Below are 55602 nucleotides of genomic sequence, written 5' to 3' on the forward strand. Positions count from 1 at the left end.
GTGTTTTTGACCTTTCGCACCATCAATTGCGCTTGAAACAGCTCCAAGGCATGCTCTGCGGCGCCCAAAGCGGTGGACGGTGCCACCAGGTTCAGCAGCGTTGCCATGGGGATGTGAAGTGTGGGGTCAGGGTGGACCAGGCTGCCGGGGTTGTCCGAAGCGCTCAGGTGACCCCATTCCATGACCCGGTAGTCCGGGACAAACAGGTGATCTGCCCGCAGGTCATTGCTGCCCGTCCCCCGCAACCCTGCGGTATGCCAGGCGTCCATCAATTCGAGCGCCGCGACAGGGACCAACGCCTGGAGACGGACACCGTCGCAGTCAACAGCCAGGAGCGCCCACTCCGAATGCATGACTCCTGAAGCAAAACTCCAGTGGCCGGAGATGCTGTAGCCACCGGTAACCTTCGTGGCGGCACCAACGGGCGCACCCGTCGCTGCGGCCAGTGGAACCGTGCCCAAGGCAAAGACTTCGTCCTGGACTTGCTTCGGCCAGCGGGCCAACATCCACACATGTTCCATCAGGTGCCCGGCGGTCCATGCAGTCGATGCGCAACCGCGGGCAAGTTGCCTGACCACCTCAGCGTAGGTCTCCACGCCCATCCCGTAACCACCAACGCCCTTGGGTGCGAGGAGGCGAAAGACGCCCGCCTGGCGGAGGTCGGTCATGGTGGATTCGGGCAAATGGCGCAGTTCCTCGGTTTCGGATGCGCGTTCCCGGAGGCGCGGCAGCAGGGCCCCCACCAGGGAGATCAACGTTTCCGGGCTTGGCGCTTCCGTGTGGAATCCCGGTCTCCGGACCTCCGGGACAGGCTCAGGCAATTCCAGCACATGTCCTGTCCGGTCGCGCTTGGCTGCCAGGTAGGCCAGGTTGGCTTCGGACACATGGACGCCGGTGGGCACTCGTTCGCTGATGTCGATTCCCAGTGCGGAGAGCTGCGCTGCCTTGTCAGGATTGTTGCTGAGAAGCCGGATTCGACTGGCACCAATGGCCTGGAGCATCTGGACTCCGGCAGAGTAGTCACGTTCGTCTTCGTCATGGCCAAGAGCCAGATTGGCTTCGTAGGTATCCAGGCCGTTGTCCTGGAGCGTGTAAGCATCCAGTTTGGAATAAAGGCCAATGCCCCGGCCCTCCTGTCGAAGGTACAGCAGGAAACCTCCGACGGCGGCAATCTCCTCCACCGCTTCACGCAGCTGTGGACCACAGTCGCAGCGCTCGCTGCCGAAGACGTCACCTGTCATGCATTCGCTGTGAAGGCGCACCAGAGGAGCAACACCTGTTTCGCTATCCTGGGCCAGCAGGGATTGCTCCCATGAGCCGAGGGCAAGAAGCAAATGCTCCTTGCCGTCAGCCAGGCCGTGGAACGTGAAGACTTCCGCCGTCGTCCGGAATCCGTCAGGAAACTGAAGCGGCACGGTGACGTTGCTGCGAACGGTCGCCCTGGGCAGCGATGCAGCGGGTGGTGCGGTGTCCAGGCAGGCGGTCATGTGGGGTCCTTCAGGGTTTGACAGGAAGGCAAAGCTTGAACCTTCAAGTTAACCGTACAACCCAATGGTTGAACCTGCAACTAAAATGACGAGCGTAGAGTCCCATGCGGGAAGATAGGGGAAACCTCTTCAGAAAGCGTGGCCGCATTGATTTCCCTACAGCAGGATCCCCAAGGTTTCATCCGCATGAAGCGCCACTTCCCAAACGGCATCCACGTACAGATCACCTTCACCGATGGCACGCAGGAGATCCTCAGTGGCCGGCAACTCAACGAGGCCTACGACCAAGCCCTGGCGGACTACCGGGCGGGTAATCACCTCGACGCCAAGGGCTTCTCCCGTGGACCGCAAAAGAAGGTTCACCTAGGCATCGAGTACGTTCCGGTCAAGCCGGGGATGGGGGCCTAGCGGACGCGGAGCCTGAACCCTGAACAGCCAAGGAAGCGAAACGGTCACTCTCCGAAAGAGCTACGCCCTGCCGGAGGCATGCTCAACGCAGACCGGCGTCCATGGCCGGGCCTCCAGCCGGCCCTCTGGTATTACCGCACCACACACGGCGCACAATCCATAGCTCCCTGCGGCAATGCGCTCAAGAGCGGCGTCAATCTGGGCCAGCCCACGCTTGCTCTGCTCCAGTAGCGCAGAGGCCTGGGAAAGTTCAAAAGCGATGGTGCTGCCCTCGGGGTCATGCTCGTCATCAACATTCGAGTCCTGCCGTGCGCGGTTCACCGATGTGATGTCACTGCTCAGCGCCGCGAGAAGTTCGAGCTTCTGCTGCTTCTCGTCCTCCAGGAGGCGCCGAAACCGCCCCGAATCAACCACGTCGGTTCACAGGTCCACCGTGCCGCTTTCGCCGACACTCATCCGCGAGTGGGTGACCTTGGACTTCACCCACTGCAGCACAGTCGCAGCCGTGCCTCCAGGGCTGGTCCAGTACTCGGCAGACTCAGAGTCGACACGCAACAGGCAGACCTCCGGGGTCTCAGGGCCATCCGGGAACCACGCTTCCACTGTCTGGTTCCACATGTCGCGGATTATCTGCCGATCAGTGACCACCTCGGCGTTCCCCGCAACAGATACCCACTCCGTGTTCTTTCCAAAGGACACGTTGACCCGTGGATCATTTCGGACGTGCGCTACCTGTGAGGTGCCCAGTCCCGTGAAGAACCACATGTCGCCGTCGTCCTTGACATCCTGGACCGCCAGCGGACGGCTAACCAAAGCACCTTGTTCATTGACTGTGGTCACCATGCCAATCCTGGCACCGTTGATGATGTCCGTGACTTTGCTGATGTCGCGCTCTTCTGCCATGTTCGCCTCAACTCTCTTCGTTCGGGGACGCCCCCATGCCCAGCCTATTAGTAAGTTTGCTTATTGACTACCGGCTGGCCCACGGCTGCTGGACAGGGAATCAAGAAGGGCTCCTGTCCGTTCCCATTTCATGAAGGAGTATTGTGGCCGCGGCCACATGCGCCTCGGGTTGAATGACGACAGGAAGTGTGGGGACTGGCCATGACGTTGAAAGAAACCATCGCCCATGTGGAGGCAGCGCACCGCATGGTCCGCGAAGACAAAGAGTGGGACGGGCTGTCCATGGATTTGTGGGAGGCGTACAACCTCCAGGACGAGGACCTTATTGAGCAGTTGCGGCCGCCGTTCCTGCAATCGTGGCGGACCGTCACCACCTACGTCCTGCGCGATACCTTCGATGCGGCCGGGATCACGGTGGCGGATCCGAGCCACCCGTGGGGCATTGCAACGCTCACAGCAAATGGCGCCAGCAGCGAGCCCCTCTTATGGCGTGAGGCCGGTGACGGAAACCGCAGCATCGAAGGCCCCGCAGGCTTCGAACTTCTGACGTTCTCCGAAACCATGACCCACTACGCCGACTGCTTGAAGAGTTTGCTCCCCGAACAGCCCTAGTCCCGGCTGTCCACCAGGGCCCTGCGCATCCTGTTCCTGTGCGGTGCCTCACCCTCGGCCGGCCGGTGGGCCGTCGATAAGGGTGGGAATGTACTCGAGCATCTGCAGCCCGCCCCCAAACGTCCTGCTCCCTACCATTTCAAGGGAAACGTCCGGATAGCCATCGTAAATTCGCTCCCGTCCGGTTCGACCGGTGATAACGGGGAAAACGACCAGTCGGTACCTGTCAACCAAACCTGCGACGAGCAAGGATCGACAAAGACTGAGGCTGCCGAGGGTCATCAACCTTCCCGTTCCAGCTTCCTTCATCCTTCGCACTGCCTCCACCGCATCACCGCGCACGAGCTCCGAATTGGGCCAGGCCAAAGGTTCTTGCAGGCTGGAGGAGAAAATCACCTTGCCCATGGCAGCCAACCCGGTCAGGGCGGCGCCCTCCTCCTCGGAAAACCCTGAATCTGCCCCGGTGGCCTGCTCGGACATGCCCGACATGACCCTGTAGGTGTTCGCCCCCATCAGGGTAGTGAATTCCTTTTTACCCTCTTCCTCGAGCCAGGCCAGGTACTCCGGACTTTCCAAACCCCACCACCCCGGCCATCCTTCGGCTGAGGCATAACCGTCCAGTGAAATGATCAGATCCACTGTCAACGTTGCGGGCGTGTCGCTCATCTGGGTCTCCTGCTTTTGGCCGCGCGGGTCTACCGTGCGCAAATGCTAGCCCCGGATCGATCAGGCGTTCAAGGGGTCGCAGTTAGAGGATCACCAGGAGCAGTCCGCCGACGGTACTGAGGAGCCCGATGCCCGTGAGGATCCAGCCAAGAATCAGCACGGTGTTGTCGTACCGGGGTGGTTGAAGGGAACACCTGGAGGGGTGGCAGAGATCGTAATGGACCACTACAGACCGCGACGTGAGGCTTCCATCCTTGGCAGCGACATCCAGGAGGACTTTCCGTTCCTCATTGCTTTGGTCCACCCATTGGACTCCCAGGAATCCCCCGGCCGTGAACTGTTCTCCGTCGGCCGTGGCCCAAGGGCAGCGCCGCCTGGCGATGGCCCAGGCTATGACCAGTAAAGGCACGCCCGGGACGAACCCCACCCAGGTCATCATCTCGAGAATGGGGCCGAGGAAATCCATGGAGCCGGCCATGACATGATCCTAGCGTGGGGCGTGTAACGCTTGGTCCATGGACCTGCGCATCCCGCCCTCGCTGACGATCCCGGCCGCTGAACTCAGCTGGCGGTTCTCGCGATCCTCGGGACCGGGAGGGCAGCACGTCAACACCACCGACACCCGCGCCGAACTAATGTGGAACGTCGCGGATTCTGCTGCCATCACCGATGAACAACGGGAGATCCTGCTCCAGCGTCTTGGCCGCAGGCTCGTCTCAGGCGTCATTACTGTGACGGCGTCCGAAGAGCGGTCCCAGCTTCGCAACAGGGAGCTTGCCCTTACCAAGCTGGCCGACCTCATCGCGGCGGGCCTCGCTCCGGAGTCTATCCGCCGCCCGTCCAAACCCACCCGCGGTTCCGCACGACGCCACCGGGCTGCGAAGGAACAGCGGTCCGCAACCAAGCAACAACGACGCCGGCCTGCCGCCGATTAGCCGCGGCCCCTTTTGGCCGGCGACGCCGGATGGCACCATACCTTCATGTCACCTATTCAACGCCTCCGCCCAGCCGGACTGGTCAACAGCCCTGCCTTCAGCCATGTCGCCGTCGTTCCTCCCGGCGCCACCACCATTTACGTCGGCGGCCAGAACGCCGTGGACCAGAGCGGAAAACTGGTCGGGGAAGGCGATGCAGCCATCCAGTCCGCACGCGCACTGCAAAATGCCCAAACCGCGCTTGAAGCCGCGGGTGCCGGCCTCGGCGACGTGATCCATTGGACTGTGCTCTTCGTCGAAGGCGCCGACCTCGCGGCAGGCTATGGAGCGATTGCTGCGCAGCTCGCTTCAGAGGAGCCACCCCTGGTGACGGCAGCTTTCGTGGCGGGCCTGGGCGTACCCGGTGCGCTGGTGGAGATCAGTGCGGTAGCCGCCGTCGTCAGCGCTGAGGAAAACGGTGCGGGAGCCAGACGCCGATAGAGTCGTGTCAATGGACAGCAAACTGATGACGACCCAACGGCCCGGACCCGACCCTGCTGCACCGCAGTCCCCCGCCGAGGACGGCTTCGTGAGGGTCCACGGGGCCCGCGAGAACAACCTCCGCAATATCGACGTGGACGTCCCGCGCGATTCCATCGTGGCCTTCACCGGAGTCTCCGGTTCCGGGAAATCCTCCCTGGCCTTCGGAACCATCTTCGCCGAAGCCCAACGCCGCTACTTCGAGTCCGTCGCGCCCTACGCCCGTCGGCTTATCCAACAAGGCCACAATCCCAAGGTCGAGTCCATCACCGGGCTGCCACCCGCCGTCGCGCTCCAACAACGCCGTGGTACCGCCAGTACCCGCTCAAGCGTGGGAACAGTGACCACCTTGTCGAACTCGCTGCGGATGCTCTTTTCACGTTCCGGGACCTACCCCGATGGCGTCGGGCAGCTCGACTCCGATGCCTTCTCCCCCAACACCGCAGCAGGCGCCTGTCCCGAGTGCCACGGGCTCGGGACCGCGCACACAGTCACCGAAGCCTCCTTGGTCCCCGATCCGACCCTCAGCATCCGGGACGGCGCCATCGCGGCCTGGCCCGGCGCCTGGCAAGGTAAGAACCTCCGCGACATCCTGAGCCACCTGGGCTACGACGTGGACACCCCGTGGCGGAAGCTCCCAAAGAAGGACCGCGACTGGATCCTGTTCACCGAAGAGCAACCGGTGGTGGAAGTGACGCCGCAGCGCGATCGGGTAGCCAAACCCTACAAAGGCAGGTTCTGGAGCGCCCGGAGCTACGTGATGCACACCCTGGCCGATTCCAAGAGCACCACCATGCGCGACCGGGTGCTGCGCTTCATGGTCAGCGGCCCATGCCCACGCTGCGACGGCAGCGGGCTCCGGCCGGAGGCGCTGGCTGTGACCTTCGCCGGGAAGAACATCGCCGAACTCAACGCACTGCCCATGACCGAACTGGCCGACGTTATCCGGCCAACCACGGAGCTCGCTTCTGCAGGGACGGCTTCCCGAAAACAGTCCTCAGGCGAAGCCACGGAAGTAGCCGTTGCGATCACCCGCGACCTGCTCAAGCGGCTCACGGTACTGACCGACCTTGGCCTCGGATACCTGGCATTGGGCCGCCAAACGCCTACGCTTTCCCCGGGCGAAATGCAGCGGCTGAGGATTGCCACGCAGCTGCGTTCGGGGCTGTTTGGGGTGGTCTATGTGCTCGATGAACCATCGGCGGGGTTGCACCCCGCAGATGCCGAATCCTTGCTCGATGTCCTGGACCAGCTCAAGGCCTCCGGCAACTCGGTGTTTGTGGTCGAACACAACATGGAATTCGTGCGGGCTGCCGACTGGCTGGTTGATGTTGGTCCGCGCGCGGGTGAAGGTGGCGGAGAAATTCTTTACAGCGGCCCCGTCGCCGGCCTTGCCGACGTGAAGGAGTCAGTGACGCGGCCGTTCCTCTTCCCTGCTACCAGCAGTGCGGGGAATCAAAAGAACGACGACGGTCCAGCCGCCGCCGGGAGTCGACGGAGCACCAGCCAACCCCGGGAAGCGAAGGAATGGGTGACGCTTCACAACGTCAACCGGCACAATCTGCGCGACCTCGAGGCCGGATTCCCACTGGGCGTCCTGACCGCCGTGACCGGCGTGTCAGGCTCTGGAAAGTCCACCCTGGTCAGTCAGGTCCTGGCAGAGGTAGTGGACGCAGAGCTTCATCCGGGGACCATCGAAACAGCTGACCGGGACGTACCCAACAGTGCGGGGTCAGTCTCCGGGCTCCATGGACTGGACCGCCTCGTCAAGGTCGACCAGAAGCCCATCGGCCGTACACCGCGTTCCAACCTTGCAACGTACACCGGCTTGTTTGATGGGGTGCGGAAGGAGTTCGCTGCCACCGAAGATGCCCGTGCCCGCGGCTTCGGCCCTGGCCGCTTCTCCTTCAACGTCGCTGGTGGGCGCTGCGAAACCTGCCAGGGCGAGGGATTCGTTGCCGTGGAGCTTTTGTTCCTGCCCGGCAGCTACGGGCCTTGCCCGGAATGCCAAGGATCCCGGTTCAACCCCGAAACCCTTGAAGTGAAGTACCGCGGCAAAAGCATCGCCGATGTCCTGGGCATGACAGTGGAGGCAGCGTCCGACTTCCTGTCCGACCTCCCGGGTGTCGCCCGCAGCCTGCAAACACTGCTGGAGGTGGGACTGGGCTACCTTCGCTTGGGCCAGCCAGCCACGGAACTGTCCGGTGGTGAAGCCCAGCGCATCAAGCTCGCCACTGAACTGCAGCGCATCCAGCGAGGGCACACCCTGTACATCCTTGACGAACCCACCACCGGACTTCACCCCGCTGACGTACAGCTCCTGATGGCGCAACTTCACCGGCTCGTGGACGCCGGAAACACCGTCATCGTGGTCGAACACGAGATGGATGTCGTAGCCGGGGCCGACTGGGTGATCGACCTGGGACCGGGCGGCGGCGACGCCGGCGGCACAATCATCGCCGCTGGGCCGCCGGCCGCCGTCGCGCGTTCCACCACCAGCCGGACGGCACCCTACCTGGCAGCCGCTTACGGGCGCTGAGTCAGCGTCGCGGGATGTTCCGCAGGTTGCTGCGGGCCATGCTGACAGCCTCACCGGCACCGCGGTTCAGCACCACCTTGGACATCGCAGTGGCGAAGCCGATGACCTGCGAACCCGAAATCTTCGGCGGGATGGACAGTGCGTTCGGGTCCGTGATGAGTTCCACCAAGGAAGGGCCGGAATGCGCGAACGCCTCCCGGTAGGCGGCCTCAATGTCAGCAGGGTCGGTGACGCGCACGGCATGGAAGCCCAGGGCCTTGGCCACGGCCGCATAGTTGGCGTCGGGGACGTCCACGCCGAAATCGGGCAGTCCATCCACCAGCATTTCGAGCTTGACCATCCCCAGGGTGGAGTTGTTGAACACCACGACATTAACTGGCAACTGGTGCGCTGCCACGGTGACGAGCTCGCCCAGCAGCATGGACAAACCGCCATCGCCCGACACGGAAACCACCTGCCGCCCCGGATAAGCCAGCTGCGCACCGATGGCATGTGGAAGCGCGTTCGCCATGGACCCGTGCAGGAAGGACCCAATCAACCGACGGGTACCCAACGGGTTGATGTAGCGGGCAGTCCAGACATTGCACATTCCAGTGTCGGCGGTGAAGACGGCGTCTTCGGCAGCTACCTGGTCGAGCAGGGACGCTGCGTATTCGGGGTGGATGGGCTGTTTCTTCTCGACCTTGCGCGTGTAGGCACCCACCGCCTTATTCATGAGCCGATCGTGCTTCTTGAGCATCTGGTCCAGGAAGCGCCGGTTCTTCTTTGGCTGTACCAACGGCAGGAGGGCTCTCAGGGTGGGGAGCACGTCGCCATGGACTGCGATGTCGACGTCGGTCCGACGCCCCAGCCGCTGCGCGGCGCGATCCACCTGCGCGGTCCGGGTGTCCGGGAGGAACTGGTCATAGGGAAAGTCGGTACCCAGCAGGATGAGCAGGTCGGCGTCTTCGATACCCTCGGCGGCGGCACCATAACCGAGCAATCCGGTCATGCCGATGTCGAACGGGTTGTCGTACTGGACGAAGTCTTTGCCCCGCAAGGAATGGCCAATCGGGGCGTTGATCAGTTCAGCCAAGGAGATCAGCTCACTGTGCGCGCCTTCGACGCCCGCGCCGGCGAAAATGGCGACCTTTCCGGCGTCGTTGATGGCTCCAGCCAGTTCCTGGACGCTGGTTGGATCAGGGACCAGACTGGCGGGCCGGAAGGTCGCCGGCAGGGGCGTAGGCGCGACGGCCTCGAGTCCCGCGATATCCCCCGGCAGGGTAACCACGGCGACACCGCCCAGGCCCAGTGCGTTCTGGATGGCGCTGTGCATGACCCGCGGCGCCTGTTCGGCGGTGCTGATCATTTCGGAGTACACGGAGCATTCGTTGAAGAGCCGGTCCGGGTGGGTCTCCTGGAAGAAGCCACTGCCGATCTGCTTGCTGGGGATGTGGGAAGCAATAGCCACAACCGGGGCCCCGGTCCGATTGGCGTCGTAAAGGCCGTTGATCAAATGCAGGTTTCCGGGCCCGCAGGAGCCGGCGCAGACGGCCAGTTTGCCGGTCAGCTGTGCCTCTGCTGCCGCAGCGAAGGCGGCAGCTTCCTCGTGGCGAACATGGATCCAGTCAATACCGCCCTTACTTGAGCCGCCCGTCTGGCGGACCGCATCCACCACCGGGTTGAGGCTGTCCCCGACTATCCCGTAGATCCGCTGCACCCCGGCAGCCTGGAGTTGTTCAATGAGTTGGGTGGCAAGTTCCTTCGCCATGATGTGCAGGCTCCCTCAGTTGTGGCGGTGGGCTGACATGGCCCAATATAGTCGGCTTGCCTCCGAGCATCCCGTGCATCCCCGGGCAAGGCCCGGGTCAGGGCATGTCCACGCAGCCGTCAGGGCATGTCCACGCTCTTGCTCGGCCTTCTTCAGGCCGCCAATCGGGTGGCGAACAGGCGTTCTGCCAGCGACAGCAACTGCGCTGGGACGTCCGTTTCATCGCCGTCGCTCCCGTGGCCGAGGAAGACGGCGTTGCCGCCCACCGGATCTTCGATGGGGGTGCCGGCTTCGCGGATCAGGACTTCGGCCCGGGGGTTAAGTGGCAGGGGAATGGACTTGGCCTGGTCATTCAGGAATGCGTGCCAACCTCGTCCTGATATGGCTTCCACATTCCCTTCCACTAATGACTGCCGACTGGCAAGGCACAATCCGATTTCCTTAATCCTGACGGGCTCGTGGAGCCGGGCAGGAACAATAAGTGCAACCAGGAACTTCCGCATGACAATTTGTATACTTTCTGACTGGCAGCAGCTGAGCAATTCCGCCGTAAACATAGCGCGCGGCTACGGCAAGCCCCGCGAAAACTGCGATCTAACCTGCTTCCGCACGGTCACGAGGACCCTACCGTTGGCTTTTCCTGGGCTTGGTGAAGCGGTTTTCGCTGCTCTCGGCCTTGGCCCGCTTTTCCGACCTCTTTTCGAAAATGGATTTCCCCGGCTTTTTTGTCCTTGCATTTGTTGGTGATTTGCCGGACAAGCCAATCATTCCTTTCCAGTCGCTTTACCAACACCATACCTGCTTATATTTTTTAAGCCAGCCAGGAAGTCCCGGCTATCGCAGTTACTGCTGCATAGCCACTTTCCTTCCTCGCAACTCTGGTTGGGACGGCCGTTGCTTGCTAGCGTGGCCGCATGAGCCCCTCCAAGACACCCGCGGAGATCCTGGACGTTGATGGTGCCGAAGTCCGCATCTCCAATCCGAATAAGGTGGTCTTCCCCGAGCCCGGGCTGACCAAGCTGGATCTGGTCCACTACTACCTGGCGGTCGCTGATGGTGCCTTGCGGGGAGCCGGCGGCCGCCCAATGGTCCTCAAACGCTTCCCGAAGGGCATCAACGCGGAGCCGTTCTTTCAAAAACGCGTGCCCGAGAACCATCCGGCGTTCATCGACACTGCAACCCTGCATTACTCATCCGGAACTTCCGCGGAAGAAACGGTCATCAGAGATGCCGCGGGCCTGGCCTGGGTGGTCAACCTGGGATGCCTGGACCTGAATCCGCATCCGGTACGCGCCGAGGACCTCGACCATCCGGATGAACTCCGGGTGGATCTCGACCCGATGCCCGGGGTGGACTGGTCGAAGATCGTGGACACCGCCTATGTCGCGCGGGAGGTACTGGCCGACGTCGGGCTGGTGGGCTGGCCAAAGACCAGCGGCTCGCGCGGGCTCCATATCCTGGCCCGCATTGCACCCCAGTGGTCCTTCCGCGATGTTCGGCTCGCCGCTGAAACGTTGGCGCGTGAAGTGGAGAACCGCGCCCCGGGCCTGGCCACGGCACGGTGGTGGAAGGAAGAGCGTGGCGAAAGCGTCTTCGTCGACTTCAACCAAAATGCGAAGGACCGCACTGTCGCATCGGCCTATTCGATCCGTTCCCTTCCGGATGCCAGGGTCTCGACCCCACTGAGCTGGGAGGAAGTCCGGACCGCCCGGCCAGAGCAATTCACCGTGCTCACAGTCCCCGCCCGCTTCGCCGAATCCGGCGACCCACACGCGGGCATTGATGACGCCGCGGGCTCGCTGGATGGCCTGCTCGCCCTGGCTGCGGAACTCGGCCCGGCAGAGAAGGCGCCGCGGGCAGGCGACGGATCGGGTCGGAGGATGTCCACGATGCCGCTGATCGAGGTGGCCAGGACCAAAACGAAACCGGAAGCCCTCGCAGCACTCGAGCAATGGAAGTCAGGCCATTCGGACCTCACTTCCGCACTCCACCCCGCAGATGTGCTCATTGACGGGATGCGTGGTTCAAGCTCCCTTTGGTATCGGGTGCGCATCAACCTCCAACACATCCCTGAAGCGCAACGGCCTGCGCAGGAAACGTTGATTGCCGACTACGATCCCTGGGCTGGCAAGGATTGGCCGGGCCGGCCGTGACTTCGGCGCCGCCCATGCAGGATCTGTCCGTGTCCCTGGTCCTGATAGCCATGCTCGGTGTTGCGGCGCCGCTTGCAGCCCGATTGCTGGACCGCGTGGTCAAGATTCCGATCGTGGTTTTCGAGATTGGTTTGGGAATTTTGTTGGGCCCAAGCCTGCTGGGGTGGATCGAGTCGACCCGCTTCACCGACACCTTGGCCGACTTCGGCGTCGCCATGCTGTTCTTCGTTGCCGGCAATGAGATCGACTTTTCGACCATCAGGGGAAAGCCCGCAAACCGGGCAGCAGCGGGTTGGATCATCTCGCTCGCAGCAGGTATCGGCGCTGGCTTCCTGCTGGTTCCGGGCCCGGAAGCGGCCGTGATCATTGGCATCGCCTTGTCTTCCACGGCACTGGGTGCCATTCTGCCAATCCTTCGTGATGCCGGGACCTCGACGTCGCCTCTTGGAATCGCTGTGACAGCCCTCGGGGCAGCCGGCGAGTTTGGGCCCCTGATCGCCATTTCGCTGTTCTTCAGCGGGCGCCAGGTGGGCATCGCGTCGGTGGTGCTGGTGGGCTTCGTTGTCCTCACGGGTGTGGCTGTCTTCTTCGCTTCCAGGGCTCGGCACACCTTGTTCCACGCCCAAGTGACCCGCACGCTGCACACGAGCAGCCAGTTCGCGGTCCGGTCCATCATGCTGATCCTGAGCGCGCTGGTAGTGCTGAGCATGGTGTTGGGCCTGGATATGCTGCTCGGCGCTTTTGCCGCCGGCGTCCTCTGGAAAACCGTCATGGCCCGGGCTCCGGAGGAGGACCGCAAAGTGGTTGAAACCAAGATCGACGCCGTTGCGTTTGGTTTCCTGGTCCCCATCTTCTTTATCGACGCCGGTATCGACTTCGACCTGGCTGCCTTGACCTCCAGCCCCGCTACCCTGGCCTTGGTCCCCTTGTTCGTGGCCCTCTTGCTCATCATCCGCGGGCTGCCATCATTGCTCGCCTCTCCGCCAGGCGCCCCGCCCAACGAGAAGCGGGCTTTGATCCTGTTTGGGGCAACTGGGCTGCCCATCATCGTTGCCGTGACCGCCATCGGCCGGGACCAGGGGCTTATAAGCAGCGGAATCGCCTCGGCACTGGTGGGGGCCGGAATGATCTCACTGCTGCTCTTCCCGCTCATGGCACTCCGCCAGATCCGGACAAGGCTCAGGACGGATGCGCGGCCGGGTTAGCATGGGTGCGGACACGTCCTATAAGGAGGCTGCATGCCGCACATCGTTGATTTTGAGAAGGTTTCCACGGCTGGGCTTGAGACTTCTCCTGTGGCCGAGGCCCTTGCGGGCCTGCGCGCCAACGAGGCCCGGTATTTCCGGAACAAGTACCAGCACGTCTTCGCTGTGAGTCCGGCCAGCGAGGTCCCCGACGTCGTTGAACGGGTGAGCCGCATCCTCCGGGAGGAACGCGGGATCGTTATCGGATCGCCGGCCCTGGAAGCTACCGCCTTCGAAGTCGACGGGCTGAGCATGGCCTACGTTTTCTACCAATCGGGGCTGTCCATCAACGTGATGTACGGCATTGAGGGCGGCAAAAGGGCTGTGGGCTTCAAACTCTCGGACGGCATGGAGGTTCCGGAGGAACTGGCCGCGAACTTTAAGTTCGCCAGGCAGAAGTCCAAGCTGGCTGGGGTCATCCGCGGTTCGTACTTCGTCATCAAAGGTGAGTACTAAACCCAGCAGGCCCAGCAGGTTTGACCGGACGGACGACGGCGACCTCCCGCCGTCGTCCGTCCGTCCCACCGACGGCGATGGGCGGCGTCGTCAGGCGCGACCCCGAAGGATCAGCCGCCAATAAACCTGCGGGAACATAATCCTGTCCACCCACCAGGAAAGCCGGCTCTCCTTCCATGTGGGCACTTTGGGGATAGTTGGCATGGGCCGGTAGTGGTTGTCGAATTCTGCGAAGACCACCGTGTTGCGGGAAACCGTAAACGGGCACACCGAGTAGCCGTTGTACTTCTGCGTGACGGGTTTTCCTTCCCGGGCCGCTACGAGGTTTCTGGCGAGCACCTTGGTCTGCTTCCGGAGCGACCCGCCGGACTTTGAGTTGGATGTGCCGGCAGCATCGCCCAGGGACCAGACGTTGGCGTACCGGGGGTGGCGCAGGGTTTCCGTGTCCACCTCGACAAAGCCGCCCTGGTCCCCCGCGGCCGGGAGGTCGGTGGATGTGAGCCAATCGGGCGCGGACTGGGGTGGTACCGCGTTGAGGACCTCGTACTGCAGCTCTTCGATGGTGCCTGCTGCGGTGTCACGGATACTGGCTGTCCGGCTGGCCGGGTCCACCGAGACCAGTTCACTGTTGGTCCGGAGCTCAATGCCGTACTCGGCTATCTTGCGTTCCAGCTCCTGGTCCACCTCCGGGACACCGAACACCGTGGGATATGGCTGGACCATCACAACGCGGATTCTGTCGAGGACTCCCTTTTCCTTCCAATATTCACAGGCCAGGTACATCGGTTTTTGGCTGGCGCCGGCGCATTTGACGGGACCGGCAGGCATGGTGAAGATGGCCGTGCCCGAACGCAGGGCGCTGAGCAAGCTCCACGTCTTGGGGGCCAGCTCAAATTCGTAGTGGGACGATCCGTAGGGCGAATTCACGGCCTCTGCCAAGCCGGGCACTGCTTCCCAGTGGTACTGCAACCCTGGGCACACCACCAGGTGCCCGTAGTCCACTGAAGAGCCGGACTCCAGCATGACGGTGTTGGCCCCCGCATCAATGTCCGTTGCCTTGTCCCTGATCCAGGTGACTACCTTGGGGATCACGGACTGCTGGCTGCGGACAGCTTCCTTCACTTGGGCGCGTCCGCCCGCGATATGGGAAAACAACGGTTGGTACAGGTGATGGTCGCGGGGCTCGATGAGGGCAACGTCCTTGACCCCGTACCTCACCAGGCGGGCTGCCAGGGAGACGCCGGCGTTGCCACCACCGATGATCACTACCTCGTGCCGGGCCACGGCACTACTTCTTCTCGGTCAACGCTGCGCCCTTGTGCGCTGCCCGCGCGCCGGTCTTCTCCGATTCGACGACGTATTGCGGCTCATCTTCGCTGGCACGGTGCATGTTCCCGTCCAGCTCGAAGTCGCTGGTCTTCTTCTCCACGATTTTGCCTTGGGTCTTCCCCTGGGAGGTGTTCCACTCCACGCGGGTTCCTTTGCTCAATGTCATGTCCGCTCCTGGTAAGTGGTGGTCTCCCCTAAGATGCTCCCTAATGGTAAGCATCATGATCATTTCCCGGTAGCCCGCTCCCCGCGTCATGACACCCCCCGGTTGTCTGTCATGCTTAAGGGTCGCCATTTTTACGCGCCGGGACTGCGGCGGAATCTTGGTGCACGCCGAACCCGGAGCACAACTGCGCTTTCGGGCTTGGAATGGCGTAATAGGGGTACAGTCACCGCAGGAACGCGGGACAGAAACGAACAGGGGCTTGAATTGGCAGGGAACGCAACCTTCAGGCACAGCAACACCGCTCTGCTGTCGGTTAGTAGCGTCGAGGCTCCACGGATCGTCAGCTCCTCGGACTTCGACCGGAAGTTGGCTACCACCCTGAAGCGGCTAAAGTTCCCGCCCCGGCTCCTGGAACGCGTTGCGGGCGTCACGCACCGACGCTGGTGGGCGGCTGGAACATCCTTTGACGATGCCGCCGTCGAGGCCGGGGCGAAGGCCTTGGCCGATGCCGGAGTCGAAGCTTCCGAGGTTGGGTTGTTGATCAACACCTCCGTTACCCGCCGCAACCTCGAGCCGTCCGTTGCAGTGAAGATCCATCACGAACTGGGCCTGCCATCCTCGGCCATGAATTTCGACCTCGCCAACGCCTGCCTGGGGTTCGTCAACGGGCTGATCCTGGCCGCCAACATGATCGACTCCGGACAGATCAAGTACGCGATCATCGTCAACGGTGAGGACTCACAGCTGACGCAGGAGGCGACCCTTGCCAGGCTGCAGCGGCCTGAAACGACCCGGGAGGATTTCAACCGGGAATTCGCCACCCTGACCCTCGGGTCAGGAGCCGCGGCCGCAGTCCTGGGACCGGCCGACGAGCACAGCGGGGCGCACCGGCTGGTGGGCGGCGTGATGCGCGCCGGCACCGAGCACCACGAATTGTGCGTGGGTGGCATTGACGGCATGACCACCGATACGAAGGGCCTGCTCGACGGCGGCCTGCAACTCGTCGTCGACGCCTGGCACGAAGCCCAGCCCGAATGGAACTGGACGGCCATGGACCGCTACGTGACCCACCAGGTCAGCAATGCCTACACCCAGGCCATCATCAACGCCGTGGGACTGGACCCTGACAAAGTTCCCATCACCTTCCCGCACTGGGGAAACGTGGGTCCGGCTTCACTCCCCATGACCCTCGCCGCCGAGGCGCAGTCCCTGAGCGTCGGCGATAGGGTCCTCTGCATGGGTGTCGGGTCCGGGCTGAACGCCGGCATGGTCGAAATCGTATGGTGACAGGTACCTGGCCGGGCGTACGCCCCGAATGGTCACGGACAATCGACGTACCCTCCACTTCCGCCGTGGACGCTCCCGGAACCGTTCGCCAATGGCATCTCCTGGACAACGGTGGACAGCTCGCGCGGCGCGGCCTTACCCCAGCCGGCACCCTGCTCTGCGTGCATGGGAACCCCACCTGGTCCTATCTGTGGCGAACACTGCTGGCCGCCGGAACCGATCCTGCCCAGCCTTGGCGCGTCATCGCGGTCGACCAACTGGACATGGGCTACTCGGAACGTACGGGCGAATTCCGCAGCCTCGCCGACCGGATCAATGACTTGGGCGACCTCACCGATGCCTTGGGCATGGAAGGTCCCGTGGTCACTGTCGGCCACGACTGGGGAGGTGTGATCAGCCTCGGCTGGGCGTTGGCACACCCCGCGGAGCTCACCGGAGTGATCCTCACCAACACAGCGGTCCACCAATCATCCGAATCCAAGATCCCGCCCGCACTGCGGCTTGCCTTGCACCCGGCCGTCCACTCCTGGGGGACGACGACGTCCGACGCTTTCCTGCGGGTCACGCATTCCTTGGCGTCTCCTCCGCTGGCCGCCGACATCAGGAAAGCGTACATGGCCCCCTACAAGGGTCCGCACCGCCGCAGTGGCGTGGGAAATTTCGTGGCCGACATTCCCGCTGACGCCAACCACCCCAGCTTCCCCACGCTTGAAGCCGTGGCCGAGGGCCTGCGCGAGGTAAAGGTCCCCGCTTTGATGCTCTGGGGACCGCGCGACCCTATTTTCTCCGACCGCTACCTCAAGGACCTTATCGGCCGCCTTCCCCACGCGGAGGTCCACCGCTTCGAAGGGGCCGGCCACCTGCTCGCAGAAGACCGCGACATTGCCACACCTGTTTTCCAATGGTTGGCCGGGCACGTCCAGGACGGTAACCACCAGACCGGTGCGGGCGCCGTGGCCGCCGGAGAGCCCACTCCGGAGCCGGCTGCTTTCCGCCCCCTCTGGGATGAGCTCGGCACCTTGGCAGCATCTGCCTCCGGCGCCGATACTGCTGTCGCGGAAATGGCAGCCGATGGCGGCGTTGCGCGTTCACTGAGCTGGCACGGGCTCAATCGCAGGGTGTTGGACGTCGCGGCAGGACTCCGGGAAGCCGGTGTTGTCAGTGGCAGCCGCGTGAGCCTCATGGTCCCGCCAGGCGTGGACCTGACAGTGGCACTCTATGCCTGCCTTCGGCTGGGCGCCGTGGTGGTCGTGGCCGACGCCGGGCTGGGCACCAGGGGCCTGAGCCGCGCAGTCAAAGGGGCAACCCCTGATTTCCTGATCGGGATCGACAAGGCACTTGCTGCAGCGGCCGCACTCGGTTGGCCGGGGCGCCGGATCAGTGTTCAGGGCCTGCCGGCCACCCGCCGTCGAATTCTTAGGGTTGAAACCTCGCTCGAAGAGTTGGCCCGTCGAGGGTCGGACACTGGGGACATCCACCACACGGCCGTGGACCCCGATGCTCCGGCGGCCGTGCTGTTCACGTCCGGATCGACGGGCCCCGCCAAGGGCGTTCTCTACACGCACCGGCAATTGGCTGCGACGCGGGATACGCTGGCGAAATCCTTCGACATCCGTCCGGGCGCCCGGCTCGTGGCAGGTTTCGCTCCGTTTGCCCTGCTGGGTCCCGCACTGGGTGCCGTCTCGGTCACCCCGGACATGGACGTTACCGCCCCCCGCACCTTGACTGCCCGCGCCCTGGCAGATGCCGCTGCAGCGATCGACGCCACGGTGGTCTTCGCCGCCCCGGCCGCATTGCGTAACGTCCTGGCCACGCAGGAAGGGATCAGCGGAGCGGGCCAAACAGCCCTGGCCGGGGTGCAGTTGCTCCTCTCAGCCGGTGCACCCATCCCGGAGCCCCTCTTGGCGCAGGTGCAGCGGTTGTTGCCGGGCGCCTCGCTGCACACGCCGTACGGGATGACAGAAGCCCTCCCCGTCACAGACATCAGCCTCCAGGAGATACAGGCCGCCGAAGCCGCCGTCGGGACCATCAAGGGAGCCGGCAACGGCGTCTGCGTCGGCACGCCGGTTCACGGTGCCCGCATTGCCGTCATTCCGCTCGCTGAGGACGGGACCGCATCAGGTTCCCAGCCCGTGACGGAAGCCGGCGTGACGGGCGAGGTCCTGGTCACCGCACCCCATGTGAAGGACTCCTACGACCGACTCTGGTTGACCCAGCAAGGGAGCACCAATCCTGTCGGCTGGCACCGGACCGGGGACGTAGGGCATTTCGACGCCGAAGGCCGCCTCTGGGTGGAAGGCCGCCTGCAGCACGTTGTCACCCCGCCAGGCAAGGCAGTGACGCCTGTTGGTGCGGAGCAGGCCGTCGAGCGTTTGGACGGTGTGGGGCTGGCCGCCGTGGTAGGCGTTGGTCCTGCGGGCACCCAGGCGATTGTCGCCGTCGTCGAGACCGTCCCTCCGGTCCGGAAAGCCGGTCCCGCCGCGCCGCATCTGGCGCGCCGCGTCCGCGCCGCCGCCCGGGAAGCGGGCGTCGATGTCTCCGCCGTGTTGGTGGTTCCAAACCAACCCACCGATATCCGGCACAACGCCAAAATAGACCGGACCCGGCTGTCCGCTTGGGCTGCACGGGTGCTGGCTGGCGGCCGTCCGGGCAAGCCATGAAGGTCCTGGTCACAGGCGCCAGCGGCTTGCTGGGCCGGGAAGTGGCCCGGCTGCTGGTGCGGCAGGGTCATAACGTCACGACATTCCAACGAAGCCCTTCCGGAATCGACGGCGTCACGGACGTGCGGGGGTCGGTCACGGACCCTGTTGCGCTTCGCAGCGCCCTCAAGGGCGTGGGCGGGGTGATCCATCTCGCTGCCAAAGTGTCGTTCACGGGAAGGGCGGCCGAGTTCGACGACGTCAACGTCCGCGGGACTGCCCATGTGCTCTCCGAAGCCAAGGCGGCCGGGGTACGCGAGATGGTCTTCGTGTCCTCCCCCTCCGTAGCTAATTCAGGTGCCGCCATCGCCGGCCTGGGAGCCGGTCCGGCCGACCCCAAGCATGCCCACGGCCACTATTCCCGGACCAAGGCAGAGGCCGAACTGCTGGCACTCGCGGCGGATGCGTCCGATTTCCGTGTCACTGCGATCCGCCCGCACGTCGTGTGGGGACCGGGTGACACCAAGCTCGTGGAGCGCGTTCTCGCCCGCGCAAAGCAACGGCGGCTGCCGCTGCTGGACGCCGGCGCAGCCCTGATCGACACCACCTACGTGGACAACGCGGCCTCGGCCATTGTCACCGCACTGCACCGAATGGACCATGTATACGGCAAAGCCCTGGTGGTCACTAACGGCGAACCCCGGCCCATCGGGGAACTGCTTGCCGGCATTTGCGCTGCAGGCGGGGTTCCGGCCCCTGCATGGTCTGTACCGGGCCGCGTGGCCCGGGCGGTGGGCTCGGTGGTCGAGAAACTTTGGATCCTGACAGGACGAACAGAAGAGCCGCCGATGACCAGGTTCCTCGCTGAGCAGCTATCCACTGCGCACTGGTTCGACCAGCGCGAAACGCAGCAACTCCTCGATTGGAAGCCGGCCGTTTCCATCGACGAAGGACTGGCCAAACTCGGACAATACTATGGTGCGGGGCAGCATCGCTGAGGCGCTGCGCCCCTTCCGGCGCGGCCACGCCGTGCCATAGTCTGGGCCCATGCTGATCTGCTCCACCTGCGCTGTTGAACGTGATGAACCGGCTCCGGCCCTCTGTCCAATCTGCGTGGACGAGCGACAGTATGTGCCCGAGGCCGGTCAGTATTGGACCACGCTGGACGAACTCGCCAAGAGCGGACAACACACCACCCTGATGGAAAGCGAGCCAGGCCTCGTAAGCATCGGGACCCAGCCCAAAGTGGGGATCGGCCAAACGGCCCAGCTTGTGGTGACTCCTGCCGGATCGCTGTGGTGGGATCCGGTTGGCTACGTCGACGATCACGCAGTGGGCGCCATCCTGGAACACGGTCCCGTCCTGGCCATTGCCGCCAGCCATCCGCACATGTTTGGCGTGCAGGTTGAATGGTCCAACAGGCTCGGGGGCGTCCCGGTCCTTGTGTCCGAAGCAGACCGGGAATGGTTGGGTCGCGGAGGCCCGAACGTCACCACCTGGTCAGGCAGCAGAACCATCGCGGACGGTCTGGTGCTTCACCAAACCGGCGGCCACTTCCCCGGCAGTGCCGTGGCACACTGGGCAGCTGGTGCGGACGGCAGAGGGGTACTGCTCACCGGGGACAGCGTCTTTCCCAACCCCGATCGCCGTTCGGTTGCCTTCATGCGAAGCTACCCCAACCATCTCCCGCTCTCAGGTTCCGTGGCTCTGCGCATCGCCGCGCAGCTCGGCGACCTGGAATTTGACCGGATCTATGGCAACTTCAACAACAAGATCCCATCAGGTGCCAAGGAAGTGTTGATCAGCTCCGCCCAAAGGCACGCCGCCTGGTCACGGGGAGACTTCGACCATCTCTGCTGAACTGCCTCCACCGGACCCATTGGATCCCCGCCTGTGTCAGGGGCTGCTTGTGACGGGCCTCCACGGCTCATGCTGGTGCGTAAGCCACACAGCCTCCGGGTTCAAGGAACGCACCAGGAGCTGTCCCTCCTTACGGAGGTTATCGAGGTCATCGAACCACACCGCAGTATCCCCTGCGATGATCGTGGGGTGCTTGTCGCCGTCGATGGCCACCACTTGGGAGCCGCGGGTGTGGCCGGGTGCCGGCAAGAGGCGAAGTCCGGGAAGCATCTCGAGCTCCCTATCAACTGTCGGCAACCGCTGGATGGGCCTGAGTCAGGCCGTGTCCGCCAGGACGCGGGCATCGGCGCGCCTTCGGCTATCAGTTCCGCTACCAGAATGGGCTTGACACGGATCGAACGGGCAGATTTCATGTCGACCTCTGTTCCGGCGCAAACCGCCGTAGGACCTAAATGGCTTGGCCAATTCTTTTGGATTTACCCTCGACACCCATAATAAGTGTGCTTAGTATTAAGGCTCATTCAATGTCTCGTTGCTGACGGACCGGCGGGTACCTCGCCCCGGACAGCCTGCCGACTGACGGTCTTGGGCGTACCAGCCTCCGGAAGCGACTCACACGAAAAACCATGCCAAATCCTATTTCCCCGCTGACCTAGCACCCTTTATCCGGGTGACGGCCGTGCTCATTCGGGTCAGGGCTCCGCCCCATTCTGCGACTGCCCCACCGGAAACGATATCGACCTGGTCGGATCGGAACAGGCAAGAAGAAATGAGTGGAAAAATGAAGGCAGTAGTCTACAAGGGACCGAAGGATATCAGCGTCGAGGACGTCCCAGATGCCAAGATAGAACACCCCGCCGATGTGCTGGTACGGATCACGTCCACCAATATTTGTGGCTCGGACCTGCACATGTACGAGGGGCGGACCAGCTTTGAACCTGGACGAACCTTCGGTCATGAAAACCTCGGTGAGGTGGTTGAGACCGGCTCCGCGGTGAACAAAGTAAAGGTGGGCGAGCGGGTAGTCCTACCGTTCAACATCGCTTGCGGATTCTGTAAAAACTGCGAACGTGGTTTCACCAACTACTGCCTCACCATGCAGCCTGAGCCCAAGCTCGCCGGCGCGGCCTACGGTTTCGCGGACATGGGACCGTACCAGGGCGGCCAGGCTGAGTACCTGCGCGTACCATACGGTGACTTCAACTGCTTGCGCCTGGGCGAAGACGCCGTGGAGAAGGAACTCGATTACGTGATGGTCGCAGACATCTTTCCCACCGGCTGGCACGCCACGGAGATGGCCGGGGTGTACCCCGGGGACTCCGTAGTCATCTATGGTGCGGGGCCTGTAGGGCTCATGGCGGCCTACTCCGCAATCATCAAAGGAGCTGGCAAGGTCATGGTCGTGGACCGTCAAAGCGACCGTTTGAAGCTTGCAGAACAGATCGGCGCCATTCCCGTGGATGATTCCGCAGTGGACCCGGTGGAGTTCGTTAAGGACCAGACCATGGGATTCGGGGCCGACCGGGGCTGCGAATGCGTTGGATACCAGGCGCATGATACCGACGGCAACGAACATGCCAACATGACGCTGAACCGGCTCGTGGACTCGGTCCGGTTTGTCGGCGGCCTGGGTGTGGTGGGCGTGTTCCTGCCCCAAGACCCCGGCGCCCCGGACAAACTCGCCAAAGAAGGCCAAGTGGCTTTCGACTATGGGAACTACTGGTTCAAGGGACAAACAATGGGTTCGGGACAGTGCCCGGTGAAAAAGTACAACCGGGCCCTGCGCGACCTCATTGCCGGCGGAAAAGCCAGCCCCTCCTTCCTCGTCAGCCACGAGCTGCCCCTGGATCAAGCTCCCGAGGGCTACAAGAACTTCGACAACCGCGAGGACGGGTGGACCAAAGTGGTCCTCCACCCTTCAAACGCATAAAACCGGACAGGGGATCTCGAATGTCGGAGCAAACAATTTTCCGGAGGCGGTACTGATGAAGTCAATGGTGTATCGCGGGCCCTACAAGGTGCGCGTGGAAGACAAGGACATGCCACCGATCGAGCATCCAAACGATGCGATCGTGCGGGTGACGTTAGCCGCCATCTGTGGGTCCGACCTGCATCTCTACCACGGGATGATGCCGGACACGAGGGTAGGAATGACGTTCGGTCACGAGTTCATCGGCGTAGTGGAGCAGGTTGGGCCGTCGGTGGAACGGCTCAAGCCCGGAGACCGGGTCATGGTGCCGTTCAACATCTATTGCGGATCGTGCTATTTCTGCGCCCGCGGACTCTACTCCAACTGCCACAACGTCAACCCCAACGCTACTGCGGTCGGCGGCATCTACGGCTACTCGCACACGTGCGGAGGGTACGACGGCGGCCAGGCAGAGTTCGTGCGCGTCCCTTTCGCCGACGTCGGGCCCGGTTTGATCCCGGACTGGATGGATGACGAGGACGCGCTGCTGCTTACCGACGCCCTGCCGACAGGCTACTTCGGTGCCCAACTGGGCGACATCGCAGAAGGCGACACGGTGGTGGTGTTCGGCGCCGGTCCTGTGGGCCTGTTCGCCGCCAAGTCAGCGTGGCTGATGGGGGCGGGCCGGGTGATCGTTATCGACCACCTGGAGTACCGGCTCGAGAAAGCCCGCACCTTCGCGCACGCAGAAACGTACAACTTCGTGGAGTACGACGACATCGTGGTGCACCTGAAGAAGACTACCGACTACCTGGGCGCCGACGTTGTCATCGACGCCGTCGGGGCCGAGGCGGACGGCAACTTCCTCCAACACGTCACAGCCGCAAAACTGAAGCTGCAGGGCGGCTCCCCCATCGCGCTGAACTGGGCAATCGACTCCGTCCGAAAAGGCGGCACAGTGTCGGTGGTAGGCGCATATGGTCCGCTTTTCAGCGCAGTGAAGTTCGGCGATGCCATGAATAAGGGCCTCACCCTCCGGATGAACCAGTGTCCGGTCAAAAGGCAGTGGCCCAGGTTGTTCGAACACATCCGAAACGGTTACCTGAAACCAAGCGACATCGTCACCCACCGCATCCCGCTGGAGCACATCGCTGAGGGTTACCACATCTTCTCAGCCAAGCTCGATGACTGCATCAAGCCGCTCATCGTCCCCAATCCAGCCTGAAAGGACGACAAACATGGATGAGATCCCGACTCCGTATACCGCCTCCATTGGGCCAGCGCTGAAAGAGCCTGCCGACGATCTCCGTGCCCGCATCCCAGGATGGGGCGCGGACCTCGACCCAGCCGACCGGCCGTCGTACCCTCGTGAACGGCCCGGCATCGAGACAGGAGCCCGCTGGGACTTCCCCGAACGCCAGGAAGAGAGGTGGCCGCGGGAGCGGTCGGTTGAACACGCGTTCGTCACACCTGTTTTCGGCACGTCCGCACCTCCCAAGGGCGTTTCGGGGGCTGTCCGGAAATACGCCTATAAATACAGTGAGGGCCGCGCTGCCCATTGGCTGCTCCTCATTGCCGGGGACCGGATCGATGCTTGGGAACACCACCTTCGATCTTTGGCCACCCTTCGCCCGGACAACCCGATCACTGAGACCGGTGTGCTGAGTGAATTTTCACGTCATGGGGTGAGTTCCCGGTTTGGGAGAAAGCGCACCGACCTGAGCCATCAGTGGATGGACCCCATCATCGCCGGCGTTCCTTGGGCTTTGGCGGCCGGCGGCTTGGCAGTCGCCTTCAAGGCGATCAGGAAGCGGCGAACTGCCTGAGGACCGTCAACGGGCTTCCCGTGGCCAGCCCCCAGCGGCGTCACCTGCGTTTAGCTGAGGTGGCGCGTGTGGATGCTGCCCGCATGGAGCTGTTGCGAACAACCAGCGTTGGCGCGGTAGGAGTGCGGTCCACTTCCCGGCCCTCCATGGCCCCCACGAGCACCTCCATGCTCATCAGCGCCAGGGCGGTGAAGTCCTGCCGCACTGTGGTCAACGGCGGCAGGAAATAATCTGAACCTTCAATATCGTCAAACCCAACAACACTGACGTCCTCCGGGACGCGGACGCCGTTCTCAGTGAAAGCGCGGATGAGTCCCAGCGCTGTATGGTCGCTCGCGGCGAAGATCGCCTGCGGGATCTTCCCTCCCTGTACAAGCTGGAGGCCGGTTTCGTAAGCCCAGCGCGGGCTCCAATCCCCTTCGGCACAGAACCCCTGCGGTAGGCCGGCGTCACGCAGCGCGGCCTCCCAGCCGCGTTTTCGGACCCGACCGTCGAACCAATCCATGGAGCCAGCAAGGTGGGCAATGTCGGTGTGGCCCAGGTCGATGAGGTGCTGGGTGGCCAGACGTGCTCCAAGCTCCTGGTTTTCGGAGTATGTGAAGACGTTGGGGGTCGACGAAGCTCCCGCGGCAATCATCTCCACAGGCACCCGGCAGGTGGCGTTCCAGACAGCTGATGCCATGTCGACCACCGGTGCAATAACGATGATCCCGCCGACGCCAATGTCGTCGAGGGTGTCGAGAGCCGCTTGTACGGAATCGGCGTACGGCTTTTCGGCACTGATAACGGTTGTGGCATAGCCCTTCTTCCGGGCAATGTTTTCCAGGGCCATCAGTGTCCCGACGGGGCCGAACCGGGGGGAACCGTCAGTGACGATGCCGATGGAAGTGGACCTGCTCGTGACCAGCGCGGTTGCCGCCCTGTTTCGGCGATATCCGATGTCCTGGATGACCTGCAGAACGCGTTGGCGGGTGGCGGCACTGACATCCGGTGCGTCGTTGAGGACGCGTGAGACAGTCCCAAACGAAACTCCGGCAACTTTTGCCACGTCGTTGATGGTTGGCTTCCGGCGTAACGCGACGTCCGGACCACGTCCGTTCGTTCCGTGCGGGACTCCAGCGTCTGCCATGCTCTCTCCTGTCTCGCGCCGCCGTACCAACGCCGACGGCGGTTCCCTGCCTCCTCATCCTACGTTGACGAATTGAGTCGCCGAGTTCCGGCATTGCGCTGCTGTGAGGTTTGACACTCATCACCGTAAACGTTTACGATCACTTCCGTAAACGTTTACGGCCCGATCTCGTCAGCGTTTACGACCCCCGATATTCAATGAGGAAGGAGCGGAATGCCTGGCAGTGTCGCAGACGTACTCGCGCTCCACCCCACCGCTGGGTTTCGGGATATCGACCACGACCAGTGGACGAATCTGGAAGTGCTCCTGACGGACGCTGCCCGCAACGACCTTGGCGGGGCAGTAAGCACCTTCGTCTCCCCCGGTTCCTCCGCAGTACTGGGCGTCTTCGACGGCCTCGGCCTATGGGCCAGCCTGGTCATCACGGTCGACGACTTTGGCTCGGCCGAAACGGTCTCCACCATCGGCGGCCCCGTCGCAAAAGAGGCCAAGGAAATCGCCACCGCTGCAAGCGAAGCGGTGACATGGGTCCAGTCCAACCACGGGCCCTGTTCAGTCGGCTTCTTTGTCGTGAAAGCGCATGCCGAAGCCCTCCTGAGGGCTTCGGACAAAGCAGCCGCTGTCCGGACCGCGGCGGCAACAGGCGGACTGGTCCTGTCGCCCGTTCCAACGGCACTGGCCCTGGCTCTCGCCTGACAATCCAAACCATCCATCAACCCACTCAAAAGCACTGGAGAACAATGATGATCCGCAGGCTTCCCATCCTGGCCGTGGCAGCAGTCCTGTCACTTTCCGTCGCCTCGTGCAGCAGTTCGGCAGCTGGAACCTCAAACGCCCCCGACTCCGGCGTGTCCGAGAAAGCCCAACTGGCCCTCGAGAAGATCAAGGGCCAGGTGTTGAGCAAAGGCCCTAACGGCGAGACGCCGTCCCCGGCCTCCGTGGCCGACCTGACGCCCGAAGAAATCGAAAAGATCAAAGGCCTGAACGCCAAAGCAGCGATCGTGATGCACTACGGCGGTAATGACTGGGCCACGGCCCAAGTCAATGGACTCAAGAGCGAACTCGACAAGCTCGGTATCAAGGTCATCGCCACGACGGACGCGAACTTCAAGCCGGACAAGCAGGTTTCGGACATCGAAACAGTCATGACCCAAAACCCGGACGTGATCATCTCCATCCCCACAGACCCCGTAGCCACAGCTTCCGCATACAAGAAGGCAGCGGCCGCCGGCACGAAGCTCGTCTTCATGGACAACGTCCCGCAGGGACTGACAGCCGGCAAGGATTACGTTTCGGTGGTCTCGGCTGACAACTACGGCAACGGAGTCGTGTCAGCCCACCAAATGGCGAAGGCGCTCGGTGGCAAGGGAAAGGTGGGGCTTGTCTACCACCAGGCCGACTTCTTCGTCACCAAACAACGCCATGAAGGATTCAAGGACACGATCACCAAGGAATACCCGGAGATCCAGATCGTGGAAGAGAAGGGTATCGCTGGCCCGGACTTTGCAGGAGACGCCCAGGCGGCTGCCAACGCAATGATCAGCAAATATCCCGACTTGGCCGGAATCTGGGCCGTATGGGACGTCCCCGCGGAAGGCGTCATGGCCGCAGCGCGCGCCGCAGGCCGCCAGGATTTGAAGATCGCCACTGAGGACCTCGGAAAGAACGTGGCCATCGCCCTGGCCAAGAACGAACTCGTCGTCGGCCTCGGCGCCCAGGTCCCGTTCGACCAGGGTGTTACGGAAGCGCGGCTTGCAGCAGGGGCACTGATCGGTAAGGAAGCTCCGGCATACGTTGCACTGAGCGCCCTCCCCGTGGACCACTCCAACGTCCTCGAAGCATGGAAGCAGGTCTACCACGAGGACGCTCCCAAGGACATCCAAGAGTCCTACAAGCAATAGCCAGACCCGACCGGTGCGGGGGCCCTTTACCCCCCGCACCGGCACCGAAAGGGCAGAATATGAACACCGCAGACAATGTCGTCCAGATGCGCTCCATCTCCAAGGGCTTCAACGGCGTCTCCGTCCTGAAGGATGTCGGCTTCGACGTACGCAAAGGAGAGGTGCACGCACTGGCAGGCGGCAACGGGGCCGGCAAGTCCACGCTCATGAAGATCCTCCAAGGCGTATACCAGCCGGACGCCGGAGAGATCCTCATTGGAGGCGAGCCGGCCGCCATCACGTCGATCCAGGACGCCAAGGCCGCGGGAATCGGAATGGTCTTCCAGGAATTCAGCCTCGTGCCGAGCCTGACTGTCGCGCAGAACATCTTCCTGGCCGCTGAACCACTCAGCCGGGGCGGCCTCATCGATGACCGTGCCGCGGTAAGGCGGGCCAATGAGGTCTTTGCCGAGATGGAGGTCGAAGTTGACGCCAGCGCGGAGGTCTCCCGGCTGGGCACGGCCTATTGGCAGCTGACTGAAATCGCCAAGGCCCTCTCGCAGAACGCCCAGGTGCTGATCATGGATGAACCCACGGCCAGCCTGGCCCGTCATGAGTGTGAAGCACTCTTCGAACTGATCGACCGGCTGAAGCAGCGGGGCATCTCAATCATCTATATCTCCCACCGCATGGATGAGGTGTACAGGCTCGCGGACCGGATCACCATACTCCGGGACGGTCAACACCTCCTCACCAAGGCGCTCACCGACGTTACTCCAGAACAGATCGTGGAAGGGATCGTGGGAAAGAAGGTCGAGGGCGAGCTCAGCTATCGTGCGCGGAATGCGGTGTCCCACGAGGTAGAGCCCTTGCTTGAAGTGCGGGACCTGAACGCGGGCCCGCGGGTGCGGAACGTATCGTTCGCACTCCGGCCCGGCGAGATCCTTGGGCTTGCAGGGCTCATGGGCAGTGGACGCACCGAGCTCGCACGCGCACTCTTTGGCATTGACAAACTGGACAGCGGACAGGTCCTCATCCGCGGCAAAGAGGTGACTCTATCCTCGCCGCAGCAGGCCATCAACGCAGGCGTCGCACTCATCCCGGAGGATCGCAGGGCTCAAGGCCTTGTCCTGGAGCACTCGGTCCAGGACAATCTGCTTCTGCCGTTGTTGGGGCAGATACGAAGTGGCGGGCTGCTGGACGGTGCCAAGGCCAAAGCGCTGTCCGCCTCACTGATCAAGCGCTTCGCAGTAAAAGTGGCTCACCCCCATCGCCCGGTACGGCTGCTCTCCGGAGGCAACCAGCAAAAGGTCGTCATCGCAAAGTGGCTGGGTACGGACCCGGATATTTTGATTCTCGACGAGCCGACGGCCGGAGTCGACATCGGCACCAAAAGCGAAATTCTGGACATGATCCGTGAGCTTGCCAGCGCTGGGAAAGCCGTCATCGTCATCTCCTCCGAATATCCGGAACTACTCGCGGTCAGCGACCGCGTCCTCGTCCTCAAGGACGGCTCAATCATCCGTGACATCCCCCGCAGCGCCATCGCTGACGAGGAATATCTCCAACTTGCAGTCCAGGGAGTATGAACAGTGAGCAAGACAAACACCATCGCATCCCGGGATACCGGGGCTACCCGCACTTTAGGCACGTTTCTGAAGGAACTTGACTGGCGACGCTACGTCATTTACATCGGCTTCGTCGTCGTCTTCCTTTTCTTCGCCGTCCTGTTGCGCGACCAAGGCTTCCTGTCGCCAAACAACCTTTTGAACATTTTCCGCCAGACAGCCACCATTACTGTCATCGCCGTAGGCATGACATACGTTATCGCGTGCGCCGAGATCGACCTGAGCGTGGGATCCGTCGCCGGCCTTTCCAGTGTCTGCACTGCGATGGCGCTCTCCCAGTGGGGCCTGGTTCCCGGCATCCTTGCCGGCCTCGCTGTCGGTCTCGTGGTCGGCTCCATCAACGGTGCCCTCGTCAGCCTCCTCGGCATCCCTTCCTTCCTGGTGACGCTTGGCATGCTCGGAATAGCAGTCGGGGTCGCCCAGTGGATCACCGCCTCAGCCCCGCAGCCCATCCTGAACGATACGTTCAATACGGTCTTCGGATCGGGCAACTTTGGCCCTGTTCCGGGCCTTGTTGTCTGGAGCGCCATCTTCGTGGCCATCGGCGCCGTCGTCCTCAACCGCACCAGGTTCGGCCGGCAGGTCCTGGCCACAGGCGGCAACCGCAACGCCGCTGACTTCACCGGAATCAACACCAAGCGCATCAAGTTCCAGGTGCTGCTGATTTCCGGGATGGTCGCGAGTGTTGCCGGCATGCTCTACGCCGGCCGCCTTCAGTCAGGCCGGTTCCAGTGGGGAGCCGGCGATGAGCTCTCCGCCATCGCTGCAGTCATTCTGGGCGGGACCAGCCTCTTCGGCGGTTTCGGTTCCATCATCGGAACACTTTTTGGCGCCCTTCTGATTGGCCTGATCAACAACGGCCTGATCCTGGCGGGACTCGACAGCAGCCAGCAGCAGGTTGTCCGCGGCGCAATCATTATCCTCGCCGTCGCCCTTGCCCGGAAGAAGTAACGGTCCATGTCTTCCACTCCACGCGCCGGGATCATCGGCACCGGCTTCATGGGTGCCGTCCACTCCCACGCGGTACGCGCGGCGGGGAGCACCATCAGTGCAGTTGCCGCCAGCAGCCGGGCCGCCGCCGAGGCGGCAACCGGACGGTTGGGTGCCATGGCCGCGGCTGAAAGCCCTGAGGCGCTGATCGCACGGGACGACGTCGACGTCGTCCATATCTGCACTCCGAATTCCACCCACGCGGACCTGGCACGCAAGGCCATTGCGGCAGGCAAAGCCGTTATCTGCGAGAAACCTCTGGCTACCAGATTCGAGGATGCCAGCGAACTGACCCGCCTCGCAGACCAGGCAGGCGTCGTCACGGCAGTGCCCTTCGTCTACCGGTTTTATCCGGCTGTCCGAGAGGCACGAGACCGCATTCTCGACGGCGGGGCAGGCCGCCTTTGGCTGTTGCACGGCTCCTATCTCCAGGACTGGCTGGCAGGTGCCGACGCGACGAACTGGCGGGTTGACCCCAAGCTAGGCGGAGGGTCCAGGGCATTTGGCGATATCGGCGTGCACTGGTGCGACCTGATGGAGTTCACCACGGGACATCGAATCACCAGGATCATGGCAAGGACGGGCCGCGCCTATGACAAGCGCGAAACCCGGGGACAGCTGTCCGCCGTTGCCACCGAGGACGGCGCAACCCTCCTGTTCGATACGGACAAGGGTGCCACAGGTTCGCTGGTGGTCAGTCAGGTCAGCCCTGGCAGGAAAAACCGCCTGTGGTTCTCGTTCGACGGAACTGAAGCATCGTTCAGCTTCAACCAGGAATCACCGGACACCCTGCACATAGGTCGCACTGATTCCACCTCCTCCGTCCCCGTGGGGCCGCAGACCCTGACCACCCCCGGCGGCCGGCACTACGCCAAGCTTCCAGCAGGTCATCCCCAGGGATACCAGGACAGTTTCAACGCTTTCGTCGCAGACGCCTATGCCGCTGTTCGGGGTCAGAAGCCCGAGGGCCTCCCCACCTTCCACGACGGCCTGCGGGCAGCACTCCTGACTGAGGCCGTCGTCACCTCCGCGCGGGAAGAGTCGTGGATCGACCTTCGCGTCCCTGACAGCCCGCTCGAATCTCCCATGCCTTCCCCTGCACTCGAAAGGACCATGCAATGAAGCTCGGATATTGTTCCATCACTTGGGGCGGCGTCGTCGGTCACGCCCAAGGCGTGACGAGCGTCAAAGACCTCTTTTACCTGACCCATGGATCAATGCGGGATGCCGTCAAGGACATCGCTTCGGTCGGATACCAGGGTGTTGAGATGTTCGACGGCAACCTCGCAGAGTACGCCGACAAGCCTGAGGAGCTGAAGGAGATCCTCAGCAGTAACGGTGTGGCATTGACCAGCGTCTACACCGGGGCGAATTTCATCTACACCGATATCCTCCCTGATGAGATGCACCGGCTCTACACTGCAGCGGAATTGGCTGCGAACTTTGGGGCTGAACGGCTGGTCGTTGGGGGCGGAGCGCGGCGTGCGGCCGGGAGCACGGACCAGGACTACCACCGCTTGGGCCACGCGCTGGACCGGGTTGCCGACATTGCCGAAAGCTTTGGCCTATCGGCAAGCTACCACCCCCATTTGAGCACGATCGTGGAGAGCCCCGACGAGTTGGACCGGCTCATGCCCCTCACCAGGATCGGCTTCTGCCCGGACACCGCACATCTCGCAGCTGGTGGTGCGGACCCGGCCGCGGTCATCCGGAAATATGCCGACAGAATCCAGCACGTTCACCTCAAGGACTTCCAGCGGGACCCGTTCACTTTCCTGCCACTCGGCGAAGGCGAACTCGATTTCCCGGACATCATCGCCGCTATCCGGGAAAGCGGATACGACAGCTGGCTCATGGTCGAACTGGACAACTACGACGGCGACCCCCGGGTAGCGGCCGAACTCAGCAAAAAGTACCTCGAGAAGCTCCTCTAACCAACCTCATGACCAGTGGGGAAGCCTTCATCGGCGCTACCCCCAAACTTCCGGAAGGAAAAGGATCCACATGCAGAACCTCAATGTCGGCCTCATCGGCGGAGGGTTCATGGGCAAAGCCCACTCCCTCGCCTACGCCGCTATGCCCATGTTCTTTTGGCCCGCCCCGGCTCTGCCGGTTCGCAAAGTCATCGCGGAGGCCACTCCAGAGCTCGCCGACGAGGCGGCCCGTCGATTCGGCTTCGAAACCTCCACTTCAGACTGGCGCAGCATCATCGACGATCCGGATATCCACGTCGTCGACATCGCCACACCCAACCACCTCCACGCGGAAATCGCCATCGCGGCCGCCGAAGCAGGCAAACATATCATCTGCGAAAAACCGCTCGCCCGCACCGGCGAAGAGTCCAAAGCCATGTACGAGGCCGTCAAGGACAAGGACATTGTCCACATGGTCGCCTTCAACTACCGGCGCACCCCCGCCGTGGCGCTGGCGAAGAAGTACATCGAAGAAGGGTCCATCGGCCAAATCCTCAGTTTCCGCGGAACGTATCTGCAGGACTGGAGTGCCGACCCGAACTCCCCCCTTTCATGGCGCTTCCAGAAATCCATCGCCGGTTCCGGTGCCCTTGGCGACATTGCAACCCACGTCATAGACATGGCCCGCTACCTCGTTGGGGAGTTCAGCGCCGTCAACGCCGTCCTCTCGACGTGGATCCCTGAGCGTCCGCTGCAGTCCGGCGGCGCCGACGCACTCGGCACGGTTCGGGGTGGGGAAGGTCCACGCGGCCAGGTTGATGTCGACGACGAAGTAATGACCATGATCCGTTTTGCCAACGGAGCGGTCGGATCCGTCGAAGCGACTCGAAACGCGCACGGAAGGAACAACTACATCACCTTCGAGATCCACGGCACGGAAGGCAGCATTGTCTTCAACTACGAGCGCCGCGACGAGTTGCAGGTGTGCTTCGCTTCAGACCAAGCAGACCGTCGTGGATTCCGGACCGTTTACACCGGCCCGGCTCATCCTTACGGTGACGGCCTTTGGCCCATCCCGGCCCTGGGCATTGGTTACGGGGAAACGAAGATTATCGAGGCCTATGACTTCTTCAAGGCCATCGCCGAAGGCGGGACTGTGAACCCCAACTTCGCCGACGGCTATCAAGTGGCCCTCATCGACGACGCCATCGTCGAATCAGCAGCAAAAGAATCATGGGTGGAAGTTCCACAGATCACCGCGTGATCCAGTCCGGGAGGGACGGGGAAGGCCCCGTCCCTCCCACCCCTTGGACGATTCAGGAAGATAGGATGCTCCATCCCATGCCAACGCACGAAAGGGCCACAGAAGTGTGGCTCAAGCCGGTTTTCATCGCCAAAGCAGGGCGTGCAGCCGAACTTCAGGAAGCCCTCCGCTCATTGCAGACCCTCAGCCGAAATGACCCGGGATGCCTGGAGTACACCGTTTTCGCTGACGGGGAGCGCCCGGGCACCTTCGTGCTCTTTGAGGGGTGGGCCCGTCAGGAGGACCTTGAAGCCCACAACCAGGAAGTCCACGTCAGGGCTTTCGTGGAAGCGGTGAAGCCGTTGCTGGCCACGCCGTTCTCCGTCACTCCCCTTACTCCCCTCCTCGGCGCACCGCCTGTGCTGCCCGAATGACCGTGGAAGCTCTTGCTTCCACGGCTCTTAACGGTGCACAAAAAGTTGCCGTCGTGCTCATGCAAGTCAGCCCAATCAGCGCCGCGTCCCTTCTTGCACAGTTTTCAGAATCCGAGGCTGAAGAGATCGCCGCAGAGATAGTTCGACTCCGCAGTGTCAGTTCTTCCGTGGCGAACACGGTGATAAACGAGTTCCACGCCCATATCGCCGGTGGGCACCGCACCTCCCGGGGCGGTCATGACTTCGCAGCAGACCTGCTGGAGGCGTCCTTTGGCGCTGATAAGGCTGCAGGTCTCATGGAACGGCTCAACTCCAGCCTCGCAGGAAAGTCCTTCGACTTCCTGGAACCAATATCCCCTGAGCAGATCGTCGCTCTTATCGACGGTGAGCTCCCACAAACCATGGCCTTGGTGCTCACCCATTTGAGGGCCAGCAAAGCCTCGTTGGTGCTTGCCGGGCTCGACGACGGACAGGCCAGCGAAGTGGCGCTTTGTATCGCCACGATGGGACCTGTGGCTCCGGAGGTTGTTTCGGTAGTTGCCGAGGTACTCAAACAACGTGCCGGATCAGTAGCCTCGCCAGGGGCGTCCAGCGACAAGGTCGGGGGCATCCAACCCCTGGTGGACATCATCACCAGAGCTGACAACAAGACGGAGCGCTCGGTTCTGGAGGGCTTGGATTCCCTCGATCCTGAACTCGCCGGTGAGGTCCGCGCCCAAATGCTGACTTTCAAGGACGTTCTCCGGCTCGAACGACGGGATCTCCAGCGGATTCTGCGCAACATCAGCCCGAAGGTCCTGGGGACGGCACTTAAGGGTGCCTCAGCGGTGCTGCTCGAAACTGTCCGGAGCAACATCTCGGATCGGAACAAGGAGATCCTGGAATTCGAAATGGCCAATTCCGGGCCGCTCCGGGCTTCGCAAGTAGAAGAGGCACGTGCCCTGATAGTGCGTTCCATCCGCGAAGGAACCGCGAACGGCTCAATCGTCATACACCGCGCCGACGACGAGGACTACATTGACTGACGCCACCTCCCATGAAGCGTCCCGCCGGCGCAACGACATGGCCGATGCGGTCTTCCTGCCCCTGGACGACTATCTCGGCACCATAGGGATTCGCAGGGCAGTTCTCCTGTGCCAACTGCCATTGACGGTCATGATGACCCTCATCCTCTTCCTGGCTCTCCTGTTCAAACCCGCGACTCCCTGGGATCCCGGGGTCTTCCTTATCCCTTTCCTCCATGTGCTGATTCCTGCCGCATGCCTTGTCCTGCCCTGGCATCGGCTTCCAGCAGGGAGTTTCGTCCTCATCCCCGTGGCCGATTGCCTCAGCGTGGGACTTCTTCGCGAGATCGGAGGCCCGGTCCTGAGCGTGGTGGGACTACTGATGGCGTTCCCCGTCATTTGGTTATCCGTCAGCGTCAATCGGGTCCGCTTGGCCTTGTCCATCATGGCGCCCATTGTCGCCACCCTTGCTTCACCGCTGGCTTTGGGCCACGAGATCGAACCGTCCGAAATGATCCGCATGATCGTGTTTCCGACCATCATGGCGGGGCTCGCTTTCACGGGGCACGCTGTTGCCCGCGGGCTCACCAAACACCGCGAAATACTGAATCAAAATGACCGGGACCTGGCGCTTTTGAACAAGGCGACAGCCGACCACGCCCAGCTCCTCGATACGGTCCTTGAAACAGTGAACGTCGGCGTGTGGGCCATGGACACCAACGGCACCGACATACTTACTAACCGCCGGTTTCGGTCGGACCGCTCGTGGAGCCTTGAAAACGTGGGTGGAAGGAACCCCTTCACCATATGTCCGGGACAGGTGCCCGACGACTCCCCCGGCCCTGCCGAGCTCGCTGCGGGTGGCGCAACCTTTACCCACCGGCTGATCAGGGTTGGACCGGACAAGGATCACCAACGGACCTTTTCCGCCGCCGCTCGCCCGCTGCTGGGGGAATCCGGCCACCTAAAAGGCTCAGTGCTTGCCTTCACTGATGTGACCGCCTTAGTGAAAGCCCAGACAGCCCGGGACAAATTCGTTGCCACTGTTTCCCACGAGCTTCGCACACCGCTGACATCAATTCTTGGCTATCTGGAAATCCTCGACGAACACCCTGACCCTCAGTACCTGGGCATCATCGAACGGAACGCTGAACGTTTGTTGGCCCTGATCAATAACCTGCTCCTGGTTGCCTGCGAGGAGCTGGAAATCCGCCGCCGCCCCACCAACATTGGCGACCTCCTGCAGGAATCAGTAAGAGCCGCGAAATCCGAGGCGGACGCCAGGGGCGTCACCGTCACTCTATCGATCCAGGGAGACGCGGAAGTCGGGGTGGATCCCCGCCATTTCGCCAAAGCCGTTGATGAGCTGCTGTCCAACGCCATCAAGTTCTCCCCTGAGGGCCGAAACGTCTCAGTCGTCCTTCGAGACACTGACGACAGGATTGAGTTGACCGTCAGCGACCAAGGGTTCGGCATGACACAACAAGAACAGGATGCGGCCTTCACGACGTTCTTCAAAGCCGACCATGCCCTGGAAACGGCGATTCCGGGCGCAGGTCTGGGGCTGCCCCTATGCAAAGCCATCATCGAGGCCCACGCTGGAACCATCAAACTGGAAAGCCAGCCGAAGTCCGGGACAACGGTGACCATTGCGATGCCGCGCTAGATACCGTTGCGTCGAGTCAGCCTACGTGGACCCACGGGCGCCGGCTGACGTCCGGTTCCGCTTCGCGCAGCACCTCGCGGGTCACTGGCGCGATTTCGCCTTCGCCCAGGAACAGGAATTTCAGGAGATTGATCACGGGGTTCCCTTCAGTCCAGCGGAAGTAGACGTGCGGCATCATCCCGGTCACATCACGGATGTGGAGTAGCACGGAGGCGATGGTATTGGGCACCACAGGACCGTGGACCTCCAGGATCCTGTAGCCGTGCCGGGTTATGCCGTGAACCGCTAGTTCCGTCTCGAAATCCGATGAGTCATCCACAACCACTTCCAGGAACAGCGGCTGTTCGCCGGCGGGCAGGTGGCTTACTTCAATAGCAGACTCGAGCTTTTCCCTGTAGGCCTGCGGGGTCAGCCGGAGAGGTTCGTGGGCGATGAGCCGTATAGGGCCCTCCCAGGTTTCTGAAATGAAACCGACAGCTTGCTCGTCCATGTGGACCCTGGTGGCATGGAGCTCAAAGGAACGTCGGACGCGTGAGAGGAACGAAACGACGATGATGCCTGCGATGAACACTGCAGCGATTCGAAGACCCTCGGGCCGCTCGAAGATGTTTGCCACGGTGGTATAGATAAACACCACGGCAATGATTCCGAATGCCACAGTCCGCTTTCCCTGGTCATGACGGCGGGCGGACAGGGTCACAGCCGTGGCCGCCGACATCATCAACACCAGCACTCCGGTGGCGTACGCGCCGCCTTGGGCATCGACGTCGGCGTTGAAGATGAAGGTGATCAGGAAGCCGACCAGCGTGAAGACGAGCACGAGTGGTCGAACAGCTTTGGCCCATTCCGGAGCCATGCCGTAGCGCGGCAGGTAGCGTGGCACCAGGTTGAGCAACCCGGCCATGGCGGACGCGCCAGCAAACCACAGGATGGCGATAGTGCTGATGTCGTAGAACGTACCGAAGCCGACGCCAAGGTATTCATGGGCAATGAATGCCAACGCACGACCGTTGGCTTGGCCGCCAGCCTGGAATTCATGTTGGGGTATCAGGATGACGGTGGTGAAGCTCGTCGTGATCAGGAAACTGCTCATAATCACGGCAGCAGTCGTCAGCAGCCGGCGGGTTCCTTGGATGCGACCGATCGGCTGTTCCGCGGTATCGCCGGCCTTCCCACGCACCTGCGGCATGACCGCAACACCTGTTTCGAAGCCGGAGAGTCCCAGTGCAAGTTTAGGGAACACGAGCAAGGCGATACCCACAGCGAGCAACGGGTTCCCATGAGAACTGGTGAGCGCGAGCCACCAGTCATGGATGGCTGCCGGGTGCGTCACGGATTCGGAGATGGACGTCGCTACTACGACGACGTTAAGGCTGAGGTAGAGGGCCACAAGAACGACGGCGATATTCACGGCTTCCTTGAATCCCCGAAGGAACACGGCTCCGAGCAGCGCCAAAAGGAACAACGTCACGGGCACGTTTTGGCCGTGCAACCAGTCGGGCACCAGGGGGTTCTGGATCAAGTGCGCCGTGGCGTCCGCCGCAGAGAGCGTCATGGTGATCATGAAGTCCGTGGCGGCAAACCCGAGCAGGACCAGCACGATCAGTTTTCCGCCCCACCGGGGCAGCAGGCGCTCCAGCATGGCGATGGAACCCTCACCGCGATGACTCTCGCCGGCTACCCTTCTGTAGACGGGCAAGGCACCCAGCAACGTTACGGCTACCAGGACCAGGGTTGCCAGGGGCGAGATGACGCCGGCTGCCAAGGCAGCGATGGCTGGCTGGTAGCCAAGAGTAGAGAAATAGTCGACGCCGGTCAGGCACATGACCTGCCACCATGAGTGCTTCCGGGCGTGCGCATCGCTGACGCCGCCCGGTCCCTGGTGGGTGCCTTTGCTGTCCTGAAGACCAAAGAGAAGCCAGCTCCGGAATCTGCTGCGCGCGTCGGGATGCAGCGCTGACGGATCCGCCGGTGGCCGGCTCATCGTAGTCATCCCGGCCTCTTCCGCGGATCTCACTGGCCTTGTTCTCTGCTGAACATAACACCGCCGCTCCCCCGCGGTTGCCGCTCTTGATGAATCCTTAACGCGCAGTACTTAACGCGCCTGGTACTACCTGAAGCGGGCAAAGAACAGGCTGTCGGCAACAGGGCACGGCTGGCACGAAGCGCAAGTCGGCCCGCCGTCGTCGGCCTTTCAGATCTAGTCCTGGAAGTGGGTTGTTGTTTTTCCTTTGGACCCGGAGCGGCCCGCGACGATCCCTTCCGCGAGATCGTGGACCTTCTGGTTGCGGTTTTGGGAGGCCTTGATGAGAAATTCGAAAGCCTCGTCCTGGGAGCAGCGGCTTTCGGTCATGACGATCCCCGTCGCGATATCGATGGCTGTCCGGCGTTCCATTGCGGCCCTGAGGTCTTCGGCAAGCAGGTCCGCAGAGGCAATTCGGAGGGCCAGCCGAAGGGCCTGGGCGGCCATGTCCGCAAAGTGGGTTGCCTCCGCAATGGCCGCCTGATTGAAAAGCCCTGTAGCGGGGGCGAAGAAGTTCAGGGCCGCCGACGCATCGTTCCCAAGTGCCAAGGGCACGCCCAAGACACTTCGGGCACCGGCTGCCGCAACATTTTTCGAGTACTTCGGCCATCGCTCGTCCGTTTGGGTATCCTCAAGGAGTACCGGCTGGGAGGTTTCGACGGCCTCCAGCACAGGTCCGGCGCCCAGGGATTGTTCGATGCCGTCCAGAAGGACGGCGTCGTCGCTGCTGCCTGCCAAAGTGGCTGCGCGTTTGCGGCGCCACAGCGTGACGGCGCATTCAATCCTTGCCCCGGTGACGCGGCTCAGGGTCGTGGCTGCGTAACGGGTCATGCCGTCAACAAAGCCCTTAACGTCCCCGGTTCCTGCTATCAGCTGGTGAAGACGCTGGAAGTCCGCGTTCTGCTCCTCAGTTTCCACATCCCGCATTCTAAAAGCGAGTAATTGCCGGAGCAAGAATGACTAACGGCGCAGGTCACACGAGCCAGCGCCACCAGCGCGGCTGTTCCGGTTCCGGCGTCGGTTCCGGTTCCGGTTCCTCGCCCAACGCCAAGGCGGCCTCGACGATGTCTTCGGCAGTGAGGGTCATAACGGCCTCGCGATCAAGGGAATCGAGGCTCTGTTCCTCGTTGAGCGACAGCCGCAGCGCTTGGCGGTTGAGCGCCTGCTCGAACAGGGTGCGTGCAAACCGTGCATTGCCGGAGTCCTCGCCGGCGTGGAGACCGCTAAGGATGCGGCGAAGCATCTGCTCTGCGCCCGGCTCCAACGTGTACTCGTGTTGGACCAACATCCTTTGGAAGATCGTCTGGAGTTCGTCAACGGAATAGTCCGGGAAGGTAATCTCGCGGGCAAAGCGAGAACGCAGTCCAGGGTTCGAGAGCAAGAATGACTCCATCAAGCGTGGATACCCGGCCACGATCACGACCAGCCGGTGCCGATGGTCCTCCATCCGTTTCAGCAGGACCTCGATCGCCTCCGGGCCGAAGTCCGTCCGGCCGTCCTCCGGGGCCAGCGCGTAGGCCTCGTCGATGAACAGCACACCGTCCAGCGCCCGCCGGATCACACGGTCGGTCTTGATGGCGGTGGCCCCCACGTACTGCCCTACCAGCCCCGAACGGTCCACCTCGACCAGATGGCCCTTCTGCAGCAAGCCGACCGCCCGGTACATCTCGGCCAGGAGCCGGGCCACCGTCGTCTTGCCCGTGCCTGGGTTGCCGAGAAACACCAGATGCTGTGAGGTGGCCACTTCCGGCAGTCCGTGGGCCTTTCGGCGGGCCTGCACCTGGAGCAGCGCGACAAGGGCCCGCACCTGTTCTTTTACAGTCTCCAGCCCGACCAATGCGTCGAGCTCGGCCTGCACCTCGGATAGCGGGCGGGCTGGACCGGGCCTTGCACCGATGAGGTCGCCCACCAGGTCGTCCACACGCTCCGAACCGGGCAGCTTGAGCTGATTGGCCAGATGGCCAATGGATTCCCTCAGGTCATCGAGCGGATTGCGGCTGGCAGCCATACATCCACTGTAACTCCCGGTTCCCCAAATACGGCGGCGCTGGTCCACCCGCATTAATCCGCAACGGCCTCATGACCGGTGACGCTAGGGATCCTGGCTTGCTAATTCCCCTGTCACTACTTCTCCCGGGATGCGGGCCGTGCGCCAAGTATCCACGGCGATGACCGCCCCGAGCACCACCAGCGACAGTGACACCGACGCAACCGCGTCGGTGAGCCAGTGATAACCGAGGTATATCCGGCTGACGGCCGCAAAGACAACACCAATGACGGCACAGAGAAAGCTGACGACGGCGATCTTTGGGTTTCGGTGCCGGGAGAAGACAAGAAACGTCAGGACAAGCAGGAAGTCCGAGGCGCCAAGGACGTGCCCGGACGGAAAGGAGAACGTCGTGTCAGCGCCGAATAACATGAGGTCCACAGGTGGCCGCTGCCGGCCGACCAAGCGCCCGATGATCTGCGCCAAACCCACCCCGATGAGCATAGCGGCGGCAAGGAGCATGGGCCGCCATGCGTGTTTGGCGAGCAATCCCCAAACAACTGTGACAACCAAGACAATGACCGGCAGCCCTATGGGCCCGAAAATGACTGCGACAACAATCATCACCACCGTCAGCGGCTCTGAACGAATCCCGAGGAGCCAACTTTCAACCGCTGCGTCGTCCAGGGCGAGACCGTTCTTCTGTAGAACGCCGGTGAGCGTTACAAGGAACAGCGTCACGCCAAGGACCGCCAGGATGACGGCCGTAGCGTAGAGGGCCCTCCTGGCCCTCGGCTCCATGAAGCGCTCCTCGACCACGAATTTTTGGTGGAAGATCTCCCACAAGCCGGGTTTTTGCGCTGATTCTCCCGCCACGATCCATCTCCTTCGATCCCCATGGAAACCGTTCCTGACGAGAACGTTATCCCTCTTCCACTTCCACGGGGGCTGAACGCAACAACGACCGGGCTTCATGGCCCATTGCGTCTTCAGAACGTTATATCCCCATGTAATAATATTCGCATGGATGCAGATAAGGAATGTGGGCTGAAGGTGGACAGCGATTACGTGGAACTGGCTGTCGAGGTTTTCTCGATGCTTGCTGATGCGACACGGGTCCGGATCATTTTGGCACTGCGTGACGGTGAACTGTCAGTGAACGAACTGGCAGAAACCGTGGCCAAGCCCCAATCCGCAGTGTCCCAGCATCTGGCGAAGATGAGAATGGCCCGCATTGTCTCCACGCGGCACGAAGGTACCCGCGTGTATTACCGACTGGAGAATGAGCACGCCCGCCAACTCGTGGCCGACGCAATCTTCCAGGCCGAACACACGCTGGGCGGTACGCCCCGGCATCACCACAAGTCCAGGGCAAAGGGTGACGCATGACTAACACCGACAGCGAAACACATGGCGGCGGGACGCCCACCCACGAACAGCACCATCACCACGAGCATGAACACAATCATGACCATCCGCGAGGCCTAAAGGGATTCCTTCACGGATTGTTCGTTCCCCACAGCCACGACGCCGCTGATTCAGTGGATGAAGCGATGGAGTCCTCCGTCAAGGGGATTCGGGCACTGAAGATTTCCCTTGCTGTGCTGGCGGTAACCTCCCTGTTGCAGCTGGTCGTTTTCCTGTTCAGCGGCTCGGTGGCACTCCTGGCGGACACAATCCATAACTTCTCCGATGCCTTGACCGCAGTGCCACTCTGGGTGGCCTTTGTCCTGAGCCGGCGTGCCGCGACGCGGACCTACAACTACGGCTTCGGTCGGGCGGAGGACCTTGCAGGACTCTTCATCGTGGCCATGGTGGCCTTATCCGCCGTCGTGGCCGCCGTCGAGTCTGTAATCCGCATTTTCCAGCCCCAAGCCCTGCAAAACCTTGGGTGGGTTCTCGCGGCGGGCCTTATCGGCTTCGCGGGAAACGAAATCGTCGCCGTTTACCGCATCAGGGTTGGTAAGGAGATCGGCTCCGCTGCCCTGGTCGCTGACGGCGTCCACGCCCGCACTGACGGATTTACGTCCCTGGCGGTGGTGGCCGGCGTTGTCGGTGTTTGGCTTGGGTTCCCCTTGGCGGACCCGATCATCGGCGTCTTGATCTCCCTGACGATTTTCGTGCTTCTCTGGGGCACGGCAAGGGACATTGGCCGCAGGCTTCTCGACGGCGTCGATCCCACCTTGCTGGCCCGCGTCGAGGAGGCGGTGGCCCCAGTGGCTCCGCCCATGACGACAGTCCGCCTCCGCTGGAGCGGCCACCAGCTGCACGTCGAAGTGACAGCCCCCATGAGGGAGATCGCCAGCGTGGAAGGGCTCGACGAGCTGAACCGCTCCGTCGAACAAGCGGTGCGGTCCAGTATCCGCAACGTCGGAAGGGTCGTGGTCGTCGCCCGCTGAACGCCTTGTTGGCTAGGTCTCCTTCGGCTCGTCGCCGGGTGCCTTGTCCGCGTTTGCGTGGTCGTGTACTTTACTCGGGATTTTGCCCTCTAGGTCGGCGGGTACAGGTGGGTCCTTCTCTTCATCAGTAGACATGACCCAAGCATAAGGGCCGCGTAAGGTATGGCCGCCCGGAAACCGGGGGCCATCAGAAGGCGTGAGTCCTTGTGGTGACCAGCCATCACTGCGAGACTGGGCAGATCGTGGCTCCGCTCCCTCTATAGCTTGCGGAATGTGCCATGTGGCCGGCTCGGTCCGCACCATCCCACCGCAGTACCGTTCCAAGGAGGCTCGCCATGAAAACTGTCGTGCAGTATGGAATTTGCCGGATCGGGGGCAAACAACGGACTGGCCTCGGCACGGACGGTTTGCTCGCGTTCGTTCGGCCTGGGTGGGTGAGGGATCATGATTAAGGTCGCCTTGTCGGTGGTCCTGAAGGCCAAGCCCGGCAAGGAGGACGACGTCGCGGAGTTCCTCCGCAGCGCACGCTCGGTGGTCGACGAGGAGCAAGGTACGCGCGCTTGGTTCGCCCTGCAATTCGACGAGTCGACGTTCGGAGTCTTCGACGTATTCCCCGATGACGACGCACGGAAGACCCACCTGTCAGGAGGGGTCGGGCAAGCACTTGCCGCTCAGGGAGCAGAGCTCTTCAGCGCGGAACCAGACATAAAAAACGTTGACGTGCTCGCATACAAATTGCCCGGTGAAGGCGACTAGGGGCTGCCGCACCTCACAGCGTCTGCGACCCTGCGCAGGCTAGGAGCAGAGCGTGACTCGTTCGGACACCAGCCGTGCTGAAGCTTTCAGCGACGCCATCATCGCGATCGTCATAACGCTCCTGATTCTTGAACTCACGCCGCCACAGACCGGGCCTCCTTCGGGGCCTCTGGCGGGACAAGCCAGCCGACAGCCGCTGATGGAAGAGCCCGCCGCACCCATCACGCACCACAGGTCGGCATCGGGTGCGATGCCGACCTGTGGTGCAGTCATCATGCGATGAGTGAGCCTGCAGGTGACTCCCTGTCAGGCCTGGCTGCCGCTCAGTCCTTCCGCAGGAAATCGCTCCCAAACACGGTGGGCGGCAAGCAGTTCCTGGACTGGGCGAACCACGGCATCGGGCGCGTCGCCGACCACAACTCCGGTACCGTCATCGGGGATGCCGGCCGCCTGCAGAGCCGACACACCGGATCCCCATGCCGCGATGGCCTTGGCGTGGCGGAAGGCTTCCGTCAGAAGAAGAGCCACCCGGGGATCAAGAGTGGGTGAGGGTGCACCGGCCTTGGCGTCCCTGCCCACTGCTGCGTCCGGTGCCGGAGCCCCGCTTCCCGCAACAATAACGGCGTCGAACTCCGTGGATCGCGCGGTGAGGTAGGTGCGCTGAACAGCAACGGCGACGCCGCCCTCCGCGCCCAGGAAACCGCCAACCGGCGCAATGACCAAAGGCGTGATGCCCTCAGCGTCCAGGGCTTCGCGTGCAGCTGCAACCTGCGAAGCGTCGCTGCTGTCGTCAGCAATAATCCCCACTACGCGGCCCGCGGCGGGCCACGTTCCACCGATCTGCGATAGTGCCGGGCTCGGTTCGGAGTCAGGGACCTGGACGGTGGCCCCGGGAACCGGCATACCAAGTCCGTGGGCGACGGCGGCGCAAAGCCCGGCGTCGATATTGGCCAAAGCCATAAGTTGCCGTTCCCGGATAGCCGCTTCGTAGCACTTGCCGAGTTCGAACGTGTACGCCTGCACGATGTGGTCCTGCTCCACCGGAGTCATGCTCCGGAAGAACAGCCGCGCCTGGCTGAAGTGGTCATCGAACGAAGCCGGGTTGCGCCGTTCCTTGATGGACTCCGCAAGGGCCTCGGGAACATCCACGAAGGCTCCAACGTCCTGACCGGCCAGGAAGGGGCAGCCGCCATCCAGGGAGTTCGGACGATAGGGGGCCACGCCGCCGTGAACGGCCGTCTGATGCATGCCGTCACGAAGCATGTCATTGACGGGCGCTTGCGGCCGGTTGATGGGGATCTGCGCGAAGTTCGGGCCGCCCAACCGGGAAATTTGGGTATCCAGGTAGGAGAACAGGCGAACCTGCAGGAGCGGATCATTGGTGACATCAATGCCGGGGACGAGATGCCCCGGGTGGAACGCCACCTGTTCGGTCTCCGCGAAGTAATTCGTCGGATTCGCGTTCAACGTCATGAGCCCGATCGGCTGGACGGGAGCGAGTTCCTCGGGGACGAATTTGGTCGGGTCGAGCAGGTCGATGCCTTCGAACATCTGGTCTTCCGTGTCCGGGAAAGTCTGCACGCCAAGTTCCCACTGAGGGTAAGCTCCGGACTCGATTGCATCGGCGAGGTCCCTGCGGTGGAAATCCGGGTCCATGCCGTTGATGATTTGGGCTTCCTCCCAGACGAGCGAGTGTACGCCCTGTTTTGGTTTCCAATGGAATTTCACCAACGTGGTGCTACCGTCCGCGGCCACCAGCCGGAAGGTATGCACGCCGAAGCCTTCCATGGTCCGGTATGAGCGGGGAATGCCGCGGTCGGACATGTTCCACAGCGTGTGCGCCTGGGCCTCGGTGTGCAGTGAGACGAAGTCCCAGAACGTGTCATGGGCGCTCTGGGCCTGGGGTATTTCCCGATCAGGGTGTGGCTTGGCAGCGTGGATGACGTCAGGGAACTTGATGCCATCCTGGATGAAGAAAACGGGAATGTTGTTCCCGACAAGGTCGTAGGTGCCTTCGTCAGTGTAGAACTTGGTGGAAAAGCCACGGGTGTCCCGTACCGCATCCGCCGAACCCCGGGAGCCCAAAACGGTGGAGAAGCGGACGAAAACCGGAGTTTCGACGTCGGCCGCCAGGAACCCTGCCTTCGTGATCTTCGATGCCGTTCCGTAGGAACGGAACACGCCGTGTGCGCCCGCGCCCCGGGCGTGGACAACGCGCTCCGGGATGCGCTCGTGATCAAAGTGGGTGATCTTTTCCCGCAAGTGGTGGTCCTGAAGCAGAACAGGTCCGCGGGCGCCCGCCCGCAGGGAATGATCAGTGTCCCCCAGCCGGAGCCCTTGGGCGGTTGTCAGGTACTGGCCCGATTGCGCCCGGGAGTTCACCGGCGCACCGGTGGGGCTTCCCGTCGGGGAAACCGCCTCCGGTGCTTGCTGATCGGGCTTAGGGGGCAATGGCTCACGTGGGGTCGTCGGCTCGTCGACTGTGGGAGGCTCACTGGAGGGAGCGCCGGGAATCACGGTATTGTCCTCAACTGGCACGATTTGTTCTCCTTTTGGTTCGCTGCCTTAACCCGGAAGCTAAGCTTGCTTACTAATCCTAGGGTGATGTTCACTACATCACAAAGCGGGCCTTGCTTCGATACTGGGCGACGTCCTGGGAGCAGGAATACATGCGCTCGTGGGCGCCGGCGTGACCAGCGCCGCGGGGCTGAGCTTGGCTTTCGCCGGCGATTACCTCAAACCCTTCCTGGACCTACCGCCGGGGGCCGGAATCCTGGCCGCATCTCCGCTGCCTATTAATCCTTCGTTGGATTCGAGACTTCAACCCACGTCGCCGAAGAGGTTCGAGACGTCAACCGCGTGTACCCGAAAGCCCTTTTCGGCACCCTGCTGACTGCCGGCGTCGTTTATGTCCTTATCGGAATGGCATCTTCCATTGCGTTGCCGGCAGCTGAACTCAACAGTTCCCCAGGCCCGCTGCTGCAGGTGGTTGAGGCCACCGGTTTCGGCATTCCGGGCCGGCTCTTCGTGGTCCCCAACCTGGCCCTGACAAGCAGAGTCAGCCGCAACAGCCCAGCGACGCCGTCAACGGCTTCGGCTCCAGCAACGGCTTCGGAGCGGAACGAGCGCTTGGCCTCCCAGGCAGGCGCCGCCCAACGGAACGCAACCGGACGGGCAGCGGGAAATGGAGATCCACCCTAGTTCTCCTTGGTGAAGACCTTCTTGGCCACGGTCATCGCGCTCATTCCGTTGGGCCAGCCCGTGTAGAAGGCGAGGTGGAGGATGACTTCCTTCAACTCTTCTTCGGTTACCCCGTTTTGGCGTGCATAGTCGAGGTGAAACGTCAGTTGATCGGCTTTTCCCGTAGCCGTTAATGCAGCGACGGTGATCAGGCTACGGTCTCTCTTGGACAAGTCCGCGCGTTCCCATACTTCGTCGAACAGCACCTTGTCGGTGTAGTGGACCATTCCGGGCGCAAAGTCACCGAACGCGTTTTGCCCGCCGGTCCATCCTGCATGTGGGTCCTTCGCCATGTCTTATTCCTTTCGTGAAGAGGTTCCCTCGCCAGTTGGGCGCGTACCGGCCAGCGGCCGCATGCCCTGCGGGAGTTGAGATTCCATAGGACCTCAATGACGCCAGTTATGGGAGTCACCGCTGAGGGGCGTACCAACAGGGCATCCCTCGCAACGCGTGGACGTCGTAGCCTTGGGAACGTGGACAACCGGAATGAAGTTCGAGAATTTCTCATGTCCCGCCGTGCGAGGGTAACCCCCCAGCAGGCCGGCCTGGCAGTTACCGGGAACCGCCGGGTCGCGGGTCTCAGACGCAACGAAGTAGCAGCCCTCGCCGCTGTAAGCGTCGAGTACTACGCCAAAATTGAGCGCGGGAATCTCTCCGGGGTCTCAGATGCTGTTCTCGATGCACTCGCGGTGGCTCTCCAACTGGACGACGCTGAGCGCGAACACCTCTTCGACCTTTCACGTATCGCCAACGGCGCTATCCGCGCCGTGCGCAAGCGAAAATCGCAGAATTGGGTGGCGAGGGAAAGCCTGACACGCGCCCTCGCCGTGATAACGGAAGGGCCGGCATTCGTGCGTAACGGCCGGATGGACATCCTCGCCACCAACGCGCTGGGACGGGCGTTCTACGATCACGTCTTCGACGGTCCAGGGCAGGGCAACCTGGCGCGGTTCTGTTTCCTCGACGAACGGGCCAAGGATTTCTATCCGGGCTGGGAGGCGGCCGCAAACGTCACCGTCTCAATTCTGCGAACTGAGGCGGGACGCGACCCGGAGGACAAACGGCTTCACGACCTGGTTGGGGAGCTTTCCACCCGAAGTGCAGCCTTTCGGATCCGGTGGGGGTCTCACAATGTCAGGCGGCATGGATCCGGCACCAAGAGCTTCCACCACCATGAGGTAGGCGAACTCACGCTGACATATGAAGGCCTGGAGCTAACCGCAGAGCCGGGCCTGTCATTGCTCATCTACACAGCCGAGCCTGGCTCTGCCAGCGAGGAACGCTTACGGCTCCTCGCCAGTTGGGCCGCCACGCTCCAACAACAGAACGACGCCGGGCCGATAGTGCCGCACGTGGACTCGCCCGGGGGGACGCAACCGTAAGGGCAACTTCCGTTGTCCCGCACCTGGGATCTCCCTATTCTTTCGGCACGAACACGTTCGAAACGAAGACACCACCGCATTCAAAAGCACAATGGAGGCATCAGCATGCATACAAGAACTCTCGGACAGGGACTTGAGGTATCGGCCATCGGCCTAGGTGCCATGGGCATGTCCCAAAGTTACGGGCCCAACCCCGGCAGCCGCGATGAAATGGTCAGCGTGCTCCGTTCAGCCGTCGACCATGGCGTCACCTTTTTCGATACAGCCGAGGTATACGGCCCCTATGTGAATGAGGAACTTGTCGGCGAGGCACTGGAACCGATCCGCGACCAGGTGGTGATCGCCACCAAGTTTGGCTGGGACATCCAAAACGGCGAAAGCGTCGGGCTGAACAGCCGCCCGGAACAGATCCGCCGAGTCGCCGAAGAATCCCTCAAGCGGCTCCGTACCGACGCCATCGACCTGTTCTATCAGCACCGGGTCGACCCCGAAGTGCCCATCGAGGATGTCGCCGGCACCGTCCGGGATTTGATCTCGGAGGGCAAGGTACGTCACTTCGGACTGTCCGAGGCTTCCGCCGCCACAATCCGACGGGCCCACGCGGTGCAGCCTGTCGCTGCCCTACAAAGTGAGTACTCGCTGTGGACGCGGGACCCCGAGGCCGAAATACTTCCAACCCTTGCCGAACTCGGTATAGGCCTTGTTCCCTTCAGCCCCTTGGGTAAGGGCTTCCTCACCGGTACGGTTACCGCGGACACCACCTTCGCCGAGGGCGACATCCGCAACCTTGTGCCGCGTTTCAATGACGAAAATCTGGCCGCCAACCAGGCTCTTGTTGCACACGTCATCGAACTCGCTGCGGCGAAGGATGCGGTTCCTGCCCAAATCGCGCTGGCATGGCTTCTCGCCCAGCAGCCATGGATCGTCCCCATTCCGGGCACTCGACGTACCGCACGCATAAAGGAGAACGCCCAAGCTACCCGCGTGGCGCTCACTGCCGACGAGGTTGCCGCCCTCAATGCCCTAGCCCGCAATGTAGGAGTGCATGGCGATCGCTACAACGCCACGCATATGGGCTACGTCAACGGCTGAAGCACCGAAATAGCCAGTGGCATTTGCCCGTCTTGGGGAGCAGAGTTTACGGTGAATAGTAAGGAGCCTGCGCATCAAGCTCTGAAGGAGGCCCCCGACGGCAACGGGACAGCTGCAATGGACCCACGACAATCAGCTCGAAACCTTCTCCAACGAGAGGCCATCACGCTTGAACAGTTATGGATCAAATACTGGGCGGAAGGCGGCAATGCCACCCCCGTGGAATTGGATGCCTACGTGCACGACGCGCTAGAGCCGCATGAATTCGAACTAACCCTCATCGCCTGGGCAATGGAAGGGATGCAGGGCAGCTAGCGATCCTGCTCTAACGCTGTGGCGGAAGAGCGAGCTTGAAGACTTTGGCCCACGCTGAGCCAACCTGCTTCAACAGCGGCCCAGTGGTGTACTTAAGGTCGTAGCGTTGGCAGATGTCGCGAACCTTCGGTGCAATTTCCGAATACCGGTTCGAGGGAAGGTCCGGGAAAAGGTGGTGCTCGATCTGATGCGACAGGTTTCCCGTCATGAGATGCATGAACCGTGGGCCTGAGATGTTTGCGGATCCGATCATCTGACGCACGTACCAGTCGCCGCGGGTTTCGCCTTCGACCATTTCCTCGGTAAACGTGTCTGTTCCTTCCGGGAAGTGCCCGCAGAAAATGACTGCGTGCGCCCAGACGTTCCGTACGGCGTTGGCGACGAGGGTGCCGTAGAGGGCTTGCTTGCCTGAACCCGTGAGCATGGCCAAGGCGGGAGTAGCTGCGTAGTCCTTGGCGAACTGCTTGACAGCTTTACGCCCCAGCGCCTTGAGGTCCTTGTTCATGGCCTCCTTGGACTTCAGGCCCTCCTTGTATTCAGGGATCTCCAGATCGTAGATGGCTATTCCCCACTCGAAAACGGGCGCCAGCAGCGCGTTATAGAGGGGATTGCCCAGGTTGAAGGGCTTCCATTCCTGATCGGGATCCATCCGCAAAAGGTTGTACCCGACGTCGCGGTCCTTGCCTACGACGTTGGTCCAGCGGTGGTGAAGATCGTTGTGAGTGTGCTGCCACGAGCGCGAGGGGGTAACGAAGTCCCATTCCCATGTGGTGGAGTGGATGTCCGGATCGCGCATCCAGTCCCACTGGCCGTGGAGAATGTTGTGGCCCAGTTCCATGTTCTCGAGGATCTTGGCCACGCTCAGGAGGGCTGTTCCGGTGATCCAGGCGGCCTTGTTCTTGCTGACCAGCAGCGCAGCCCGCCCGGAAACCTCCAAACCCCGCTGGATCTTGATCATGCGCCTGATGTACGCAGCATCGGTAGATCCGCGTTTGCCCAGGATGTCGTCGCGGATGGCATCGAGTTCACGACCCAGCTCGGCCACTTGCTCATCACTCAGGTGCGCGGCGGCCGGTGGACGCACTGTGGGGCTGCCCGCCTCAGCAAGGGCGCCGGGCCGCGTCTTGAGCCCGACGGCGGGGGCTGGGCTTTTGGCTGAAACTACTGACATGCGGTTGCACTCCTCAGAGTTTGAGGTTGACGGGCCCGGCGGCTGCCGAGACACACGTTTGGATGAGTTCGCCCGGTTCCCCGTGCACGTCACCAGTGCGCAGGTCCCGGACGTTGCCCGAAAGCAGCGGAGTCAGGCAGCTGTGACAGATGCCCATGCGGCAGCCACTGGGCATGAGGACGCCTGCATCCTCCCCGACGTCAAGGAGGGGGACGCCGCCGTCGGCCAAGACCTCACGGTCCGATGCTTCGAAGGTGACCAAGCCACCTTCACTGCCACCACCCCTCGTAAGGTCGGTACTGAACCGCTCAATGGTGAGTGAGCCCTCCGCCGCTCCGCCGCAGCCCGCGTCCTCCAAGGTGGAGGCCGCGGTCAGTGCGGCTTCGTTCCACAGGGCCTCGGCATCATCCAGGAAGCTCTCGGGGCCGCAGGCATATGCGGCCCGCTCCTGCCAGTCCGGGCAAATTTCCTCGAGGGCAGCCGGAGACGTGAAGCTCAGGCGTCCGCGACCGCCCGTGTGCCACTGGACCAGGCGGAAATTGGGAAACTGATCAGCAAGTTCGGCCAGCTCTTCACGAAAAATACTGTCATCTTCCGCGCGGGAGGAATGGATCAACACAACATCCGCGTCGGGGCGGCTGGGGACAAGGGTCCGAATCATTGACATAACAGGAGTGATGCCGCTTCCCGCAGTGAGCATGAGGAGGGAGCGTGGGTGTTCCGGCAGGACGAAGTCGCCTTGGGGCGGGGCCAGGAAAAGTACGTCGCCAACCTTGGTCTCTCGAACCAGCGTTCCCGATACGGCACCAACATCAGTGACTGTAATGGCCGGGTCCTCACCTGCAGGCGCACTGAGGGAATAGGAACGCCATTGGCGGACCCCGTTGAGCTCAACGCCGATCCTTGCCCACTGGCCCGCGAGGTGGGCGTGCCAGCCACGGCCGGGACGGAAGAAGATTGTCACCGACTGCGCAGTTTCCTGGACTACCTTGGTGACGACGCCGCGCAACTGGCGCGACGAATAGACCGGGTTGAACAGCGCCAGGACGTCTTCCGGGGCAAGCGGCGTGGTTAGAACCGAGGCGATGCGGGCCAGCGGCCGAAAGTTGAACATGGGCTACTCTTCGAAACGAGGGAAAACGAGGACCCCAAACCGCGTCGGCCGGAATGTCCACTAACACAGATATCATAAGCATACTTACGATATCTCTCCCCCAAGACTGCTCCTATACACAGGGAAAGCCCCTCTGCAGGGGCTTTCAACGGGTATGGGACATGATGCTTGGATTGGTCAGCGGTGATGCGCTCCTCCTCCCCAGGCCATCTGGCCCACGCCGGCTGCAGTAGCAAGACCGTAATCCCTTCGCCCGGTTCTACGCAAACCTTTAGTCGTGTGGGACTACTACGGCGCGGGCACTGAGCTGTCCGTCGGCCAGTTTGCGGTACGCCGTGAGTCCGTCCGTGAGGCTAAAGGTCTCGATCTCGGGCACGATTTGCCCCGCCCGGTACATGTCCACAACTTCATGAAGCTCCTCGATGGTGCCCCAGTAGGTGTTGGTGATAGTGGATTCGTAGGGCGTGTTGAAGAAGGTCCACTCATGCAGGCCGCCGGCAATCCCGACGACGGTCAGCCGACCGCCCTGCGCCATGGAGCCGGCCGCGGTGGCGATCGTGGGCGTTACGCCGACGAAGTCGAAGGCAGCGTCCACGCCGCGTCCACCGGTGATTTCCCGGATCCGCGAAACCTGGTCGGGACCGCCAAGGACCGTCAAGGCCCCTGCCGCTTCAGCCTTGGCCATCGCTTCGGGCTTCATATCGGTGGCAATAATGGTGGCGCCCGTCAGGGCCCTGAGGATCTGCACGGCGATCTGGCCCAAGCCGCCAAGTCCAACCACCAGTGCGAACCGGCCACCGCCGTTCAGGTGCGGCAGCGCCTTCTTGATGGCGTGGTAGGGCGTCAGGGCTGCGTCTGCGAGCGGCGCTGCGGCGATGGGGTCCGCATCGCCAAGCGGGATCAGGTTGCGGACGGGTACCGTGACGTATTCGGCCATTCCGCCGTCGCGGCCCAAGCCTATGCCAAGGTAGGGGTTGGTCGCGGCGTTCTCGCAGTAGGTGTCCTGGCCGCGCGAGCAGGCCTTGCAGTGGCCACAACCGATGGGCCCGTAGACCAGGTATGCGCCACCTATTTCGATGCCCTCAACGCCTGGTCCCAGCTCCTCGACCCATCCCGAGTTCTCGTGGCCCAATACGAAGCCCTTGGCCATGTTCCCGGGAACCTCTGCGGTGAAGTCCTGGAAGATGCTGACGTCCGAATGGCAGGCACCAGCACCCGCAACCTTCAGTAGCACTTCGCCCGGTCCGGGTACAGGCCGGGCCACGTCCTCGAGTTCGGGGAACTGCTTCCACTCTTTGAATACGATCGCGCGCATTTGATGCCCTTCTTGTCTCTGTTGCAATCTTTTTATTGCTTGAAGTCTTTGATGCCTGAATCGGGGGGCGGTGTATCCGCCGTCGACGGCCGTCAGCACGATGGATCTGCCCATCTATCCGACATATGTTGGATAGATAGAACGGTACGCTTGAAGCGGCCGATTTGCCACCGCCGGAGGCCAAGATCACTTTGGAGTGTGACCTGCATAATGCTGGAACCGAAACAGGACGTTGAAGCACCTGCTTACCGTGATCCTCGGGCCCGACGTAGCCGGGATAAGCTGGCGGCGGCCATCTTGGACCTGGCAGCAGAGCACGACGCCGGAACGCTGTCCGTCGGGCAGGTCGCCTCCACGGCCGGGGTCAACAGATCAACGTTCTACCAGCACGCCGCATCTCCTGCAGCGCTGCTCCGGCAGGTTTTATCCGAGGAGCTGGACGTCCTCCGCGAAGCCCACCTCAGCGCGGGAAGCGACATCGGCCCGGCCATCCTCGCGGTCACCGCCGATGTTGCCAGGCACGTAGACCGGCACCGAAACATTTACCGCCGGGGTTTGGTCACGGACACCGGCAGCGGCGGGCTGCACGCGATGCTCGGATCCCACTTCGAGGCATCAGCCCGCCTACTGCTCGCCCGTCGGGCCGTCGAAATACCGGCACCGGGCGGCCGCGAAGTACCACCACCCATGGTGGCCCGCTTCATCGCCTACGGCGTGGTGGGCGCCTTGGAGTCGCGCCTTTTGGAAGCCTCACCCCGAACCGTCGACGAATTCCTCGCCGACCTGCGCGAACTTCTTCCGGACTGGTGGCCCATAGGCTGAGGGGCATCGATTCCGGGGCGAAGTGAAGGGCATGAGACTCTGCCGGGTCATGCCGAGGGCCGGATAGGCTTCTGGGTACCGCTATCCGGCCCTGGCGGGCGGACCCGCTGCAAGCAACCCAGCGAGGTTGGGGGACATTCGCCGTCGCCTGCGGAATCCGCTTCTCCAACTAAAGACCCTGGGAGGGCGGTCCGCACGAGTAGTGAGTACTCGTTTTTGCGCCCACAAACCAGAGCAGGATACCTACGCGGATGCGCTGACGTGCATCACGGTCCGTCCCATGCGGGAGCCGTACACACTCCCCCGGCTGACCCTCACTCGGCCGCCGGGACATGGCGAAATTAGCAATGACACTGCATTCCGAACTAGAGCGGCCTTCCTCTCCACCCATCCTGATCCACCCGCTTGACCTGCCCCGCCGGGAACCACTGAACGTGGTAAACCCGCTGATCATCCACCCACTCGACCAGGCCATACGACCGCGTGTACTTGATCGCCCGCCCATAGATCTCACTGACCCGCACCAACGGCTGGCTTCCAGCTTCCATTTCCATGATCTTGCCGTCGTCAGGCTTGGGGTGGTTATCGTCCGCGGCCGTCTGGGCCATCATGCGGGCGAAAGCGTTGGAGTCTTGCTTAGGTCTCATAAGACAAGATTAGAACATATCTTCGAATGCGGAGTTGCGGGCGCGGCCCACACGGAGGCGACTCAGCTCCCCCAGCTGCGGCCTACGGCAGACTAAGCGGAATAGTCAGTCCCCGCCGCCGGTTGTGCTGATGAACGAAGCGACGCCCCGCCCTACAGGAAGCACCCAGTCATCACCATGAACCCGACACCCACGAAGACCTTGTCCGAAGTACTGGCTGACGCCGACACCGCTGGTCACGACCACGCGGCCACGGAAAAAAGCAGCGGCCTGCAGCACATCCACAACCACGCCACAGGGGCGATCGTGTGGTTCCCCACGTTGCAGACGTTCCGCCTGACCAGCGACTGGGCCGACGCCGTCGCCGAACAGGAGGCCGGTCTTGAAGCGGCCACGGCCGACGGAACCCCACTTCAGGATGCGGCCTCCAGGTTGCTCGCGGAACGGCTTGACTCCCTGCTCGAACGGGCGGCGCAGTCCCCCGACGCCAACGCCTTTGTGCAGGAAAACCTCACGCCCCACCTGACCGAGACGTGGGCCATAGCCGACGCCGTAGCGCGGGCATCCGGAACCGGTCTCCGCGCGGAGACACCGCCCGCGGCCTTTTCCGGCTACCCCTATCACGTGTATGCCCAGGACGGCGGAGCCTTTGCCACAGCACTCTGGAATGATGTGATCGATGCCCGCCGCCACCGTGCCTTAGCCGACGAGGCTGCGCGAAAAGCCCTGAAGCCTGTGTCCCGCAAAGCACTGAAGAACGCCGC

57 protein-coding genes (2 of these 57 only partly in view) are annotated in these 55602 nt (G+C 62.5%); 35 read left to right on the forward strand and 22 right to left on the reverse strand.

Annotation, left to right across the window (positions count from 1 at the left end; genetic code table 11):
• Positions 1-1487, reverse strand: the 5' portion of a protein-coding gene (gene ribA, locus J2Y68_RS02130) for a GTP cyclohydrolase II RibA (protein WP_309989071.1). 415 nt of this gene lie to the left of the window's left edge; only the first 1487 of its 1902 coding nucleotides appear in the window; it begins with the start codon at positions 1485-1487; the stop codon falls past the left edge of the window.
• Between the two features lie 147 nt (positions 1488-1634).
• On the opposite strand from ribA, the gene J2Y68_RS02135 reads away from it, so the two are divergent.
• Complete coding sequence (locus J2Y68_RS02135) at positions 1635-1895, forward strand: hypothetical protein (protein ID WP_309989902.1); 261 nt, start codon at positions 1635-1637, stop codon at positions 1893-1895.
• 60 nt (positions 1896-1955) lie between these two features.
• Here J2Y68_RS02135 and J2Y68_RS02140 read toward each other — a convergent pair whose 3' ends face one another.
• Together J2Y68_RS02140 and J2Y68_RS02145 are read right to left on the reverse strand one after the other, a co-directional pair.
• Complete coding sequence (locus tag J2Y68_RS02140; RefSeq protein ID WP_309989074.1) at positions 1956-2309, reverse strand: TraR/DksA family transcriptional regulator; 354 nt, start codon at positions 2307-2309, stop codon at positions 1956-1958.
• 6 nt (positions 2310-2315) lie between these two features.
• The gene (locus tag J2Y68_RS02145) at positions 2316-2798 is read right to left on the reverse strand and encodes a pyridoxamine 5'-phosphate oxidase family protein (protein WP_309989078.1); all 483 of its coding nucleotides are present in this window, start codon (positions 2796-2798) and stop codon (positions 2316-2318) included.
• 201 nt (positions 2799-2999) lie between these two features.
• On the opposite strand from J2Y68_RS02145, the gene J2Y68_RS02150 reads away from it, so the two are divergent.
• Positions 3000-3410 (forward strand): hypothetical protein, encoded by a 411-nt coding sequence (locus J2Y68_RS02150; RefSeq protein WP_309989080.1) that lies wholly within the window; start codon positions 3000-3002, stop codon positions 3408-3410.
• A gap of 48 nt (positions 3411-3458) precedes the next feature.
• Here J2Y68_RS02150 and J2Y68_RS02155 read toward each other — a convergent pair whose 3' ends face one another.
• Positions 3459-4076: a dihydrofolate reductase family protein gene (locus J2Y68_RS02155; RefSeq protein WP_309989083.1), complete on the reverse strand. Its 618-nt coding sequence runs from the start codon at positions 4074-4076 to the stop codon at positions 3459-3461.
• Positions 4077-4158: 82 nt separating this feature from the next.
• Positions 4159-4554: a hypothetical protein gene (locus J2Y68_RS02160; protein WP_309989086.1), complete on the reverse strand. Its 396-nt coding sequence runs from the start codon at positions 4552-4554 to the stop codon at positions 4159-4161.
• 37 nt (positions 4555-4591) lie between these two features.
• Here J2Y68_RS02160 and arfB point away from each other — a divergent pair, with 37 nt between their 5' ends.
• The 3 genes from arfB to uvrA are packed head-to-tail and all read left to right on the forward strand — an operon-like array spanning position 4592 to position 8069.
• Positions 4592-5011: an alternative ribosome rescue aminoacyl-tRNA hydrolase ArfB gene (gene arfB / locus J2Y68_RS02165; RefSeq protein ID WP_309989089.1), complete on the forward strand. Its 420-nt coding sequence runs from the start codon at positions 4592-4594 to the stop codon at positions 5009-5011.
• A gap of 45 nt (positions 5012-5056) precedes the next feature.
• Entirely contained in the window at positions 5057-5491 is a 435-nt protein-coding gene (locus J2Y68_RS02170) for a RidA family protein (protein WP_309989091.1), read from the forward strand.
• A 10-nt stretch (positions 5492-5501) separates the two neighbouring features.
• Entirely contained in the window at positions 5502-8069 is a 2568-nt protein-coding gene (uvrA, locus tag J2Y68_RS02175) for an excinuclease ABC subunit UvrA (protein WP_397334636.1), read from the forward strand.
• Between the two features lies 1 nt (position 8070).
• Here the strand turns inward: uvrA and J2Y68_RS02180 are convergent, their stop codons facing one another.
• Together J2Y68_RS02180 and J2Y68_RS02185 are read right to left on the reverse strand one after the other, a co-directional pair.
• Positions 8071-9819, reverse strand: coding sequence for a pyruvate dehydrogenase (locus tag J2Y68_RS02180; protein WP_309989095.1), 1749 nt, complete (start codon positions 9817-9819; stop codon positions 8071-8073).
• Positions 9820-9971: 152 nt separating this feature from the next.
• The gene (locus J2Y68_RS02185; RefSeq protein ID WP_309989098.1) at positions 9972-10322 is read right to left on the reverse strand and encodes a DUF3846 domain-containing protein; all 351 of its coding nucleotides are present in this window, start codon (positions 10320-10322) and stop codon (positions 9972-9974) included.
• A 411-nt stretch (positions 10323-10733) separates the two neighbouring features.
• Here J2Y68_RS02185 and ligD point away from each other — a divergent pair, with 411 nt between their 5' ends.
• The 3 genes from ligD to J2Y68_RS02200 are packed head-to-tail and all read left to right on the forward strand — an operon-like array spanning position 10734 to position 13672.
• On the forward strand, positions 10734-11972 hold the full coding sequence (gene ligD, locus J2Y68_RS02190) for a non-homologous end-joining DNA ligase (protein WP_309989101.1): 1239 nt from the start codon (positions 10734-10736) through the stop codon (positions 11970-11972).
• Positions 11969-13177 carry a cation:proton antiporter gene (locus tag J2Y68_RS02195; protein ID WP_309989104.1) on the forward strand — a complete coding sequence of 403 codons (1209 nt, stop codon included), beginning with the start codon at positions 11969-11971 and terminating at the stop codon, positions 13175-13177. Before ligD ends, J2Y68_RS02195 begins: the two co-directional genes overlap by 4 nt.
• A 33-nt stretch (positions 13178-13210) precedes the next feature.
• Positions 13211-13672: a phage tail protein gene (locus tag J2Y68_RS02200; RefSeq protein WP_257368204.1), complete on the forward strand. Its 462-nt coding sequence runs from the start codon at positions 13211-13213 to the stop codon at positions 13670-13672.
• A gap of 90 nt (positions 13673-13762) precedes the next feature.
• Here J2Y68_RS02200 and J2Y68_RS02205 read toward each other — a convergent pair whose 3' ends face one another.
• Complete coding sequence (locus J2Y68_RS02205; RefSeq protein ID WP_309989108.1) at positions 13763-14956, reverse strand: NAD(P)/FAD-dependent oxidoreductase; 1194 nt, start codon at positions 14954-14956, stop codon at positions 13763-13765.
• Positions 14957-14960: 4 nt separating this feature from the next.
• The gene (locus J2Y68_RS02210) at positions 14961-15167 is read right to left on the reverse strand and encodes a hypervirulence associated TUDOR domain-containing protein (RefSeq protein ID WP_257368206.1); all 207 of its coding nucleotides are present in this window, start codon (positions 15165-15167) and stop codon (positions 14961-14963) included.
• A gap of 264 nt (positions 15168-15431) precedes the next feature.
• Between J2Y68_RS02210 and J2Y68_RS02215 the strand changes: the two genes are divergently transcribed.
• From J2Y68_RS02215 to J2Y68_RS02230, 4 genes are read left to right on the forward strand one after another with little or no spacing between them, the layout of a single operon-like run.
• Positions 15432-16454 (forward strand): 3-oxoacyl-ACP synthase III, encoded by a 1023-nt coding sequence (locus tag J2Y68_RS02215; protein ID WP_309989111.1) that lies wholly within the window; start codon positions 15432-15434, stop codon positions 16452-16454.
• Entirely contained in the window at positions 16448-19114 is a 2667-nt protein-coding gene (locus tag J2Y68_RS02220; protein WP_309989114.1) for an alpha/beta fold hydrolase, read from the forward strand. The genes J2Y68_RS02215 and J2Y68_RS02220 overlap by 7 nt, the downstream gene beginning before the upstream one ends.
• Complete coding sequence (locus tag J2Y68_RS02225; protein WP_309989116.1) at positions 19111-20091, forward strand: NAD-dependent epimerase/dehydratase family protein; 981 nt, start codon at positions 19111-19113, stop codon at positions 20089-20091. The genes J2Y68_RS02220 and J2Y68_RS02225 overlap by 4 nt, the downstream gene beginning before the upstream one ends.
• Before the next feature lie 49 nt (positions 20092-20140).
• Positions 20141-20953 carry an MBL fold metallo-hydrolase gene (locus J2Y68_RS02230; protein WP_309989119.1) on the forward strand — a complete coding sequence of 271 codons (813 nt, stop codon included), beginning with the start codon at positions 20141-20143 and terminating at the stop codon, positions 20951-20953.
• 36 nt (positions 20954-20989) lie between these two features.
• Here J2Y68_RS02230 and J2Y68_RS02235 read toward each other — a convergent pair whose 3' ends face one another.
• On the reverse strand, positions 20990-21223 hold the full coding sequence (locus tag J2Y68_RS02235) for a hypothetical protein (RefSeq protein ID WP_309989122.1): 234 nt from the start codon (positions 21221-21223) through the stop codon (positions 20990-20992).
• A gap of 511 nt (positions 21224-21734) precedes the next feature.
• Here J2Y68_RS02235 and J2Y68_RS02240 point away from each other — a divergent pair.
• Genes J2Y68_RS02240 through J2Y68_RS02250 form a run of 3 tightly spaced genes read left to right on the forward strand, consistent with a single transcriptional unit; the run spans position 21735 to position 24688 of the window.
• Positions 21735-22883, forward strand: a complete 1149-nt coding sequence (locus J2Y68_RS02240; protein WP_309989125.1) for a glutathione-independent formaldehyde dehydrogenase — start codon at positions 21735-21737, stop codon at positions 22881-22883.
• Between the two features lie 55 nt (positions 22884-22938).
• On the forward strand, positions 22939-24087 hold the full coding sequence (locus tag J2Y68_RS02245) for a zinc-dependent alcohol dehydrogenase (RefSeq protein ID WP_309989128.1): 1149 nt from the start codon (positions 22939-22941) through the stop codon (positions 24085-24087).
• Between the two features lie 13 nt (positions 24088-24100).
• A complete protein-coding gene (locus tag J2Y68_RS02250; protein ID WP_309989129.1) occupies positions 24101-24688 on the forward strand; it encodes a hypothetical protein in 588 nt (195 codons plus the stop codon).
• A gap of 40 nt (positions 24689-24728) precedes the next feature.
• On the opposite strand, the gene J2Y68_RS02255 is transcribed toward J2Y68_RS02250, so the two are convergent.
• A complete protein-coding gene (locus J2Y68_RS02255; RefSeq protein ID WP_309989132.1) occupies positions 24729-25817 on the reverse strand; it encodes a LacI family DNA-binding transcriptional regulator in 1089 nt (362 codons plus the stop codon).
• 213 nt (positions 25818-26030) lie between these two features.
• On the opposite strand from J2Y68_RS02255, the gene J2Y68_RS02260 reads away from it, so the two are divergent.
• From J2Y68_RS02260 to J2Y68_RS02305, 10 genes are all read left to right on the forward strand, one after another.
• Positions 26031-26513 carry a hypothetical protein gene (locus J2Y68_RS02260; protein WP_309989135.1) on the forward strand — a complete coding sequence of 161 codons (483 nt, stop codon included), beginning with the start codon at positions 26031-26033 and terminating at the stop codon, positions 26511-26513.
• A gap of 44 nt (positions 26514-26557) precedes the next feature.
• Complete coding sequence (locus J2Y68_RS02265) at positions 26558-27718, forward strand: substrate-binding domain-containing protein (RefSeq protein ID WP_309989138.1); 1161 nt, start codon at positions 26558-26560, stop codon at positions 27716-27718.
• Positions 27719-27777: 59 nt separating this feature from the next.
• Entirely contained in the window at positions 27778-29286 is a 1509-nt protein-coding gene (locus tag J2Y68_RS02270; RefSeq protein ID WP_309989141.1) for a sugar ABC transporter ATP-binding protein, read from the forward strand.
• 3 nt (positions 29287-29289) lie between these two features.
• A complete protein-coding gene (locus J2Y68_RS02275; RefSeq protein WP_309989143.1) occupies positions 29290-30276 on the forward strand; it encodes an ABC transporter permease in 987 nt (328 codons plus the stop codon).
• Positions 30277-30282: 6 nt separating this feature from the next.
• Entirely contained in the window at positions 30283-31437 is a 1155-nt protein-coding gene (locus tag J2Y68_RS02280; RefSeq protein ID WP_309989146.1) for a Gfo/Idh/MocA family protein, read from the forward strand.
• Positions 31434-32249, forward strand: a complete 816-nt coding sequence (locus J2Y68_RS02285; RefSeq protein WP_309989148.1) for a sugar phosphate isomerase/epimerase family protein — start codon at positions 31434-31436, stop codon at positions 32247-32249. Before J2Y68_RS02280 ends, J2Y68_RS02285 begins: the two co-directional genes overlap by 4 nt.
• A 70-nt stretch (positions 32250-32319) precedes the next feature.
• Positions 32320-33492 (forward strand): levoglucosan dehydrogenase, encoded by a 1173-nt coding sequence (locus J2Y68_RS02290; protein ID WP_211712536.1) that lies wholly within the window; start codon positions 32320-32322, stop codon positions 33490-33492.
• A gap of 77 nt (positions 33493-33569) precedes the next feature.
• The gene (locus J2Y68_RS02295; RefSeq protein ID WP_309989151.1) at positions 33570-33905 is read left to right on the forward strand and encodes a putative quinol monooxygenase; all 336 of its coding nucleotides are present in this window, start codon (positions 33570-33572) and stop codon (positions 33903-33905) included.
• On the forward strand, positions 33902-34930 hold the full coding sequence (gene fliG, locus J2Y68_RS02300) for a flagellar motor switch protein FliG (RefSeq protein ID WP_309989155.1): 1029 nt from the start codon (positions 33902-33904) through the stop codon (positions 34928-34930). Before J2Y68_RS02295 ends, fliG begins: the two co-directional genes overlap by 4 nt.
• The gene (locus tag J2Y68_RS02305; protein ID WP_309989158.1) at positions 34923-36575 is read left to right on the forward strand and encodes a PAS domain-containing sensor histidine kinase; all 1653 of its coding nucleotides are present in this window, start codon (positions 34923-34925) and stop codon (positions 36573-36575) included. The genes fliG and J2Y68_RS02305 overlap by 8 nt, the downstream gene beginning before the upstream one ends.
• Positions 36576-36591: 16 nt before the next feature.
• On the opposite strand, the gene J2Y68_RS02310 is transcribed toward J2Y68_RS02305, so the two are convergent.
• The 4 genes from J2Y68_RS02310 to J2Y68_RS02325 all read right to left on the reverse strand — a co-directional run bounded on the left by J2Y68_RS02310 (position 36592) and on the right by J2Y68_RS02325 (position 41461).
• Positions 36592-38568, reverse strand: coding sequence for an APC family permease (locus J2Y68_RS02310; RefSeq protein WP_309989161.1), 1977 nt, complete (start codon positions 38566-38568; stop codon positions 36592-36594).
• Between the two features lie 207 nt (positions 38569-38775).
• Complete coding sequence (locus tag J2Y68_RS02315; RefSeq protein ID WP_397334637.1) at positions 38776-39525, reverse strand: GAF and ANTAR domain-containing protein; 750 nt, start codon at positions 39523-39525, stop codon at positions 38776-38778.
• Positions 39526-39571: 46 nt separating this feature from the next.
• Complete coding sequence (locus tag J2Y68_RS02320; RefSeq protein ID WP_309989166.1) at positions 39572-40606, reverse strand: AAA family ATPase; 1035 nt, start codon at positions 40604-40606, stop codon at positions 39572-39574.
• Between the two features lie 84 nt (positions 40607-40690).
• Positions 40691-41461 carry a phosphatase PAP2 family protein gene (locus J2Y68_RS02325; protein ID WP_309989167.1) on the reverse strand — a complete coding sequence of 257 codons (771 nt, stop codon included), beginning with the start codon at positions 41459-41461 and terminating at the stop codon, positions 40691-40693.
• Between the two features lie 147 nt (positions 41462-41608).
• On the opposite strand from J2Y68_RS02325, the gene J2Y68_RS02330 reads away from it, so the two are divergent.
• Both J2Y68_RS02330 and J2Y68_RS02335 read left to right on the forward strand, forming a co-directional pair.
• On the forward strand, positions 41609-41974 hold the full coding sequence (locus J2Y68_RS02330; protein WP_309989170.1) for an ArsR/SmtB family transcription factor: 366 nt from the start codon (positions 41609-41611) through the stop codon (positions 41972-41974).
• Complete coding sequence (locus J2Y68_RS02335; RefSeq protein ID WP_309989173.1) at positions 41971-42984, forward strand: cation diffusion facilitator family transporter; 1014 nt, start codon at positions 41971-41973, stop codon at positions 42982-42984. The genes J2Y68_RS02330 and J2Y68_RS02335 overlap by 4 nt, the downstream gene beginning before the upstream one ends.
• A gap of 12 nt (positions 42985-42996) precedes the next feature.
• Here the strand turns inward: J2Y68_RS02335 and J2Y68_RS02340 are convergent, their stop codons facing one another.
• Positions 42997-43119, reverse strand: a complete 123-nt coding sequence (locus J2Y68_RS02340; RefSeq protein ID WP_309989175.1) for a hypothetical protein — start codon at positions 43117-43119, stop codon at positions 42997-42999.
• Positions 43120-43428: 309 nt separating this feature from the next.
• On the opposite strand from J2Y68_RS02340, the gene J2Y68_RS02345 reads away from it, so the two are divergent.
• Together J2Y68_RS02345 and J2Y68_RS02350 are read left to right on the forward strand one after the other, a co-directional pair.
• The gene (locus J2Y68_RS02345) at positions 43429-43740 is read left to right on the forward strand and encodes a putative quinol monooxygenase (RefSeq protein ID WP_309989178.1); all 312 of its coding nucleotides are present in this window, start codon (positions 43429-43431) and stop codon (positions 43738-43740) included.
• Positions 43741-43792: 52 nt separating this feature from the next.
• Positions 43793-44023: a TMEM175 family protein gene (locus J2Y68_RS02350; protein WP_309989180.1), complete on the forward strand. Its 231-nt coding sequence runs from the start codon at positions 43793-43795 to the stop codon at positions 44021-44023.
• A gap of 23 nt (positions 44024-44046) precedes the next feature.
• On the opposite strand, the gene J2Y68_RS02355 is transcribed toward J2Y68_RS02350, so the two are convergent.
• Complete coding sequence (locus J2Y68_RS02355; RefSeq protein ID WP_309989183.1) at positions 44047-46278, reverse strand: catalase; 2232 nt, start codon at positions 46276-46278, stop codon at positions 44047-44049.
• A 321-nt stretch (positions 46279-46599) separates the two neighbouring features.
• Here J2Y68_RS02355 and J2Y68_RS02360 point away from each other — a divergent pair, with 321 nt between their 5' ends.
• On the forward strand, positions 46600-46941 hold the full coding sequence (locus tag J2Y68_RS02360; protein ID WP_309989185.1) for a hypothetical protein: 342 nt from the start codon (positions 46600-46602) through the stop codon (positions 46939-46941).
• Here the strand turns inward: J2Y68_RS02360 and J2Y68_RS02365 are convergent.
• Positions 46938-47273, reverse strand: a complete 336-nt coding sequence (locus J2Y68_RS02365; RefSeq protein ID WP_309989188.1) for a carboxymuconolactone decarboxylase family protein — start codon at positions 47271-47273, stop codon at positions 46938-46940. The two genes, J2Y68_RS02360 and J2Y68_RS02365, sit on opposite strands and share 4 nt — an antisense overlap.
• 180 nt (positions 47274-47453) lie before the next feature.
• On the opposite strand from J2Y68_RS02365, the gene J2Y68_RS02370 reads away from it, so the two are divergent.
• The 3 genes from J2Y68_RS02370 to J2Y68_RS02380 all read left to right on the forward strand — a co-directional run bounded on the left by J2Y68_RS02370 (position 47454) and on the right by J2Y68_RS02380 (position 49769).
• Positions 47454-48362: a helix-turn-helix transcriptional regulator gene (locus J2Y68_RS02370; protein WP_309989191.1), complete on the forward strand. Its 909-nt coding sequence runs from the start codon at positions 47454-47456 to the stop codon at positions 48360-48362.
• Between the two features lie 105 nt (positions 48363-48467).
• Positions 48468-49454 (forward strand): aldo/keto reductase, encoded by a 987-nt coding sequence (locus tag J2Y68_RS02375; RefSeq protein WP_309989194.1) that lies wholly within the window; start codon positions 48468-48470, stop codon positions 49452-49454.
• Positions 49455-49505: 51 nt separating this feature from the next.
• The gene (locus tag J2Y68_RS02380) at positions 49506-49769 is read left to right on the forward strand and encodes a hypothetical protein (RefSeq protein ID WP_309989197.1); all 264 of its coding nucleotides are present in this window, start codon (positions 49506-49508) and stop codon (positions 49767-49769) included.
• 10 nt (positions 49770-49779) lie between these two features.
• On the opposite strand, the gene J2Y68_RS02385 is transcribed toward J2Y68_RS02380, so the two are convergent.
• The 3 genes from J2Y68_RS02385 to J2Y68_RS02395 all read right to left on the reverse strand — a co-directional run bounded on the left by J2Y68_RS02385 (position 49780) and on the right by J2Y68_RS02395 (position 53369).
• Positions 49780-50940 carry a fatty acid desaturase family protein gene (locus tag J2Y68_RS02385; RefSeq protein WP_309989200.1) on the reverse strand — a complete coding sequence of 387 codons (1161 nt, stop codon included), beginning with the start codon at positions 50938-50940 and terminating at the stop codon, positions 49780-49782.
• Positions 50941-50953: 13 nt separating this feature from the next.
• On the reverse strand, positions 50954-52054 hold the full coding sequence (locus J2Y68_RS02390; RefSeq protein ID WP_309989203.1) for a ferredoxin reductase: 1101 nt from the start codon (positions 52052-52054) through the stop codon (positions 50954-50956).
• Positions 52055-52325: 271 nt separating this feature from the next.
• Positions 52326-53369: an NAD(P)-dependent alcohol dehydrogenase gene (locus J2Y68_RS02395; RefSeq protein ID WP_309989206.1), complete on the reverse strand. Its 1044-nt coding sequence runs from the start codon at positions 53367-53369 to the stop codon at positions 52326-52328.
• A 210-nt stretch (positions 53370-53579) separates the two neighbouring features.
• On the opposite strand from J2Y68_RS02395, the gene J2Y68_RS02400 reads away from it, so the two are divergent.
• A complete protein-coding gene (locus tag J2Y68_RS02400) occupies positions 53580-54191 on the forward strand; it encodes a TetR/AcrR family transcriptional regulator (protein ID WP_309989208.1) in 612 nt (203 codons plus the stop codon).
• A 365-nt stretch (positions 54192-54556) separates the two neighbouring features.
• Here J2Y68_RS02400 and J2Y68_RS02405 read toward each other — a convergent pair whose 3' ends face one another.
• Complete coding sequence (locus tag J2Y68_RS02405) at positions 54557-54838, reverse strand: hypothetical protein (RefSeq protein ID WP_309989210.1); 282 nt, start codon at positions 54836-54838, stop codon at positions 54557-54559.
• Positions 54839-55015: 177 nt separating this feature from the next.
• Between J2Y68_RS02405 and J2Y68_RS02410 the strand changes: the two genes are divergently transcribed.
• Positions 55016-55602 carry the 5' portion of a hypothetical protein gene (locus J2Y68_RS02410; RefSeq protein WP_309989213.1) on the forward strand. 22 nt of this gene lie beyond the right edge of the window, so only the first 587 of its 609 coding nucleotides appear in the window; it begins with the start codon at positions 55016-55018; its stop codon lies off the right edge, out of view.

This window comes from Paenarthrobacter nitroguajacolicus (assembly GCF_031455195.1).
Classification (GTDB): domain Bacteria; phylum Actinomycetota; class Actinomycetes; order Actinomycetales; family Micrococcaceae; genus Arthrobacter; species Arthrobacter nitroguajacolicus_D.

Bases quoted from the DNA above. Each gene is read 5' to 3' on its own strand.
- J2Y68_RS02145 (WP_309989078.1), bottom strand. From the start codon at position 2,798: ATGGCAGAAGAGCGCGACATCAGCAAAGTCACGGACATCATCAACGGT.
- J2Y68_RS02150 (WP_309989080.1), top strand. From the start codon at position 3,000: ATGACGTTGAAAGAAACCATCGCCCATGTGGAGGCAGCGCACCGCATG.
- J2Y68_RS02155 (WP_309989083.1), bottom strand. From the start codon at position 4,076: ATGAGCGACACGCCCGCAACGTTGACAGTGGATCTGATCATTTCACTG.
- J2Y68_RS02160 (WP_309989086.1), bottom strand. From the start codon at position 4,554: ATGGCCGGCTCCATGGATTTCCTCGGCCCCATTCTCGAGATGATGACC.
- arfB (WP_309989089.1), top strand. From the start codon at position 4,592: ATGGACCTGCGCATCCCGCCCTCGCTGACGATCCCGGCCGCTGAACTC.
- J2Y68_RS02170 (WP_309989091.1), top strand. From the start codon at position 5,057: ATGTCACCTATTCAACGCCTCCGCCCAGCCGGACTGGTCAACAGCCCT.
- uvrA (WP_397334636.1), top strand. From the start codon at position 5,502: ATGGACAGCAAACTGATGACGACCCAACGGCCCGGACCCGACCCTGCT.
- J2Y68_RS02180 (WP_309989095.1), bottom strand. From the start codon at position 9,819: ATGGCGAAGGAACTTGCCACCCAACTCATTGAACAACTCCAGGCTGCC.
- J2Y68_RS02185 (WP_309989098.1), bottom strand. From the start codon at position 10,322: ATGCGGAAGTTCCTGGTTGCACTTATTGTTCCTGCCCGGCTCCACGAG.
- ligD (WP_309989101.1), top strand. From the start codon at position 10,734: ATGAGCCCCTCCAAGACACCCGCGGAGATCCTGGACGTTGATGGTGCC.
- J2Y68_RS02200 (WP_257368204.1), top strand. From the start codon at position 13,211: ATGCCGCACATCGTTGATTTTGAGAAGGTTTCCACGGCTGGGCTTGAG.
- J2Y68_RS02210 (WP_257368206.1), bottom strand. From the start codon at position 15,167: ATGACATTGAGCAAAGGAACCCGCGTGGAGTGGAACACCTCCCAGGGG.
- J2Y68_RS02220 (WP_309989114.1), top strand. From the start codon at position 16,448: ATGGTGACAGGTACCTGGCCGGGCGTACGCCCCGAATGGTCACGGACA.
- J2Y68_RS02225 (WP_309989116.1), top strand. From the start codon at position 19,111: ATGAAGGTCCTGGTCACAGGCGCCAGCGGCTTGCTGGGCCGGGAAGTG.
- J2Y68_RS02230 (WP_309989119.1), top strand. From the start codon at position 20,141: ATGCTGATCTGCTCCACCTGCGCTGTTGAACGTGATGAACCGGCTCCG.
- J2Y68_RS02235 (WP_309989122.1), bottom strand. From the start codon at position 21,223: ATGCTTCCCGGACTTCGCCTCTTGCCGGCACCCGGCCACACCCGCGGC.
- J2Y68_RS02240 (WP_309989125.1), top strand. From the start codon at position 21,735: ATGAAGGCAGTAGTCTACAAGGGACCGAAGGATATCAGCGTCGAGGAC.
- J2Y68_RS02245 (WP_309989128.1), top strand. From the start codon at position 22,939: ATGAAGTCAATGGTGTATCGCGGGCCCTACAAGGTGCGCGTGGAAGAC.
- J2Y68_RS02250 (WP_309989129.1), top strand. From the start codon at position 24,101: ATGGATGAGATCCCGACTCCGTATACCGCCTCCATTGGGCCAGCGCTG.
- J2Y68_RS02255 (WP_309989132.1), bottom strand. From the start codon at position 25,817: ATGGCAGACGCTGGAGTCCCGCACGGAACGAACGGACGTGGTCCGGAC.
- J2Y68_RS02260 (WP_309989135.1), top strand. From the start codon at position 26,031: ATGCCTGGCAGTGTCGCAGACGTACTCGCGCTCCACCCCACCGCTGGG.
- J2Y68_RS02265 (WP_309989138.1), top strand. From the start codon at position 26,558: ATGATGATCCGCAGGCTTCCCATCCTGGCCGTGGCAGCAGTCCTGTCA.
- J2Y68_RS02270 (WP_309989141.1), top strand. From the start codon at position 27,778: ATGAACACCGCAGACAATGTCGTCCAGATGCGCTCCATCTCCAAGGGC.
- J2Y68_RS02280 (WP_309989146.1), top strand. From the start codon at position 30,283: ATGTCTTCCACTCCACGCGCCGGGATCATCGGCACCGGCTTCATGGGT.
- J2Y68_RS02285 (WP_309989148.1), top strand. From the start codon at position 31,434: ATGAAGCTCGGATATTGTTCCATCACTTGGGGCGGCGTCGTCGGTCAC.
- J2Y68_RS02290 (WP_211712536.1), top strand. From the start codon at position 32,320: ATGCAGAACCTCAATGTCGGCCTCATCGGCGGAGGGTTCATGGGCAAA.
- J2Y68_RS02295 (WP_309989151.1), top strand. From the start codon at position 33,570: ATGCCAACGCACGAAAGGGCCACAGAAGTGTGGCTCAAGCCGGTTTTC.
- fliG (WP_309989155.1), top strand. From the start codon at position 33,902: ATGACCGTGGAAGCTCTTGCTTCCACGGCTCTTAACGGTGCACAAAAA.
- J2Y68_RS02310 (WP_309989161.1), bottom strand. From the start codon at position 38,568: ATGACTACGATGAGCCGGCCACCGGCGGATCCGTCAGCGCTGCATCCC.
- J2Y68_RS02315 (WP_397334637.1), bottom strand. From the start codon at position 39,525: ATGCGGGATGTGGAAACTGAGGAGCAGAACGCGGACTTCCAGCGTCTT.
- J2Y68_RS02320 (WP_309989166.1), bottom strand. From the start codon at position 40,606: ATGGCTGCCAGCCGCAATCCGCTCGATGACCTGAGGGAATCCATTGGC.
- J2Y68_RS02330 (WP_309989170.1), top strand. From the start codon at position 41,609: ATGGATGCAGATAAGGAATGTGGGCTGAAGGTGGACAGCGATTACGTG.
- J2Y68_RS02335 (WP_309989173.1), top strand. From the start codon at position 41,971: ATGACTAACACCGACAGCGAAACACATGGCGGCGGGACGCCCACCCAC.
- J2Y68_RS02340 (WP_309989175.1), bottom strand. From the start codon at position 43,119: ATGTCTACTGATGAAGAGAAGGACCCACCTGTACCCGCCGACCTAGAG.
- J2Y68_RS02345 (WP_309989178.1), top strand. From the start codon at position 43,429: ATGATTAAGGTCGCCTTGTCGGTGGTCCTGAAGGCCAAGCCCGGCAAG.
- J2Y68_RS02365 (WP_309989188.1), bottom strand. From the start codon at position 47,273: ATGGCGAAGGACCCACATGCAGGATGGACCGGCGGGCAAAACGCGTTC.
- J2Y68_RS02375 (WP_309989194.1), top strand. From the start codon at position 48,468: ATGCATACAAGAACTCTCGGACAGGGACTTGAGGTATCGGCCATCGGC.
- J2Y68_RS02385 (WP_309989200.1), bottom strand. From the start codon at position 50,940: ATGTCAGTAGTTTCAGCCAAAAGCCCAGCCCCCGCCGTCGGGCTCAAG.
- J2Y68_RS02390 (WP_309989203.1), bottom strand. From the start codon at position 52,054: ATGTTCAACTTTCGGCCGCTGGCCCGCATCGCCTCGGTTCTAACCACG.
- J2Y68_RS02395 (WP_309989206.1), bottom strand. From the start codon at position 53,369: ATGCGCGCGATCGTATTCAAAGAGTGGAAGCAGTTCCCCGAACTCGAG.
- J2Y68_RS02400 (WP_309989208.1), top strand. From the start codon at position 53,580: ATGCTGGAACCGAAACAGGACGTTGAAGCACCTGCTTACCGTGATCCT.
- J2Y68_RS02405 (WP_309989210.1), bottom strand. From the start codon at position 54,838: ATGAGACCTAAGCAAGACTCCAACGCTTTCGCCCGCATGATGGCCCAG.